Below are 57,111 nucleotides of genomic sequence, written 5' to 3' on the forward strand. Positions count from 1 at the left end.
CGGCCACTACTTCCCGCATGATGTGGATACTTTCGGCTTCCAGCCGTTGCAGGTGGGTTAGTGACATAATTCAAACCTTCGTTAATCGATTATAAAGCTTAATAAAATTAATAATTTGTAATAGCTTAGCTGGCACTCAACCTAATTTTCTCCTATATTTTTCAAGCTTTTTGATGGCGATATCATTATTGCAAGCCGAACAACCGAGATAAGCCTTTAACTTTAATACAAAGCGCGACCAAAGAGCGCCTAAAAAACTATCCCAGCTCTTTAATTTTGCAGAAGCATTAGTTTTTGAAAGTGCACATGGCGCTTCAATAGGAAACACATATTTATCGGCCTCGGTAGACACAGCAACCTTTACCCCAGCCATTTGGCGAGCAAGATTAAACCACAGATCATCTTGCTTTGGAGCCAACCTTTTGAAGTCTTGACTCTTCATTACCGAATCATCCAATAAAAATTTGCGATATAAAACACCTGATATCCCAACAGGCAACAAGTTATAACCAACACTACCTAATGGGACAACTTTCCAGTTAAGGTAGCTTTGAAAGCCACCAAAAATTGTCTTAACTGGTATACGTGCCCTGCCACAAACAATGGCATCTGGATGTTCTTCTGCAGTTTTAACAAGCAAAGCTAGCCAGTCTTCACCATAAATTACGTCGTCATCACAAGTTATCACCCAATCATCATTTGAAGCTTCGTTATATACCGGCATCAATTTTCGATAGGGGCCGGTATTATCTACCCAATTGATAAAAACCTTCCCTCCCCCTGCTAAATCGACCAACCACTCAGGAAGTTCCTTAATACCTTCATCAATAAGGTATCCTTCTTTAGACACATTAAGAATTATCTGGTCAGGCTTTAATGACTGATTACAAAGTGACAGCAAAGTGTACTTTAAAACTTGTAACCTAGCCGAAGTGGAGGTCAAGGATACGATGATAGACATTAAAAACCCCCAAAAGACTTAAACAATTAAAAAAGATAATGAACGCTAACGCGAACTAAATAAGCGCTATCGGGGCAATTATTTAAATCTACACTTAAATAGCGCCACAGGTAAATCATTTAATAGCATCTTTAAAATTAAGACGAGTTCCTTAAAGTGATGCAGCGATTTAAATTTACACCTCACCCCCATTTTTAATGAGTTAAGTAACATTAAACACATTACAGAATTAGCTTGCTTGCGATAACCCGCCGCTAAAAGTTCGTTTATTAGCTCCAAGCACATTGCACAGTAACCGACAAGTGCGGAAGTTTTAAGTTCAGGTGAAACCAACCAAAATATTTCACTTTTAGATTTCAACACCGGACTTATTTTGTCAATTACTTTTCGCGCGGACCAAACACCACCTGGATGATGACGATAAATGGACCATTTTTCTGGTATAAATTTTGCCTCCCCTAAGGAAGCTAAAGTTGCCCATATTAAATGGTCACCATTAACTACATTAATTTGTTGTTTCCCTAGGAAGGGTTCTGATAAGAAAACTGCTGAAGCAGTAGGTGTTTTAGAGCCACGCGCATTTGAAATGGCTTATACCCCACAACTGGTACTTTTGACTCGTTATAGTAACTAGTCGCTGAGACTAAGAAATTTTCACACCTAATTGAATCATGAAAAACCAATGAGACTCCACACTTAAAATTACTAACTTGGCTCTTTAATTTGCTAGCACTTACCCAATAGTCATCACCTTCACAAAGAGCTATATATTTACCTCTAACTTTTGGGAAGGTAAATGACCTAGGCATAACACCCTTAGACCATTTATTTTCACTTTGAATCACAGGGACAATAATATTAGAATAAATCTCCACATACTCTTTTACTATTTCAGTAGTCCCATCCGTCGATGCATCATCATGCACAATTATCTCAAATGGGAAGTCAGTTTCCTGCATCAGGAAGCCATTCAAAGCATCTTTGATATAATTAACATGATTGTAGGTATGACAGACAATTGAAACCAATGGCTGTGAAAGATCCCCTTTCCAGTTCGCCATTATCTCTGATTCCGCTCTCGGTTCTGGGGGAACCGGAACCGCATCTCCCACTTTGAGGTTTTTTATAATATCTTTCAAAATCAATTCAACCCTGAAATAGCATAAGTCAAGCGTGCCGTTTCAACGGCAATCTAGTCTTGAGTTTATCAATCAAAAACTTCAGCCCATCGGCCTTTAGCACAAAGCAAGCCAGCAAATAAATCATCCCACCCAGCAGTGAGCCACAAGCCAACTCTGCAATTGCAGGGTAGTGGCTGATACGACACAGGTAACCAACTACATATGCGGCGAAAAGCCCGGCTAGTACTGGCTTTATTGCATCTGCAAGCTGAGTTGTCAGCTTGTAACCCACCAGTTTAGATGAAAAATAAGTATTTGGAACTAATGCCAAGAGGCTACCAGCAAGCTGACTGAGCACAATAGCGAATACGCCACAAGGGATAGCAAGTAACAATAGCATAATATTAACTATTTTCTTCAAAACCCCCACCTTAAGCACCAAATCTGAACGGCCTTTCACATTCAGAAGGTTTATATTCAATGCGTGAAGAGGATAGAGCATGCCAATCACACAAAGCACCTGCAGGTAAGATATTGCTCCCAGCCACTTCTCACCAAAAAAAGCATTAACAAGCGGATCTGCCAGCCCTGCCAGCCCTGCCATAATGGGAGCGATAACAAACATCATCAACTGCATAATCTGCCGATATTTATCCAGCAAAGCCGCATTGTCATCCTGCAATGTAGCCAAAGCCGGGAAAGTAGCCTGTTGCACTGCGCTGGTAAGCTGCTGAGATATAAGGTTACTGATTTTTTTAGCAAAAAAGTAAAGGCCGGTCACTTCAGCGCTGAAGAACCGGCCGATTACCATGACATAGGAATTCTGGAACAGTACTTCAAGGCTTCCTTCCAGCAGCAGGTTACGACCAAAGCGAAATAAACGGGAAAACGACTCGGTACTGAATTGTAATGCCGGCCGCCAGCTGCTGGCCAGCCACAATATAACGGCTGAAACCAGTGCGGAGCTTAGCATCTGCACCACCAGGCTCCATACGCCCCAATCAGAAAAAGCCGCCGCCACCGCCAACACACCAGAAGCAACAACGCCAAGGGTATTAGCCTTCATTTGTGCCCTGAAGTTCATGTTACGGGTCAGCACTGCTGTTTGTACTACCTTGAAGGCATTAATAAACACCACCAGGCCCATCACCTGAATAAGAGCGGCCAGCTCAGGCTGCTCATAAAAGCCGGCTACCAAAGGGGCTGAAAAAAACAATGCGGCATACACAATACCGCTTAACATTAAATTACTAAAAAAAACGGTATTCAGATCGGCTTTTGAGACAACCTTGCTTTGTACCAGAGCCGTTCCCAGGCCGGACTGAACAAAGGTGTTGGCCAGCTCGAACACGACGGCTGCCATGGCAATCAGACCAAACGCTTCCGGTGCCAGCAAACGAGCGAGAAACAGCATAAACAGGGTACTGGCTCCCCTGCTCATAAACATACTTGCAAGATTCCAGAAAACGCCGGCACCTATTTTTTTATTTATAACATTCATCTAATGCTTGATTCACCGTTATGCACAAAAGTAAACAAAAGTTAATTTTTCCATTTTTTACATGCCCGTTCAGATTCTTCCTGCGTGTACTCCTCCAGCCGCCAACGATTAGTATTGTAAAAATTTGATTCACCTGTATATGCCGGAATTTTATCTTCAGTTATTCCACCTTGTTCAACTAGGCGACGGGTGATTTCGTTGTAGTAATATTCAGGACGTTGACAAAAGTCTTCGTACTGCACTATCAGCTTTTTATGATCTGGAAGGTCGGCAATGCCCTGCTCTACCGAGCGATTAATGGCTGCTATCTGGCCTGCTACTGACTCCAGCGGATCGAGGTTTTTCAGCTCCGGGTATTCTTTTATTTTAAAAGAGTACCAAGTGTTAATATCGCCATACTGGCGCTTTCTGGCTTCCAGCGCTGACTGAATGTTGAACACAGGGTCACGGTGAATCCAGATAAAAAGCGGCTTTTCAAATTGCTGTGCCAGCTCGGGAATATTCTGGTTCATGATCATTCCCTTCATGGCGAAGGGCTTTTCAAAAATATTGGCAAGTGCATTCAGCTCGTCTCTGAACCCCGCCAGGTTCGCTTTTTCAAGTAATTCCTTCGGTGGCAGATAATCCAGCTCATCGAAAGGCAGAAAACGGCGCCAGAAGTACCAGAACTCGTTGGGTGCCAGTGCGCCCTTGGTTTTACCATTGTCAGAACTGAAGTTGATATCAGAGTTAAAGTCCAGGATCTCGTTACGAAAGTTGTAACGAGGATCTGTTAACAACTGCTGAATTTTCGCACCAACCAAAGGCGCACCGAAAAAACGGGAAAGCAGATTGGTTGGATAAGCAACAAGGCCAGAACTTGCAAGCCACTGTGTAAAAAGTGTAGTACCAGAACGTAATGGCCCTATCACAAATACTTTGGAGTATCGCTCTGAAGCATCGTTAAGATACTTTTCGTTAACACATACAAGATTACCATTCAGTTCGGTTAGCAAAGCTTCAAGGTCAGAGACCCGAGAGAACTGCTCAGTTCGTTGTTTCTGTTTAAACATAAAACCATCCACTCTAGATAAATAAAACACAGTTACGAGTAGGCTGCTATCCCAATTTATATCGAACCAGCAGATTCCTGACTTCTTCTGGCGAGCAGTTCATCAACACATCAATGATTGATAAATTTGGCACAAACTCTTTACTATTCTGTTTGTATTCAACTGGCAGTGAATCAACAAATTTCAGGTCGATGCCTTGGTTCTCGAAATCCGCTTTATTGTATAATTTTCTTCCACTAGGGGAATTTATGTAACAATCAGCGCCAAATTTATGCGATAGATTGATAAGTCTGTCACGAGCTGATGCGGAACGGTCGTACTCAAGCTCGCTTGTCCTTTTAAATTTTTTTTCTATATCTAAGTAGGAAAATATAGCTTGATAACTATTCAAACAAACTGAAGATATAGAGCGCTCCTTGTTCTCAACAATCTGCTTAAAAAGAGGAAAGAAAGCCTCAAAATAAGGCGCCATAGAATAACCATGCTCTACTATCTTTAGTATTTTATTAACATCTGTGGAGAACGACAGCTCTGTTATCAGTTTATTTTGAGAAGCTCCTGGCACAGAAACTGTGAACCGGGTAACGCCACTACCAGTAAGAACATTATTTCTATTTATATATCCCTTTTTAATAAAAGTGACATCATCATAAATCAAAAAAAGATCAGATACATAAATAAGATGAAAGTAACCGATATAAGGAAAAAGATAAGGTTGCATCACAGCCAGCTTCATAATGCCAACTCCGTATTTACAAGTTCAATTATCTCTTTTTGCTCTGCATTTCCCAGCTTATTGTAAATAGGAAGGCACAGAATTCGGCTAGCAATATTTTTTGAGATAGCCTGTTTTTTTTGACTATTCAAACATTCCACAGACTCCAGCGACGGATAAAAATACCGTCTTGCCAGCACACCATGCTCTTTTAATGTGGCAGCCACCCGTACCGCCTTCGCTTCAGTTTTAAACACCACTGGAAAATAAGCGTAATTATAATCCAGAGCCTTTGCCCTGGACTGCAGTTGCAGGGTGCCGGCAAGGGCTTGTTCATAGCGGTGCCAGACTTCAGCACGGGCGGCCAGGTTCTGTTCCATTTCATCCAGTACACACAAGCCCATGGCGGCCTGCAGCTCGTTCATTTTGGCGTTAATGCCCAGCTCTTCAATGGATTCCGGCCCGGTAATGCCAAAATTGATCATTTTTCTTGCCCGTTCCAGATCTTCCTTGCGTTTGAAGATAATGGCACCGCCTTCACCGGTGTGAAAAAGCTTGGTGGCATGAAAGCTGAGGGTAGCGGCATCGCCGTGCTTGAGCAGGCTTTCTCCCTTGTACTTTACGCCAAAGGCATGAGAAGCATCGTAAATCACCTTGAGGTTATGCTTATTGGCAATGGCATCGATGGCTTCCACCTCACAGGCGTTGCCAAACACATGCACGGGTACAATGGCCTTGGTGTTGGGAGTAATGGCCGCCTCTATATTAGCCGGATCCAGACACCAGGTGTGCGGGTCTATGTCTGCAAACACTGGCTCTATACCTTCCCATTTTAAAGAGCTAGCGGTGGCTATAAAGGTGAAGGGGGTGGTAATGGCCTCGGGGTGCCGTGGAGCCCTGTTATCCCGCAGCCCCAGGGCGCGATAGGCAATTTGCAGTGCCAGTGTGCCGTTGGAGACCAGCAGCAGGTTTTCTACCCCCAAGTAGTTTTCAAGCCGGCGGGTAAGCTCTTGCACCAGCTCGCCATTGTTGGTCAACCACTGGCGTTCATAAATGCCATCGATATATGTATTCAGTTTCTCCCGACTGGGAAAATAGGGCTTGGTAACGGGGATCATACGTGCTCTCCGGCCAAGGCCAAGAGGTATTGACCATAGCCATTCTTTTTAAGGTAATCAGCTTGCTTGAGCAACTGCTCGCGGGTGAGCCAGCCTTGGTTAAAAGCAATTTCTTCCAGACAGGCAATTTTATAGCCCTGCCGCTTTTCTATGGTTTCCACAAACTGAGCGGCTTCCAGCAAGCTTTCGTGGGTGCCTGTGTCCAGCCACGAGAAGCCTCGGCCCAACAGCTCTACGTTCAGGTTGCCCTGCTCAAGATAGGCCCGGTTGATATCGGTGATTTCCAGCTCCCCCCTATGGCTGGGCTTAACCTGCTTGGCGATATCAACCACCTTGTTGTCGTAAAAATACAGACCGGTTACCGCAAAGTGGGATTTTGGCTTTACGGGTTTTTCCTCTATGGATACCACCCGTTTGTTCTGGTCAAACTCTACCACACCAAAACGCTCCGGATCCTTGACCTGATAGCCAAACACGGTGGCGCCTTCGGCTCGTGCTACCGCTTGCTTGAGTTTGGGGCTGAAACCATGGCCATAGAAAATATTATCACCCAGCACAAGGCAAACAGGATCCTGGCCAATAAACTCTTCACCGAGAATAAACGCCTGAGCCAGACCATCGGGGCTAGGTTGAACTGCGTAGCTCAGGTTAATACCAAACTGGCTGCCATCGTCCAATACTCGAATAAAGCCTTGCTGATCCTCCGGCGTGGTGATGATCAGAATATCCTGTATGCCAGCCAGCATCAGCACCGACAGTGGATAGTAGATCATGGGTTTGTCATAGATGGGCAGCAGCTGCTTGGAAGTGCCCAGAGTAATGGGGTACAGCCGGGTACCGGAGCCACCAGCCAGAATAATACCTTTCATTACATTACTCCCAGTCGTTCACGTTGGTAGCTACCATCCTGTACTCGTTGGCACCACTCCAGGTTGTTGAGATACCACTGCACGGTTTTGCGGATGCCGGATTCAAAGGTCTCTTGTGGCTTCCAGCCCAGTTCGCGTTCTATTTTGCTTGCGTCGATGGCGTAGCGGCGATCGTGACCGGGGCGATCTTCTACGTTAGTGATCAGTTGTTTGTAGGAAGATTCCGCATCAAATGCGGAATGACCCGGTTTGGCAGAGTGACGACCAGAGGCAAGTTCATCCAGTATGTCGCAGATGGTATGCACTACTTCTATGTTCTGCTTTTCGTTGTGGCCGCCGATGTTGTAAGTTTCGCCCACTTTACCTTCGGTAACTACCTTGTAGAGCGCACGGGCGTGATCCTCGACATAGAGCCAGTCGCGGATCTGGTCGCCTTTGCCGTAAATCGGCAGCGGCTTGCCTTCCAGCGCATTGAGGATCACCAGCGGTATGAGCTTTTCCGGAAAGTGGTAAGGACCATAGTTGTTGGAGCAGTTGGTAATCAGTACCGGGAAACCGTAGGTACGCTGCCAGGCTCTCACCAGATGATCGGAACTCGCTTTGCTGGCGGAGTATGGGCTGCTAGGGGCGTAAGACGTAGCTTCTGTAAACAGGTGCTGCGCTGCATCTGCCACTTCTGCCGGATGCGGCAGGTCGCCATACACTTCATCGGTGCTTATGTGATGGAAGCGAAAGTTGGTTTTTTATCAGCCTCTAACTCGTTCCAATAAGTTCGCGCGGCTTCCAGCAGATTATAAGTACCGACTATGTTAGTTTGAATAAACTCAGCGGGGCCGTCGATGGATCTGTCCACATGGCTTTCCGCTGCCAGGTGCATAATGGCATCGGGCTGGTGCTCGGCAAACACGTGCTCAAGCTCTGTGCGGTTGCAAATATCCACTAGTTCAAAGGCGTAGCGGTTGCTATCACTTACTTCGGTCAAGCTTTCCAGATTGCCGGCATAGGTCAGCTTGTCTACGTTTATCACACTGCTTTGAGTGTGATTGATGATGTGGCGAATAACTGCAGAGCCAATAAAACCGGCGCCACCGGTAACTAAAATCTTCATAAATCAATCACTTCCAAACAAATCACGGGTATATACCTTCTCCGCCACATCCTGCAGCTTGGCTGAAGGCCGGTTGGCGACGATTACATCCGATCGCAGCTTGAACTCATCCAGGTTATTTACCACTTGCGAGTGAAAAAATTCAGGCTCGGTAAATACCGGCTCGTAGACTATTACTTCTATCCCCTTGGCCTTGATTCGTTTCATGACGCCCTGGATGGCGGAAGCGCGGAAGTTATCGGAGCCCGCCTTCATCACCAGGCGGTAAATGCCCACGACGTTAGGGTTCTTTTTGATAATAGCGTTGGCGATAAAGTCTTTGCGGGTGGTGTTGGCATCCACGATAGCCTGAATAAGGTTATTGGGTACTTCGTTATAGTTGGCCAGCAGCTGTTTGGTGTCTTTAGGCAAGCAGTAACCGCCGTAGCCAAAGCTTGGGTTGTTATAGTGGCTGCCAATGCGCGGGTCCAGACCCACCCCTTCTATGATTTGTCTGCTGTCCAGGCCATGGCTTTCGGCGTAGCTGTCCAGTTCATTGAAGTAGGCTACCCGCATGGCGAGATAGGTGTTGGAAAACAGCTTTACCGCCTCAGCCTCTGTGCTGTTGGTGTACAGCACCGGCACGTCTTTTTTAATGGCGCCTTGCAGTAGTAAGCCGGCAAACACCTCGGCCCGCTCGCTTTGCTCACCCACTATGATGCGGGAAGGGTATAGGTTGTCGTGCAGAGCCTTGCCTTCGCGCAGGAATTCGGGCGAGAAAATGATGTTATAGCTGCCGGTTTGTTCTTTTAGTTTTTGGGTATACCCCACGGGCACAGTGGATTTGATCACTATTACCGCATTAGGGTTGATGGCCAACACATCGTTTACCACCGTCTCCACACTCTGGGTGTTGAAGTGATTGGTAACCGAATCGTAATCGGTGGGGGTGGCGATGATTACGAAGTCTGCATTGTCAAAGGCTTCCACTTGGCTGGTGGTGGCACGAAAGTCAATTTTCCTGTTTTGCAGAAATTCGGTGATGTCGGCATCCACAATGGGGGATTGCCGGTTATTAAGCAGCTCTACTTTTTCGGGAATAATGTCGAGGGCAACCACTTCGTGATGCTGGGCCAGCAGCATCGCGTTGGATAGGCCAACGTAGCCGGTGCCGGCAATGGCAATTTTCATAAGTGTTTGTTTCTTTTGAGCGGTGAGACATGAGAGAGTGCGGACTGCCTTTGTGCCTGGCACCGTTGTGTGTTAATAGCAAACTGAGTTCGACCCTGCGATAGTGCCGGCCAGTTGTTTTTACCGATAGCAGATTATTTGTGCCTTTATCTTTTTGGCCATCGCTTTCCGGCAACCCAGAACTCCGGCGGTAACTAAATACGCTACCGCCCATAGGGTTCAGTTGGCCATTCCCCCAGGGCCGGGCGTAGCGCCGCATGCACGATGATAAGTTGCGTTTTGCAAGACGATCGCGGCTTGCAAGCAAAGGCGCACAAGTCTACTGGATTTACCGCCCAGATAAAACCTTACTCACAATATGGAAATGGCGTGATATACAGGAAAGCTACGTCGATATTTGTATCTGTCAACATCAAAGTCAACGATAAAGTAAGGAGCAGGCTATTGATGATAAATGCTTTTACATTGGAGCGGGCGATGGGAATCGAACCCACGTATGCAGCTTGGGAAGCTGCCGTTCTACCATTGAACTACGCCCGCTCTGAAGGAGTTCCACTATAGCCCTTTTTGCGCCGGCGGCAATCTCCTGATGTTCAAGTGAACAAATAACCACCAACAACCACCCAATGAGTAGTGTTCCCTCCCCGTCCTTCCCCTGGCAATTACCTGATGTCATGCCTGCCACACGGCAGCAAAGTGGGGAAAGAACCCGATGGCGTCAGTTGGCCGGTTCGGCATTATCCCGCTTTGGTCGAGTAAATTATCCCCTTCGACAACATCACGCCGCTTACGACCCCAATTTCATTCGACCTTCTGCAGCACCTTGTGCAGAATAAGGTCAGCTTCTTTTTCTGGATTAAGGACTTGTCTCATGCGTCTTCTCGGGGTTTCTCTGCTGGCGGTTGCGTTGTCTGGTTGCGCGGGTTGGGGGTTCAACAGCAACGTGTCACCGGTCGGTATCAAGGATTATTACAAGGGCGACGGGGTCAAGCTTTACAGCAAGGCCGACCTGGACGGCGTGAATTACGTCACCTTGGGCTCGGTGGAAGGCGAAGCCTGCCAGATAAAAGCCGATGAAGCGCCGCCGAAAGAAGCCGATGCCCGCGCCAGCGTGCGTCGCAGTGCAGCCGATATGGGGGCCAACGGGCTCTTGCTGGACCGCTGCATTCGCTTCGATGACATGCCCGGCTGCCTGGAACAGGTGCTGTGCAGCGGTCAGGCGCTGAAGGTTGCGGACTGATGCAGCAGCCCATGCAGCCACCGATGCAACCACCCATGCCGCAGGTCATGCTGGATCCCATCGGTATTATTCGTTCGCCTTATAAAGAGAAGTTTGCGGTGCCGCGCCAGCCGGGGCTGGTCAGCAGTGCCCGGGCCCGGCTGGAGATGCTGCCGCCCTACAACGAGCCCAGTGCCTTTCGCGGACTGGGCGAGTTCAGTCACCTGTGGCTGATGTTCGTGTTTCACCAGACTCAGGACAAGGGCTGGAACCCCACGGTGCGCCCGCCACGGCTGGGCGGCAACGAACGGGTGGGTGTCTTCGCTACCCGCTCCACCTTCAGGCCCAACCCGCTGGGACTCTCGGTGGTGCAACTGCACGACATGTGCAAGGACGGCAACAAGGTGTGGCTGGAGCTGGGCGGTGTGGATCTGGTGGACGGCACCCCCGTGGTCGACATCAAGCCCTATCTGCCCTGGGTCGATGCGGTGCCCGATGCCCACGGCGGCTTTGCACCGGCGCCCCCGGACATCAGCATGGAAGTCATCTTCAGCGCCGCCGCCGAGCAGGCCTGTGCCCGCTCGGAGATTCCCGACCTGCAGCAGTTTATTACCGAAGTACTGGTGCAGGATCCGCGCCCGGCCTACAAGCGCAACGACAAACACTGGCAGCAGTACGGGGTCCGGCTTTATCACTACAACGTACGCTTTGAAGTCTTTGGCCGCCTCACCAGGGTGCTTGAAATCGTGAGCGCTGAGGAGTAAGGCGGGAGACATAACGGGGCTTCTGCCTGACCGGCCCCCCTGCTACAATCTCTTTCTTTAATGGATTTTAAAAATCAACAAGGTTTAAGCGCATGCGTACCACTCAATACTTGCTTTCCACCCTCAAAGAGACCCCGAGCGATGCCGAGGTGATCAGCCACCAGCTGATGCTGCGCGCGGGCATGATCCGCCGGCTGGCGTCGGGCCTGTACACCTGGCTGCCCAGTGGCCTGCGGGTATTGAACAAGGTCGCCGCCATCGTGCGGGAAGAAATGAACCGCGCCGGCGCGGTGGAAATGCTGATGCCGGTGGTACAGCCCGCCGAGCTGTGGCATGAAACCGGCCGCTGGGACAAGTTCGGCCCCGAACTGCTGCGCATCAAGGATCGCCACGATCGCAGCTTCGTACTGGGCCCGACCCACGAAGAAGTCATCACCTCCATGGTGCGCAACGAGGTGGCTTCCTACAAGCAACTGCCGCTGAACCTGTATCAGATCCAGACCAAATTCCGCGACGAAGTCCGCCCCCGCTTCGGCGTGATGCGCTCGCGCGAGTTCATCATGAAGGATGCCTACTCCTTCCACACCAGCCAGCAGAGTCTGGAGCAGACCTACGACGACATGTATCAGGCCTACAGCCGTATCTTCGAGCGCATGGGACTGGACTTCCGCGCCGTACTGGCCGACACCGGCGCCATCGGTGGCAGTGCCTCGCACGAATTCCACGTGCTGGCCCAGAGCGGTGAAGACGACATCGCCTTCTCTACCGAGTCCGATTACGCCGCCAACATCGAAATGGCCGAGGCCGTGGCGCCCAAGGCCACCGCCGATGCCGCCACCCAGGAGCTGACCCTGGTCGATACTCCCGACGCCAAAACCATCGCCGCGCTGGTGGAGCAATTCGGACTGGATATCGAGAAAACCGTCAAGACCCTGCTGGTAAAGGCCGCCGACGATCAGGACGCTCCGCTGGTGGCACTGATGGTGCGTGGCGATCACGAACTGAACGAAATCAAGGCCGAGAAGCTGCCGCAGGTCGCCAGCCCCCTGACCTTTGCCACCGAAGAAGAAATTCGCGCCATCGTCGGTGCCGGCCCGGGTTCGCTGGGTCCGCTGAACATGCCGGTGCCGGTAGTGGTGGATCGCGCCGTGGCGGTCATGAACGACTTTGGCGCCGGTGCCAACATTGAAGACAAGCACTACTTCGGCATCAACTGGGGCCGGGATCTGCCGCTGCCGCAGGTGGCCGATCTGCGTAACGTCAAGGAAGGCGACCCCAGCCCCTGTGGCAAGGGCGTGCTGCAAATCAAACGTGGCATCGAAGTGGGCCACATCTTCCAGCTGGGCAACAACTACTCCAGCAAGATGAACGCCACCGTGCTCAACGAAGACGGCAAATCAACGGTACTGGAAATGGGCTGCTACGGCATCGGTGTATCACGCATCGTGGCCGCCGCCATCGAGCAAAACCATGACGATCGCGGCATCATCTGGCCGGAAGCCATCGCGCCCTTCCAGGTCGCCATCATCCCGATGAACATGCACAAGTCCTACCGGGTGCAGGAAGTGGCCGAGAAGCTGTATAATGAGCTGACCGCCGCCGGCATCGAAGTGCTGTTCGACGACCGTAAAGAGCGTCCGGGCGTGATGTTCGCCGACATGGAACTGCTGGGCGTGCCCCACAGCATCGTCATCGGCGATCGCGGCCTGGACAACAATGTAGTGGAATACAAGACCCGCCGCGGTGGCGAAAAGTCCGAAGTGGCCATCGACGACATCGTGGCCCAGCTGACCCAGGCCATCCAGAAATAAGCGTTCTGGCATACGCTGAATACTAAAAAACGGCGCCGTTCGATACGGCGCCGTTTTTGTTGGGGCAATCGTTTGTTGAACTAATGCTGTATCAGCCTCCCGCTTCCGGCTCTTTCAGCGCCGCCTCCAATCGCCGTTGCTGGTGCTCCGGCGACTGGGTATGGCGCGCCAGCAACCGGTACATGGCCGGCACGATAAACAACGTCAACAGGGTTGCCAGCGACACACCGGAAAAGACCACTGTCCCCACCGCCTGCCGGCTTTCGGCTCCGGCCCCGCTGGCCAGGATCAGCGGAATGGCACCCGCCACCGTGGTAAAGGCGGTCATCAATATGGGCCGCAGACGGCGTACCGAGGCCTCGATCAGCGCCTCACCGAAGGGGTGTCCCCGGTCGCGCAGCTGGTTGGCGAACTCCACGATCAGGATGCCGTTCTTGGTCACCAGCCCTATCAGCATCACCATGGCTATCTGGCTGTAGGCATTGAGGGTCATCCCCGTCAGATAGAGCCCCAGCAGGCCGCCGAGCAGGCCCAGCGGCACCGTCAGCAGCACGATAAAGGGATGAATAAAGCTCTCGAACTGGGCCGCCAGGATCAGAAACACCACCACCAGCGCCAGCCCGAACACGAAGGCCACATCGCCCTGGTTGCTCTTGTATTCCAGCGACTCGCCCTTGTAATCGACGGTGGCGTAGTCAGGCAACTGGTCACGCACCAGACCGTCCAGATAGTCCAGCGCCTCACCCAGGCTGTAATTGCCGACCAGGTTGGCGCTGAGGGTAATGGCCTTCTTGCGGTTGTAATGGTTCAGCGAAGGCGAGGTCCCCTGCTCGTTCAGGGTGACCAGGTTATCGAGCGACACCAGCTCGCCACCGCCGGTACGCAGATAGATGCCGCCCAGATCGCCCAGCTGCCGGAAGGCGTCCTGCTGCCCCTTGAGGTAGACATCGTACTCTTCCCCCTGGCGCGCATAGGTGGTGATGGCCTGACCGCCGAGCATGACGTTGAGGCTGTCGGCCACCTCGGTGACCGATATTCCCAGCTTGGCCGCCCGTTGCTGATCCACCTCTACCAGCAATTCGGGCTTGGTCTGGGCATAGTCCAGATCCAGGTCGCTCAGGCCCGGGTTATCACGGGCCCGTTGCCGCAACTGATCGGCCCAGCCGTAGAGTTCGTCGTAGTCGGCCCCGCCCAGCACAAACTCCACCGGCGAGCTGGAGCCACCACGAATGGACGACGGCATTATCGGGATCACAAGCACATCGGCCACATCCCGAGTCAGGCCACGAATACGTCCGACGATGGCCTCGGCCGACACCGCCCGCTGGTCCCAGGTGGCCAGGCTGGCGATGACCATACCGCTGTTTACCCCGCCACCGAAGCCCGGGGTACGGACCGTCAGGCTGGTCACGGTTCCGTCTTGCTGCAGGGGGGCCAGCCGGGCTTCCACCTCGCCCATGGCCCGGCTCATGCGCTCGAAGCTGGCCCCCTCGGCCCCGCGCACCAGCACAAAGACCACGCCACGGTCTTCCTTCGGGGTCAGGCTCTGGGGCACCTGCTGAAACAACAGGGTGATCAGTCCCAGCGCCAGCACCATCGCCAGCGGGGCCCACCAGCGATGGCTCAGCTCGCTGCCGAGCAGGCGCCGGTAGCCCCGCTCCAGGCGGGCAAAGCCGGCGTCGAAACGACTCGCCAGCCAGCCGGGCTGCTGCTTGGATTTAAGGATCTTGCTGCCCATCACCGGGGTCAGGGTCAGGGCCACCAGCGACGAAAAGACCACGGCTCCGGCCAGCAGCACCGCAAACTCGGTGAAGATACGGCCGATAATGCCGCCCATGAACACGATGGGCAAAAACACCGCCACCAGCGTCAGGGTGGTGGCGATCACCGCAAAGCCCACCTCGCGCGTGCCGTGATAGGCGGCGGCCAGCGGCGACCGGCCCCGCTCAAGATGATGATGAATATTCTCCAGCACCACGATGGCATCATCCACCACCAGACCGATGGCCATGATCAGCGCCATCAGGGTGATCAGGTTCACCGAATACCCCAGAGCATAGGCCAGGATAAAGGCGCTGATCAGCGACACCGGCACCGTCACCGCCGGGATCAGGGTGGCCCGCACCTGGCCCAGAAAAATATAAATCACCAGCACCACCAGACCGATGGTGATCAGCAGCGTCTGATACACCTCGCCGATGGCACTGTCGATAAACACCGAGCTGTCGTAGGTCCAGGTCAGCTCGGTGCCCTCGGGCAGAAAGGGCTGCTGAGCGATCACCGCCCGCTTGACCTCCTCCACCACCTCCAGGGTATTGGCCTGGGTCTGCTTGACGATACCCAGCCCCACCACGTTCTGGCCGTTGGAGCGAAACAGGGTGTCTTCCGGTTTTTCCCCTTCCCAAATCTCGGCCACATCCCCCAGGTAAACCCGGGAGTCCGAGTCGATACGGCGAATACTCAGGGTGTTGAAATTCACCGCCTGATCGTAACCGCGCTGAATGCGGGTGGCGAAGTTCTGCTGGCTGTTTTCCAGTGTGCCGGCGGGCAGCTCCACGTTCTGGGCGCGCAGGGCGGCACGAATGTCGGCCACCGTGACCCCACGCGAGGCCATGGCCACCGGATCCAGGCGCACGTTCATCACCCGTTCCTTGCGCCCGCCGACCCACACCGAGCTGACCCCGTCGAGCAGGCTGAAGCGATCGGCCAGCACGTTCTGGGCATAGTCCCCCAGCGCCAGCGGCGACATGCCGGTCGAGCGCAGCGTGACCCACAGGATCACATCGTTGCGCCCGGTGTCCTTGGTGACCACCGGAGCATCGGCGTCGTCGGGCAGGCTGCGGGAGGCCCGGGCCACCGCTTCCCGTACGTCACTGGCGGCGTTGTTCAGATCCCGTTCGGGAACGAACTCGATGGTGATGCTGGAGCGGCCATCGCTGGTTGTGGAACTGATGAACTTGACCCCGCTGATGCCCGACAGTTCGTCCTCCAGCCGTCGGGTGACCTGGGTCTCCAGTACGCCGGCGCTGGCACCGGTATAATCGGTACGTACCGTCACCACCGGCGACGTGGTGTCGGGCATTTCCCTCAGCGGCAGTTCGAGAAAGGAAATCAGCCCGAACACACACAACATCAGGCTCAGTACCGTGGCCAGTACCGGGCGGGAAATGGACAGATCAGAGAGCTTCACGCTGTACCTCCACCTGCATGCCGTCACGCACCTTGACCGTGCCTTCGCTGATCACCTGCTCGCCGATGGCGAGGCCGTTGGCAATGGTCACCCGCTCTCCCAGGTTACGACCAATGCTAACGTCACGGCGACTGACCCGGCCCTCGTCATCCACTACAAACACATAACGCTGCTGGCCGGCATACAGCAGGCTCTGGCTCGGGATCACCGCCTGGCTGCTGTTATCCACCGTCAGCTGCACCCGCATCAGCATGCCCGGCGCCAGCAAGCCTGCGCGGTTATCAAACAGCAGCCGCACCCGGGCATTGAGGGTATCTTCGTCCACGCTGGGGGCGATCACCGCCAGCTCCCCGATGAAGGCCTGCTCGCCGTACGCCTCGCTGCGAGCGCTCAGCTGCTCGCCCACCCTGAGCTGGCGATAGTATTTTTCCGGTACCGCCAGATCGAGCTTGAGGCTGCTCACATCGAACAGCTCCGCCACCGGCTCGTTGGCCACCAGCAACCGGCCGGGAGCCACATCACTCAGGCCGATGACCCCGGCGAAGGGTGCCTTCAGGGTCAGGTAATCCGCCTGTACCCGGGCGGCCTGCAGTTTGGCCTCGGCCATGGCCACCGCCGCCTGCTGGCCGTCGAGCTCGGTCTGGGTCACCGCCTTGCGCCGAAACAGGGTCTGAAAATTGTTGAACACCCGGCGGGCGTCCATCAGTACCGCCTCGGCTTCGCGCACCGCCGCCTGCTCGGCTCTGTCATCCAGACTGAGCAACAACGCGCCGGCCGCCACCTGCTGTCCGGGTACAAAGTGTACCTGCGTCACCCGCGCACTCACCTGGGGTGCGATGGCCACCTGCTGGTTGGCCTTGAGGGTGCCAATCAATTCGATACCGGCCGTGATGGGCTGCTCCGTGACCCGCACCGTGGACACCACGGGACCACTCTGAGCCGACACCGTCACCGGCACCAGGGTCGACAGACCGAACAAGCAGCCAAACAGCAATCCGGAATAGTTGTTCTTGTTCAACATGCTGTGTTTATTCCTTATCTAACGCTCACCCCAGTTTACCTCTTTCGTCCGGCCAGACTATGTCAGTCGGTGCCAAAGATGTAACAATATGTGGCTAAAGCGCACTACGCTTAGTCGAGGGCGCAACAAGCAGGCAAGAGCTTCGTCGAGGAGACAGCATGAAGCAGGGAAAAATTCTGATCACCGGTGTCGCTAAAGGCCTGGGCCTGGGAATGACCCGTTACTTTTTGCAGCACGACTACCAGGTAGTGGGGGTCGATATCGACAAGGATGGCCTCACTCAACTGGACAAGGCCCGGTTTCCCAACTTGCAGCTGGTGCATCTGGACGTGGCCGACGAACCCTCGGTACAGGCACTGAGCCGACTGATCGAACGTCAGTTCGGGCAAATCGACGGCATCATCAACAACGCCGCCATCAGTCAGCCTCATCATGAACCCTTGACGCAACTGCACCTGTCGCACTGGCAGCGGGTGCTGGCGGTCAACCTCACCGGTCCCATGCTGATAAGTAAACACATGGCGCCCCTGCTCACACCGGGATCCGCCATTATCAACATTTCCTCGACCCGAGCCCACCAGTCGGAGCCCGACAGCGAGGCCTATGCCGCCGCCAAGGGCGGCCTGGTTGCCCTGACCCACGCCATGGCCATCAGCCTGGGGCCCGGCATCAGGGTCAACGCCATCAGTCCGGGCTGGATTGATGTCAGTCGGCTGCAACCGGATGCCCAGGACGCGGCCCCCAGTCAGCACGATCACCATCAGCATCCGGCCGGTCGGGTGGGTAACGCCGAGGATGTGGCGGCTCTGGCGCGCTTTCTGCTGTCCGACGAGGCCGGCTTTATCACCGGTCAGGAATACATTATCGACGGCGGCATGAGCAAACGGATGATCTATCCGGAGGGACCGGCTGCCGACTGACCCCGGTTTCTGCTAGCATGGCGTCCTCTTTTTACAGCAGGCGCCGTTATGAAAGTCATCTCCTTCAACATCAATGGACTCAGGGCCCGCTTGCATCAGTTGCAGGCGCTTATAGACAAACACCAGCCGGACATCATCGGTCTGCAGGAAACCAAGGTTCACGACGACGCCTTTCCGCTGGCCGATGTGGAAGCCATGGGCTACCACGTTCATTTTCACGGCCAGAAAGGCCATTACGGCGTGGCCCTGTTGAGCAGGCAGGCACCGCTGGAGATCAAGAAGGGCTTTCCCGGTGACGAAGATGATGCCCAGCGAAGGATGATCATGGGTCGCTTCGCCCGTCCCGACGGCACCGAGTTGACCGTGCTCAACGGCTACTTTCCCCAGGGCGAGAACCGCAACCACGAGACCAAGTTTCCCGCCAAGACCCGTTTTTACGCCGATTTGCAGCGCTACCTGAGTGAGTACCATCAGCCGGATGAGGCGCTGATCGTCATGGGGGATGTGAATATTTCCCATACCGATCTGGATATCGGCATCGGTGAGCCCAACCGCAAGCGCTGGCTGCGCGAGGGGAAATGTTCCTCCTGCCGGAAGAGCGGGAGTGGATGGACCGCTTGCTGAGCTGGGGGTTAACGGATACCTGGCGACTGCAGAACCCCGAAGAAAGCGATCGCTATTCCTGGTTCGACTACCGCAGCAAGGGCTTCAACGACAATCGCGGCCTGCGTATCGACCTGATCCTCGTCACCCGGCCGCTGGTCGGCCAGCTGACCGATACCGGCATCGACTACGAACTGCGCGGCATCGAAAAACCCTCGGATCACGCCCCCATCTGGGCCACCTTCGGCTGACCGTCGGTGCTTATACCAATTAAATTAAGCATCTGAGCAAACTTTCGGCCGGTCACCAAGAGGCAACACAGCCACCTCCCTCGACACGCTACGAGTACATCCATGTAAGCTCGGACATGCCATCCCTAGCATGTCACGGTCGAGGGAGCCGTTCTCTGTTGCCTCTTTTGCTATATCGAGTTGTCCGTTGGCAGTACTAACAGGCGATGCCGGAGCCTCAAGGAGGGCAAAGGGCTCTGCTCCACCGACCATCACATGACAGGGATGTCATGTGCTGAGCGTCACAAGGATGTGCTTGAGCGGGTCGGCGGAGCTAGCCCTTTGGCCCACGTTCCGAGAGTAACAGTAAGCAATAGTTCACCCGCTACAGCCCCAGTATCTCCTTGGCGAAGGGGATACTGAGCTTGCGCTTGGCCTGGAAGGAGGCGTTGTCGAGTAGGTCGAGAGCGGCGAGCAGGGTGCTCATGTCTCGTGACAGCCGGTTGAGCAGGAAGCGGCCCACGTCGGTGGGCAGCTTGAAGCCACGCAGCTCGGATCTCAGTTGCAGGGCGCTGAGTTTGCCCTCGTCATCCAGGGTTTTCAGCTGATAGGCGACTCCCCAGTCGAGGCGGGACGCCAGATCCGGCAGCCCCAACCCCAGATTGCGCGGGGCACTGACGGCACTGACCACCAGAGAGCCCGATGCCCGTTCACGCCGACGATTGAAGAAGTTGAACACCGCCCGCTCCCACTCCTCCACCCCGGCGATGGCATCCAGATTGTCCAGACACACCAGCGCCAGCTGCTCCATGCCGTCCAGCAGTCGCGGGGACATCTGTCGATGGCAATCGAGCGGAATATAAGACGCCGCTTCGCCGGACGCGTTCACTTCGGCACAGCTGGCATGCAGCAGATGAGAGCGGCCACTGCCTTCCGGGCCCCAGAAATAAAGCATTTCATCGCCCTGACCAATGGCCGCATTTTTAAGGGCGGTGATCAGCTGGGCATTATCGCCCGGGTAAAAACTGGCAAAGGTTTCATCATCCGGCAGCTGTACCGCCAGGGCCAACTGGGCCGGTTGCTGTTCCTCTTCACCGTCTTTACTCACTCGTCATCCCCGACCAGCTGAATTCCCGCTCACCGGTCACGGCAAGCCCCGTCATCTCCGTCAATGCCTGCAGTACCACGGCACGAGAACCCGGCACCAGCAAACGATAACGCGCCTGATAACCGGCACTCTCGGTGACATAGGCCTGTTCGACCCCGTCGAGCCGGCGCAGCTGTTGCTCAACGCGTACCGAATCGGAAAACTGGCGCAACCCGGATACCACTATGGTCAGCACGCCAGGCGAGTCAGTCTCGGCAAACAGCGCCTGTTCCGGCGCGGCATTGTCCGGCCGTGGTGCCAGGCGTTGTTCCTGTTGCCCGACCCAGTAACGATTGAGGCGCGCCATCAGCGCAGTCACCGCATCCGTTCCCGAGTCCAGCTGGCCTTGCAACAGCGCCTGATCCTGCGAGGAGCCGAACAGCTGCCAGCGTCCACCTTCCTTATCCTGCTCGACCACAAGCCAGTAGTCGGCGCCGTAGCGCCGGCTCGCTTCGCGCAGCAGCTGGGGCTTGAACAACGCGCGGGGGTCCAGCGTCATGTGTTCTTCCAGATCCCACAACGGCCACAGCAACGGCTGCTGATAGGCAGCGGCGGCCTGCCGCCAGGCGCGGCTCGCCTCGCTGCGGGCTCGGCCGCTCTTCGAAAACCACACCAACACGCCAGGCCGGGGGGCCAGCGAGAACGGCAGCTCCGCGCCTTGCAGCAGCGCCAACAGCTCATCACCATTGAACACGGCGTTGTAACCGCTCCCTGAAGGTTCGGACTGCAGGTAACGGGACAGTTCACGCTGCACTTCATCCTGCACCCAGGAGTCCTGCGCCCGGCCGCCGGTCAGTCGATCCAGCACCAGACTCACCGCCTGTGCCCGCGCTTCATCCCGGCTGTAGGGGGCAGGATTGAGGTTAACCTCTAACACCGACTGCGCGGATACCAGGGCAGAAAACAGCAACGTCGTCGTCAGCAACAAATTTTTCAGCATCAATTTGCCATCATTAAAGAGCTTAAGGCGCATGATAACCACAGACATAATCTCTGGCCAGACTCAATGAGGCTGTGTTCTGGGCAGCACCAGGTTAAGCAGAATGCCGACGATACCGCACAGGCTGATCCCCTGCAGGCTGAAACCGCCGATACCGAAGGCCATGCCACCGATGCCGAACACCAGGATCACCGCCACGATGCACAGGTTACGCGCCTGGGACAGGTCCACCTGATGCTTGATCAGGCTGTTCAGACCCACGGTCGCGATGGAGCCGAACAGCAGTATCATGATGCCGCCCATCACCGGGGTCGGAATGCTCAGCATCAGGGCACCGAACTTGCCGACGAAGGCCAGCAAGATGGCGAAGCCCGCCGCCCAGGTCATGATCACCGGGTTGAAGTTCTTGGTCAGCATCACGGCACCGGTCACCTCGGAATAGGTGGTGTTGGGCGGACCGCCAAACAGCGAGGCGCCGACCGTGGCCATGCCATCGCCGAGCAGGGTGCGATGCAGGCCCGGCTTCTTGATGTAATCCTTGCCGGTAACCGAGCTGATGGCCAGCACATCACCGATATGCTCGATGGCCGGCGCGATCGCCACCGGCAGTATGAACAGCACCGCCTGCCAGTTCCATTCGGGAGCAACAAAATTCGGCACAGAGAACCAGGCCGCCTCGCGGACCGGAGTGAAGTCCACCACGCCGAACCACAGCGCCAGGCCGTAGCCCACGGCGATACCGGCAGTAATGGGGACCAGACGAAATACGCCTTTCGCCATCGTCGACACCAGCAGGGTGGTGAGCAACGCCGACAGCGACAGCCACAATGCCACCTCGTTGGGCATCAACTCGGCCGAACCGTCACCGGTCTTGCCGATAGCCATATTTACCGCCAGCGGTGCCAGCCCCAGGCCAATCACCATGATCACCGGACCCACCACCACCGGCGGCAACAGCCGGGTCAGCACGGTGGTGCCACGCCAGCGCACCAGCTGGCTGAGCAGTACATACATGACCCCGGCCGCCATCAGGCCGCTCATGGTGGCGGGAATACCCCAGGTTTGCACCCCGTACAGAATGGGGGCGATAAAGGCGAAGGAAGACGCCAGAAAAATCGGTACCTGACGCTTGGTACAGAGCTGAAAAATCAGGGTGCCGAATCCGGCGGTAAACAGGGCCACATTGGGATCCAGTCCGGTGATCAGCGGCATCAGTACCAGGGCGCCAAAGGCCACAAACAACATCTGGGAGCCGGCCAGAGCCTGGCGCAGGGGGGTATTGGCCGTGGCCTGGCCATGAGCCACCACCTCGGGTTGATTTACTGAGTTCATCTTTTATTTACCTTGAACAAACGGAAAAAAACCGGCCTGCGCCGGTTTTGACTTACTTGGTACCAAAAATCTTGTCGCCGGCATCACCGAGGCCGGGGATGATATAACCGTGCTCGTCGAGACGCTCGTCGACGGAAGCGCAGTACAGCTCCACATCCGGATGCGCCTCTTCCAGTGCCTTGAGCCCTTCGGGAGCCGCCACCAGCACGACTATCTTGAAATGCCGACAGCCTTTTTCCTTCAGCAGATCGATGGTGGCGATCATGGAGCCGCCGGTGGCCAGCATGGGATCGACAATCAGCGCCAGACGCTCGTCGATGTGGCTGACCAGCTTGTTGAAGTAATGCACCGGCTGCAGGGTTTCTTCGTCACGATACACCCCCACCACGCTGACCCGGGCACCCGGCATGTGCTCCAGCACCCCGTCCATCATGCCCAGACCGGCACGCAGAATCGGCACCACGGTGACTTTCTTGCCCTTGAGCTGATCCACCTCGGTCGGGCCATTCCAGCCATTGATGGTGGTTTTCTCGGTTTCAAAGTCGGCAGTGGCTTCATAGGTCAGCAGGCTGCCGACTTCTTTTGCCAGTTCACGAAAGCGTTTGGTACTGATGTCGGCTTCCCGCATCAGACCCAGCTTGTGTTTCACCAAAGGGTGTTTAACCTCAACGACTTTCATTCACTCATTCTCCCGACTACGCGATGCACAAAAAAAACCGCGGGACTTTAGCATAAAATAGCGCCCTGCGGCAGACTTTTAGCGTTGATTTTAGCAAAGGTGCTCCGGCTTTTACGCAATGCAGACGATCCTTTGCCCGCCCCCTGCCACAATCTTTTGCTACGGTTGAAAAACATTCGCTTGAGAACATAGCCTAGCAGGCCAACGCCGGTGGCACTGCCACGCGCATTAAATTAGAATAGCGACCGAAACAGTGACTAACAGCCGGTAAGAGTGCCAACTGGTGCTAAACCCGCTCCTAAATACAATGACAAGGTAACCACTCGTGACGCAGAACAAACCCCTGAGCTATAAAGACGCCGGTGTAGATATCGATGCCGGTAACGCCCTGGTTGAACGCATCAAAGGCGTTAGCCGTCGCACTCAACGCCCTGAAGTCATGGGTGGACTCGGGGGCTTCGGTGCCCTGTGCCAGCTGCCGACCGGCTACAAGGAGCCGGTACTGGTGGCCGGCACCGACGGCGTAGGCACCAAGCTGCGTCTGGCCATCGATCTCAAGCGTCATCAGGGCGTGGGTATCGATCTGGTCGCCATGTGCGTGAATGACCTGATTGTGCAGGGTGCCGAGCCGCTGTTTTTCCTCGACTACTACGCCACCGGCAAGCTGGACGTGGACACCGCCGCCGACGTGGTAACCGGCATCGGTGCCGGCTGTGAACTGAGCGGTTGTGCCCTTATCGGTGGTGAAACCGCCGAGATGCCCGGCATGTACGAAGCCGGTGACTACGACCTGGCGGGTTTTTGTGTTGGCGTAGTGGAAAAAAGCGGAATTATCGACGGCAGCAAAGTCGGCGCCGGTGATGCCCTGATTGCCCTGGGTTCCAGCGGCCCTCATTCCAACGGTTATTCCCTGATCCGCAAGATCCTGGAAGTCAGCAACGCCGATCTGCAACAGCCGCTGGGTGACGCTACCCTGGCCGATGCCCTGATGGCCCCGACCCGCATCTACGTGAAGCCGGTACTGGAGTTGATCAAGCAGTTCGACATCCACGCCCTCAGTCACATCACCGGCGGCGGTTTCTGGGAAAACATTCCTCGCGTACTGCCTGCCAGTGCCAAGGCCGTGATCGACGGAAGCAGCTGGCAGTGGCCGCAGGTATTCACCTGGCTGCAACAGGCCGGTGGCGTGGAAACCTTCGAAATGTACCGTACCTTCAACTGTGGTGTGGGCATGGTTATCGCCCTGCCGGCCGACCAGGCCGACGCCGCCGTCAAGTTCATGCAGGACGCCGGTGAGCAAGCCTGGGTCATCGGTCGTATCGACAATGCCGCCGAAGGCGAAGAGCAGGTCGAAATCAAATGAAGCGCATCGTCGTCCTGATTTCCGGCAACGGCAGCAATCTGCAGACGTTGCTGGATCAGTCGGCCGCCGGCCAGCTGGGCGGCGAAGTGGTGGCAGTCGTCAGCAACAAGGCCGAGGCCTACGGTCTGGAGCGTGCCCGCATCGCGGGCACCACCACCGCGGTGCTGTCCAACAAGGACTATGGAGACAGAGACAGCTTCGATGCGGCGCTGATGCAGCTGATCGACAGTCATGAACCCGATCTGGTCGTACTGGCGGGCTTCATGCGTATCCTTACTCCCGGTTTTGTGCGGCATTACCAGGGGCGGATGCTCAATATCCATCCGTCTCTGCTCCCCCGCTATCAGGGGCTGCATACGCACCAGAGGGCCATCGAGGCCGGCGATACCGAGCATGGGTGCAGCGTGCACTTCGTCACCGAAGAGCTGGACGGCGGCCCCGTGGTGTTGCAGGCCAGGGTGCCCATCTTTGCCGGTGACGACGAAGCCACCGTCGCCGGACGGGTACAGGTGCAGGAGCACGCGATTTATCCGCTGGTGGTACGCTGGTTCTGCGAAGGTCGCCTGACCATGCAGCAGGAGCAGGCCTGGCTGGATGGCGTTCCGCTGCCCGCCCAGGGTCACGCCGGAGAGTAATTCTCTGCGGTTTATCAAAAAAAGCCCGCTTATGGTGACATAAGCGGGCTTTTTGTTGCCTGCGGTATGGCGTTCCAGAGCCGACACCTGGGCATCACGGAGGACTACGGGTCGGCTGAGCGGACCCGCTGTGCGGGAAAGGTAGGACGCCTCACGTTTTAAACCAGATGCTGCAACAGCGCCCGCAGTTTCAGCGGTTTCACCGGTTTACTGAGGTAGCTCAGACCCAGAGTCTGACACTGGGCCTGCAACTCCGGCTGACGGTCGGCGCTAATCACCACGGTGGGCACCGGGGAGAACTCCCGGCGCAACCGCTCCACCAACGCCACCCCGGTTTCCCCGTCGTCCAGATGATAATCCGTCAGTATCACCTGAGGTTCGAAGCCATCACAACAATGCTGTCGTGCCTCGGCACCATTCAGTGCCAGTTTCAACTGGCAACCCCAGCGACTCAGCAGGCCGGACATGGCGGTGAGAATATCGGTATCGTTGTCGATACACAGTACCCTGACTCCCGCCAGCTGGCCGCTGCCGGCGGCCGGTAACGGCGGCGACAGCTCGGCCTCCGGCTCGGCCCCCGGTGTGGCACGGGGCAGGATGACACCGAAGACCGAGCCTTTGCCTTCTACCGAGCGTACCGTCAGCCGATGCCCCAATATGACAGCCAGCCCCTGAGCGATGGCCAGCCCGAGCCCCAGGCCCTGCTGATGCTGACGCTGGCCATGCTCCAGTCGCATGAACTCGTCGAACACCGACTCCAGCTTGTCGGCAGGAATACCGGGGCCCTGATCCCAGACCTCGAGACACAGCTGCTCCCCACGACGACGCAACCCGAGCAGGATGCGCCCGCCCGGGTTGTAACGCAGGGCATTGGTCAGAAAGTTCTGCAGGATACGACGCAGCAAGCGGGGATCGCTGTGCACCCAGAGCCGGCTGGCCACCACATCGAAACGGCCCCCGTCCTGTTCGACCAGCACCCCGAACTCGGCCCGCAGAATATCGAACAGGCCATGGAGGGCAAAATCCCGGGGCCTGGCCTTCAGCTTGCCCGACTCCAGCCGCGACATGTCGAGCAAGTCGCCGATCAGATCTTCGGCGGCGGCCAGTGAACGGTCGATATGACCCGCCAGCCGGCGGCTCTCGTCGTCGCCCGAGGTTTCCAGCCAGGAAGAAGTGAACAGCTTGGCGGCATTGAGCGGCTGCATCAAATCATGACTCACCGCCGCCAGAAAACGGCTCTTGGATGCATTGGCCTTTTCCGCCTGATGGGTCGCGGTCAGCAGTTGCTGGTTCACCGCCGACAACTCCCGGGTACGTTCGGCTACCCTCGCCTCCAGCACTACATTGGCATCTTTCAGCACCTGCTCCGCCTGACGAAAGGTGGTGATATCGCTGAAGGTCATTACGAAGCCGCCGCCGGGCATGGGATTGCCCTGCATTTCGATTACCCGGCCGTCGGGCCGGGTACGGGCAGACACATGGGCGGTGCCGGCCCGCATGTGTTCCACTCGCCGGGCCACATGCTCCGTGGCCTCTCCCGGACCACAGAGCCCTTTTTCCGCGTTGTAGCGGATGATATCGGCGATGGGCCGTCCCACCCGTATCAGCCCCGGTGGATAGGCAAACAGTTCGATATAACGTCGGTTCCAGGCCACCAGGTTCAATTCCTTGTCGACCACCGAAATACCCTGTTCGATATGTTCGATGGCCCCCTGCAGCAACCCACGGTTGAAGCGGAACACATCCCCGGCTTCATCGACGATGGCGGCCAGCTCGTCCAGCTCCATCGAGCGCCCCTGCAGGGCCGAAGACAGCACCAGCCGGGCCGAGGAAGCGCCAAAGACCCCGGCCAGCACCCGCTCCGTATGACGGATCAGGCTGGCCGACGCCTGCATGCTGCCTTCCAGGGTGCCATGCTCGCCGGCATAGCGGGAAAAAGCCCGGCTGACCCGGGCCTCGCCCACAAAGCGGGAAGCCAGCTGCTCCAGCTCCTGTACCGTGACCTTGGCGCGGTAGACATCGCCATCATCCTTGTGCTGACGACCCACAAAGGCCGCGGCCTGAAAACGCTCGCTGACCGAGGGCACCGACAACCAGGAGCCCAGCAAATAGGCGGCCAGGTTGCACAGCAGGCTGAGCAGAATGCCCCAGGTGACCGAGCTCATGTCAGCCACCGCACCCCAGTCGGGAGGCGTCAGCAGCCACAACAGCACGTTGGTGCTGGCATCGCCGGCAAAGAGCCCGGTTTCCGCCATCAGGTTCAGCAGCCACATCAGCATGCCCAGACTCAGGCCCCAGTAGGCGCCGCGCCGGTTGCCACCGCGCCACAGCAGCCCCAGCACCAGGGCAGGTACAAACTGGGCGATGGCGGCAAAGCTCAGATAACCGATACGCGACAGACTGTTGATGTCTTCCAGCCACAGAAACACCAGCCAGGCGGTGGCCATGATCACCATGATGGCGGTACGCCGTACCTTGAGCAGCAGCTGAGCAAAATCCTCAAAACCGGCCCCCTGCAGCTGGCGGCGACGCAGTATCATCGGCAGCACCAGATCGTTGCTGACCATGATCGCCAGGGCGATGGTCGAGATGATCATCATGCCGGTGGCGGCCGAGGCGCCGCCGATAAAGGCCAGCACCGCCAGGGACGGGTACTCCAGCGCCAGCGGCAGGCTGATCACATAGGTATCGGGCGAGGTGTCGGCCGACAACCACTGCTGGCCGGCCAGCGCCAGCGGTAGCACGAAAACGCCCATCAGCAGCAGATAGAGCGGGAAGATCCGCCGGGCCCAACGCAAATCCGCCGGGTCGTGGTGCTCCACCACGGTGACATGAAACTGGCGCGGCAGGCAGATGATGGCGCTCATCGACAACAGGGTATAGACCCCCATATCGAGCAGATTGGCGCCGGTCACATTGGTGAAGTTACCGATGAAATCCTCGGTGATCATCACCCGCTGCTGGTTGGGATAGGCCAGGATCAGCCACAAGGCGAAGGCCCCGACCACGATAAAGGCAACCAGTTTGACCAGCGACTCCACCGCAATCGCCACCATGACCCCACGCTGGTGCTCGGTGGCATCGATATGACGGGTACCGAACAGCAGAATAAAGAGGGTAAACAACAGGGTGACCATAAAGGCCACCTCGCCGGCGTCCCGGCCGTCACCGCCAACCACATCCGGCGCCACCAGGTTCAACCCCATCACGATGGCCTTGAGCTGCAGCGCGATATAGGGCAGGACCCCGACGATGGCGATCAGGGTGACATAGACCGCCAGCCGCTGGGACTTGCCGTAACGGGCGGCAATAAAATCGGCGATGGAAGTAATATGCTCGCGCTTGGCCACCTCGATCAGCCGGGCCAGCAGCGGGCCGCCCAGGGTGAAGATCAGGATGGGCCCGAGATAGATCGAGAAATAGGACCAGGTATCGGTACTGGCCTGGCCGACGGTACCGAAAAAACTCCAGGAGGTGCAGTATACCGCCAGCGAAAAACTGTACAGCAGTGGTCGCAGGCGCCGGGCAGCCGTGCCCATGCGCACCTTGTCACCCAGCCAGGCACACAGAAACAGCATCGCCAGATAAGCCAGCGCAATGGTAATGACGGTCCAGCCCTGCATCAGGCCTCCTGTTGTGTTTGGCTCAGGGGAGTACGCAGCAGCCAGAATACCGGCACCACGGCCACCGCCATCAGCCAGAATGTCTGCCCGCCCAGCACCGGATACAACTGGCCGGACAGCACCAGCAGCAAGGCCACCATCAACCCCATCGCAAAGGCCGCATACAGCGCCTGGGCGCCAAACACCGCGGCACCGTCCAGATCCCGGCTGATATAACGCATGGCCCCCAGATGACTCAGACAAAAACTGCCCGCATGCAGCAATTGGGACAGCATCAGCCATCCCAGCTCGGTAGTGGTGCCCATCAGTCCCCAGCGCAACAGGGCACAACCGGCCCCGGCCAGCAGCAGATCACGGGCACTGCAGCGGTCAAACCACCGTTTGTTCATGGCCAGCACCACTATTTCTGCCAGTACCCCCAGCCCCCACAAATAGCCAATCGCCGTGGTGCTGTAACCCTGTTGCTGCCAGTAAAGGGCACTGAAACCATAATAAAAGGCATGGCTGCCCTGCAACAACCCCACAATAACCAGAAAACGCCGCATACCGGGCCGGCGCCACACCGTCATGATGGCATCGCCCTGCCTGCTCAGATGGTTGTCGGCCGGGGCCGGATTCATGGGCAGGTAACTCAACACCAGCAACAGGGCGAGCGACAACACCATGGTATGCAACACCCACTGGGGCCCCAGGCTGCCACTCAGGCTGCCCACCACGATATTGGCCGCAATAAAGGCCAGCGAGCCCCAGAGTCTGGCCTTGCCGTAATCCAGGTGCACCTGCACGATCAGGCGACTGGCAATGGCCTCGGCCACCGGCATCAGCGTCGGGTAAATCAGGCTGACCACCACCATCAGCAGCAACAGGGCCTGACTCGACTGGCCGCCGTAGAAGCAGACAAACCCCAGCAGACTCAACAGACTCAGCCAGCGCACCGCCGGCAACAACTGGCCGGCGGTGCGGATCCGGCTCATGATGGCCAGATTGCCGACGCAGCGAACGGCCATACTCAGCCCGAGCAATACCCCGATGAAACCGGCGTCGGCACCGACATGGCTGAGCCACAGAGCCCAGAAAGGCAAAAAGATGCCGTAGCCGAAATAAAAAATGGCAAAGAATAATGAAAGCCAGAATACAGGCGCCATGATTGCGACAGGGTGTTATGGAATAATGCGACCATGATAATAACTTTATGGCTTAATTGCTGTGCTCTTCATTACGCCAAGGTGGTTTCATGCGTGTATTCGTGCTCTGTATCCTGTTATTACTCGGCGGTTGCCAGGCCGACGCCCGCCCGCCGGCCACCCTGTTCGATTATCAGCTGTCCGATCCGTCCGGGCAGCCGCTGCCGCTTGACCAGGCCGCTCACCAACTGGCCAGTGCCGATGTCATCATGGTGGGCGAGCTGCACGGCCATCAGGGTATTCACCGTTTTCAGGCCGAGTTGCTGGCCCGGCTGCTGAGCCAGCCTCGCCCGCTGGCACTGGCCATGGAGCAATTCAGCCGGGACCGTCAGGATACGGTGGATGCCTATCTGGCAGGAAAACTGGGCGAAGTCGCCTTTATCGAACAGAGCCACGCCTGGCCCGGCTATCGCAGCGATTATCGGCCGCTGCTCGAGCTTGCCCGTCACACCCACAGCCCGGTGCTGGCGGCCAATGCCCCGCGCCATATCGTGCGCTGCATCGGCCGGGAAGGCCCCGGCTATCTGGCGCGCCTGCCTGCCGACCAGCGTGCCTGGGTGGCCGAACACCTGACCCTGGCCGAGGACGCCTACAAGTCGCGCTTCATGGCGACCCGCTACCACGGCCAGGCCCCCACCGAGTTCCAGTTTGCCGCCCAGACCAGCTGGGACGACACCATGGCCGAAAGCGTCGACCGTTATTTGCGGCGTCACCCCGGCCACCGAGTCATGTTGACCCTGGGCCGTTTTCATATCGCCGACGGTCTGGGCACCGCCCAGCGACTGCAACTACGGGCCCCCGGACTGAAGGTGGCCCTCATCTATCCGGTCACAGCGGATGAGGCGGCTCCCTCGCCGCCGTTGTGGTCGCTGAGGGTCCCGCCGCTGCCCTCCGCCCGCCTGGACCACGAACCCTTGCCCCCCGTGACGTCCGGCCATCCCGACTGCGGATAACCCGGTGTTCATGAACCAGGCGGCGGTAAATTCACTTTATCTCACGACCCGAATCGGGCACATTGCCACCATGTCTACCGGGGGAGCCTCCATTGAACGCATACCTGTTACTGATCATGGCCATCGCCGCCGAGGTCATCGCCACCACGGCACTCAAGGCATCGGCGGGGTTCAGCCGCCTCGGGCCCAGCCTGCTGGTGGTGGCCGGTTATGGCACCGCCTTCTGGCTGCTGGGGCTGGTGATGAACACGGTGCCGGTGGGCATTGCCTACGCCATCTGGTCCGGCGCCGGCATCGTGCTGGTCACCCTGCTGGCGGTGCTGTTTTACCGGCAGATCCCGGACTTGCCGGCATTGATCGGCATGGGACTGATCATCGCCGGCGTGGCGGTGATCCAGTTGTGGTCGAAAATCGGCGCTCACTGACGAGAGAGAGAACGATATGATCTTGTGCGGACACAGAGGCGTGGCCAGCCTGGCCCCGGAAAATACTCTGGCGGGGCTGGAACAGGCGCATGAACTGGGATTGGGCTGGGTCGAAATCGACGTGCAGCTCACCAGAGACGAGAAAGCCGTGGTTGCCCACGACGAAAAGGTCAATCGCTGCACCGACGGCAAGGGCAAGCTGCGCAACTACGACTGGGACGAACTGCGCCGGCTGGATGCGGGCAGCTGGTTCGATCCCGCCTTCAAACAGGAACATATCCCCCGGCTACGGGACTACCTGGCTCGTGCCCAGTCGCTGGGTATCAAGGTCAATGTCGAGCTCAAGGTCTATGCAAAAGACGATGCCGGCCAGCTGTGCCGCAAGGTCAGCCAGTTGATCGACAAGCATGACTTCGACCAGAAAAACATCCTGTTTTCAAGCTTCGAACCCGACTGCCTGCGCTATCTGCAGGTGCTGCAGCCGGGTATCCCCCGCGCCCTGCTGGTAGAACGCATCCCCGATGACTGGCAAGCCCAACTGCAGCTGCTGGACTGCACCAGCCTGCATTGCCACCATCAGTATCTGACCCACGATCAGGCCGATACCATCAAGGGGTCCGGTTACCGACTGCACTGCTATACGGTCAACAACCTGGAGCGGGCCGCCACCCTGAAAGACTGGGGCGTGGACATGATTTTCACCGACACGCCCCAGCATTACCTGAACGCAGGCTGGAGTCCGGGCTGAGCGCCAACCCCGCCTGTGCACGCCTTTGTTATAGCCTGCTGCGCTTTTCTGTTATCATGGCGACAGTTTGCCCATCGGCAATGCCTCTCAATCGTCCGCCAGGACCTTATTTGTTCGGAGTCTCATGTCTTTTGCTTCCCTCGGCCTGAACGCCCAGCTCGTTCAAGCGATTAATGAATGTGGTTACACAGAGCCGACCCCCATCCAGACCCAGGCCATTCCGCTGGTGCTTAAGGGCGGCGATCTGCTGGCCGGCGCCCAGACCGGTACCGGCAAGACCGCCGGCTTTGGCCTGCCCATGCTGCAGCGCCTGAGCGAAACCAAGGCTCAACCACTGGCCAATGGCCGTGCTCCGGTTCGCGCCCTGGTGCTGACCCCCACCCGCGAGCTGGCCGCCCAGGTGGAAGAAAACCTGCGCGCCTACGCCAAGCACAGCGATTTGCGCACCCTGGCCATGTTCGGTGGCGTCAGCATCAACCCGCAGATGAAGGCACTGGGCCGCAAGGTCGACATCGTGGTCGCCACTCCGGGCCGGCTGCTGGACCACGTCTCTCAACGCTCCATCGACCTGTCCCGCATCGAGATGCTGGTGCTGGACGAAGCGGACCGCATGCTCGACATGGGCTTTATCCGCGACATTCGCCGTATCATTGCCAAGATGCCGGCCAAACGGCAGAACCTGCTGTTTTCCGCCACCTTCTCCAACGAGATCAAGCAGCTGGCCGAAGACCTGCTCAACGAGCCGGAACACATCGAAGTGGCTACCCGCAACGCCACCGCCGATACCATTGCCCAGCGTTTTTACGGCGTGGACAAGAACCGCAAGCGCGCCCTGCTCAGCTACCTGATTGGCCACAACAACTGGCAACAGGTGCTGGTGTTCACCCGCACCAAGCACGGCGCCAACCGCCTGGCGATGCAGCTCGACAAAGACGGCCTGCCGGCCATGGCCATTCATGGCGACAAGAGCCAGGGTGCCCGTACCCGTGCCCTGAGTCAGTTCAAGGAAGGCAAGCTGCGCGTACTGGTGGCCACCGATATCGCCGCCCGTGGCATCGACATCAGCGAGCTGCCCCATGTGGTCAACTACGAGCTGCCTCATGTGGCCGAAGACTACGTACACCGTATCGGCCGTACCGGTCGTGCCGGTATTAAAGGCGAAGCCCTGTCGCTGGTGTGCTTTGAAGAAAAGCCGCTGCTCAAGGCCATCGAAAAGCTGATCAAGCAAAGCGCCGAGCTGGAAATTCTGCCCGGTTACGAGCCGTTGCCAGACAGCCAGCAGCCGCCCATAGAAAAACCCGGCGCCAACAACCGTGGCCGTGGTAATGGCGGCAGAGGCAACGGCGGCGGTCGCGGCCAGAACCCGCGCAACGCCAACAACAAGGCACCGCGCAGCAACAGGCCGAACCAGCCTCAGCGCCATGGCCGCCACGACGACTAACACCAAACCCCGGCATTCGCGGGGTTTTTCTTTAGGGCTGGTGGCGCCGGTTCAGCCAGTGCACGCCGCCACCGATCACCAGGCCCCAGAAGGCACTGCCGATACCGAACAGCGCCACGCCCGAGGCGGTGATCATGAAGGTCAGCAGCGCCGCGTCCCGCTCCTGCTCATCTGCCATCGCCACCGTCAGGCTGTTGCCGATGGTACCAAGCAGGGCCAGGCCGGCGATGGCCATCACCAGCTCTGTCGGCAAGGCGCTGAACAGCCCGACCACGGTGGCACCAAACAACCCCATCAACAGATAACAGCCCCCGGCCCACACCGCCGCCTTGTAACGCTGACCCGGACTGGCGTCGACTTCCTTGCCCATGCAGATGGCCGCACTGATCGCCGCCAGGTTAAGGGCGAAACCGCCGAAGGGCGCCAACAACAGGCCAGCCATCCCGGTCCAGCCAATCAGCGGCGACGCCGGAGTGTGATAGCCATGGGCCCGCAACACGGCGATGCCCGGCACGTTTTGCGAGGCCATGGTCACCATGAACAGCGGAAGTCCGATACCGAGCAGGCTGGCGAGAGAAAAACTCGGCGTCATCAGTACCGGCCGGGCCAGCTGCCATTCGAAGTCATCAAAGCGCAGCAAACCGCCAGCGCCAGCCACCGCCAGCCCGACCAGCAGGCTAAGCGGAATAACATAGCGGGGCAGACGCCGACGCAGGGCCAGATAGGTCAGCACCATGGCCCCCACCAGCCAGGGCTGGGTCTGTGCCGAGGCAAACAACCCCAGGCCAAAATTCAGCAGAACCCCCGCCAGCATGGCCGCCGCCAGTCCCGCCGGCATCAGTCGCATGATGTGATCGAACCAGCCGGTCATCCCGCACAACAGGATCAACGCCGAACTGAACAGAAAGACGCCGATGGCCTCGCTCATCGGCACCCCGGCCAGGGCGGTCACCAGCAGCGCCGCGCCCGGCGTGGACCAGGCGGTGAGTATCGGTTCCCGGTAACGCAGGGAAAACCAGATACTGGTGATCCCCGCCCCCAGACCCAGCGCCCACATCCAGGAGCCAATCTCGGCCTGGCTGGCCCCGGCGGCCGCCGCCGCCTGAAAGATAATCGCCGCCGAACTGGTATAGCCGACCAGCACGGCGATAAATCCGGCCGAAAAATGGGAAAGACTGATGACCGCACGCATATCCGGTATCCTTGGTTAAGGAAGGTGAGCTAAGGGAGCCGTGCGCTATAGCGCACAACCCGAAGAGCGCCATGCTAACAAATGTATGCTATAACGCACAACAGCAACATCAGTCAGGAAAATACCATGCAGGAGCCAAATCAGTATCTTGCCACTCGTCTGCGAGCACTGCGCAAGGAGCGGGGCTGGAGCCTGGACAGATGCGCCAGTGAAACCGGGGTCAGCAAGGCCATGCTGGGGCAGATCGAACGCGGCGAGTCCAGCCCCACCATCGCCACCCTGTGGAAAATCGCCGGCGGCTTTCATACCTCGCTGTCGACCTTTCTGGAGCCGACACCCGAGCCCCACCCCGGCCCGCTCTACCGACAGGCAGCAACGCTGCGCCAGCAACCGGCCGGTGACGGCATGCTGGTGGCGCCCCTGTTTCCCTTCGAAGGCAGGTTTGGTTTCGAGATGCTGGAGCTGACCCTGCTGCCCGGTTACGAGCGCCGGTCCGATCCCCACGACAGCGGAGTGATCGAGCACGTCATCGTGCAGCGGGGAGCAATGGAACTGTTACTGGAAGGACAATGGCAGCCACTGGCGCCGGGAGCGGCGGTGCGCTTTCACGCCGACCAGCCCCACGGTTATCGCAACCCGGGGACCGAACCGGCGGTGTTCTATAACCTGATCCACTATCCAGCGACATGAGCCTGCTTTTTACTGATCACGACAGGCCCTTTGTCCGATTGTTTAGACCGAGCTTAAATACACACTTAAATACAGGCTGATCGTTTACGACTCACCGCTATGCGGGCCGATCCTTGAGCAGTTCGGCACACAGGCGCACGAAGTCGGAAGAGGTGACGATACCGGTCAGACGCTGCTCGTCGTCCACCACCGTCAGGCAACCATGTCTGTTTTTCAGAAAAAAAGGCACCACTTCGGTGAGCGGCGCCTTGACGTCCACGCTCTCGACATCGGGATCGATAATCTCCACCACCCGGCACTGGCGCTCGCGCCGTTCCAGCGCACTGACGCCATAGTCCGATAACAGGCTCATCACGGTGGCGATCATCCGCTTCTGGGTCAGCACGCCCAGCAGTTTGCCGGAGAGCTTGTCCACCACCGGAATATGACGGATGCTTTTTTCCCGCATCAGATCATGAGCATCTTTCAGGGTGGCGGCCTGATCCAGCGTGAGTAAATCGCGGGCCATGATATCGCCTACAGTCGTTGCAGCCATGGGTCGTCCTTCCTTGTTTGTCCAATTAAGTCACTTAACAGTATGCATTATGTTGTGGCACAGAGTCGATCAGGTAGCAAACCAACGGCTCCCTGCCACCACAAGAACCAAATGCAATTCATTATCATTAAGAATAGCAATAGACATCGTATTGAAAATACGTATTCTATGGCTCCAGAAACCCATCATTCTCTTTATCGTTCCGGGGATTTATCTTGAGTTTTCGACGCTACACCCTGTTTGCACTGGCCTCGCTTGTTCTGCACGGACTGCTGGCTCAGGCCATGGAGCGAGAAGAGCAGGTCATGTCCATGGCACCCGACTCCAACCCGGGGCCAATCAGCGTACAGATGCTGCCGGCGGTAACCAGGTCGGAGCCGGTGGTCACCCCGGCGCCCGAGCCTGAACTCGTGCCGGAGCCGAAACCCGAGCCAAAGCCTGAACCGACACCAAAGCCGGTGCAGAAACCAAAGCCGACACCGGCACCCACGCCCACACCGAAGCCGGTCCACCAACCGGAGCCGCAACCGGTGCCCGAGCCCCGGCCCGAGCCGGAACCGACCCCCACTCCGCCGTCTCCCGCCAGTTGAGCCGAAACCGCAACCGATGGCGACCAAAGACAGTGCGCCAAAGCGCATCGAAACACCCCGCTTCAAAACCCGGCCGGCGCCCATTTCCTATCCGGCCCAGGCGCGCCGCCGGGGGCTGGAAGGCACCGTGCTGGTGGAGGTGTGGCTGGATGAACAGGGCAAACAGACCAAACGGGTGCTGGCCCGCTCCTCCGGCACCCGACTGCTCGATAAAGCGGCCCTCAAGGCCATCGCCAAATGGCGCTTTTCCGCCTATGTGGAAAACGGCCGGGCCCTGGCTCACCGCGTTCATATTCCCATTCGTTTCAAACTGGACTAAATCATGTCGTTTCTGAATCAACTGCATCAACAATTGGGCCCGATGAGCTGGCCGCTGATCCTCTGTTCGCTGATCACCCTGGCACTGTGGCTGGAACGAAGCCTGTCCCTGCTGTGGACCAGCCTGCGCGGCGAGCAGGAAAAGCGGCAACTGCGCCTGAATGGCAGCGCCTATCCGGAGGCAGACGTTGCCGCCTCCAGATCGCTGATCCTGCAAGGTTGCAGCCTGCTGGTGCGGCACCGGGCCAGTGACAAGACCACCCGGGAAGATCTCGCCTCGGTCTGGCTGCAGCAGCAGCGAGGCCGACTGCACGCCGGCCTGCGGGTGCTGACCCTGGTGGGAGTGATAAGCCCGCTGCTGGGTCTGCTCGGCACCGTGCTGGGGCTGATAGAGATGTTCAAAAGCATAGGAGCAAGCGGCGAACCGGTGACCCCGGCGCTGCTGGCCGATGGCCTGGGGCTGGCCATGAGCACCACCGCCGCCGGCCTGCTGATCGCCCTGCCCGCCATTGCCGGTGCCCAGCTGTTTGGACTCTGGGCCGATCGCCTGCTCGACAGGCTGACCGACGAGCTGAACCGGTGCAATCTGCATCTGGAAGGGATCCGGCTGGAAGCTCGCTCATGATAGGCCGCCCCGAATCTCCCCATTCCGGTTGGCGCTCCCTTAGCCCGGATATCACCCCGCTGCTCGACATCATCTTTATCGTGCTGGTGTTTCTGATGCTCACCGCCAACATTCCGCTGCAATCGCTGGAGGTGGATCTGCCCAAGACCGACAGCGAGGCGCTGAGCCGCGTGCAGGACAACAAGACGGTTACCATCAACCTGCTGGCCGGCTCGCCGGCCTGGGCCCTGCAGGGCGAAAAGTATGAACACTGGGAACAGTTCAAGCCGGTGTTGCAGAGTCAGCTGACCACGCTGAAAGACGCCGAGCTGGTACTGGCCTCCGACAAGGAGGTGACCGTCGACAACATGCTGAAGCTGCTGGCCTTCCTGCAGGAGCACCAGATCCAGGCCACCCAGATCCTGATGGAGGATGGGCAGTAAGGTTTATGGCGTTGACGCCGCGGTGCAGGCCTCATCAGGATGGCCTGCACCAGAAGTCAACTCAGGCCATGGCGTTATAACGGCCCGGTCGGTGGTTGATGGTCAGCACCTGATTGATCAACACGGCGCCGAGTACCGATAGCAGCAACAGGTAGACCGGTACTATGGTGAAGGAGATCAACAGGATGAGACCATCCAGCGCCATCTGCACCTTACCGGCACGAATGCCATAACGATCCTGCAGATACAGGGCCAGAATGCCGATGCCGCCCAGGCTGGCCTGGTGACGAAACAGGATCAGCATGCCGACACCGATCAGCAGTCCACCCATCAGGGCGCTGAACAGGGGCTCGATCCTGTTCAGGCTGATCACCCATTCCATGTGTTCACTGAAAAAGGACACCAGCGAGACGCTGATGAAGGTCTTGAGGGTAAAGCCCGCCCCCATTCTCAACCAGGCCAGCAGATAAAACGGCAGGTTGAACAGGAAAAACCACAGCCCGAATCCCACCTCGGTCAAGCGGCTGAGCAGCAACGCCAGACCGGCGGTGCCACCGGTCAGTAGCTCGGCCTGCTTAAGCAACAACACGCCCAAAGCCACCATGGCGGTACCCGATAGCAGCGCAATAACATCTTCAAGCAGGGGGTGTTTAACGTTCATTTTTGGGGTCCTTGATAACAGAGGATCCTATGCTAATGCCGGTGTACGGGAAGTGAAACGGGGAGTAGCGAGATCGCCGCCTGGTCTGCTGTCAGCCTGGCGTGCCGCCTGTAAACCCTGCAGAACAGCAGCCGGCAACGGTTGCCAATCCATCTGGCTGCCGGGCATGAAAAATGTCAGTGCCTGACGAGTAAAGTATTTCACTTACCACCGTCAAACCGGCGTGATAAATGTGGTAGTCCTGTTAATGGAAGTGCCGCTATGAAAATCAAAATAAGAAAAGGCGTGGTGACCTGCTCCTTGCTGGCCGCCCTGTGGCTGCCACTGCTGGGCGCTGCCGCCAGTATCGACAAACATGCCGACAAACCGACCTGGATGGACTGGGGGTTCTTCGGCAACACCATTATCTCGGCCAGCCTCACTCGCTGGAGCAGCAGACGGGACGACGAATAATCCGGACGCAAGGACGCGCCCCTTACCTCCTTTATCCACTCCCGCTTTTTCGTTCTGTGTCACCCCCCTGACCACACGTCAGTGAAATTCCCGCTTTCTCTTTCTTCACGCACTGGCTTTCCGCGCCCAGCCAAGTACCATATACCCCATCGCTGTCCGGTTGGCTGCCGGCTTGGGGCCTAGCCCTCATTCAAACCCGTCAGGCAATCAGTTAATCTTCTGAATTATCAGGATAAAGTGAAATGGCTCAATTTGTTTACAGCATGAATCGCGTGGGCAAGGTAGTTCCGCCCAAACGTCATATTCTGAAAAATATCTCCCTGTCGTTTTTCCCCGGCGCCAAGATCGGCGTACTGGGTCTGAACGGCGCAGGTAAATCCACCCTGCTGCGCATCATGGCCGGCCTGGATACCGAAATCGAGGGCGAAGCCCGTCCCCAGCCCGGCATCAACATCGGTTATCTGCCTCAGGAACCCAAGCTGAAGCCGGAGCAGACCGTACGAGAAGCGGTAGAAGAAGCGGTAGCCGAAGTAGCCGGCGCCCTGAAAGAGCTGGACGAGGTATATACCGCCTATGCGGATCCGGACGCCGACTTCGACAAGCTGGCCAAGCGCCAGGGCGAACTGGAAGCCATCATTCAGGCTCACGACGGCCACAACCTGGACAACCAGCTGGAACGGGCCGCCGACGCCCTGCGCCTGCCGCCCTGGGATGCCACCATCGGCAAGCTGTCCGGTGGTGAACGCCGCCGGGTCGCCATGTGCCAGCTGCTGCTGGAAAAGCCGGACATGCTGCTGCTGGACGAACCCACCAACCACCTGGACGCCGAGTCCGTGGCCTGGCTGGAGCGCTTCCTGCACGATTACGAAGGCACCGTGGTCGCCATTACCCACGACCGTTACTTCCTCGATAACGTGGCCGGCTGGATCCTGGAGCTGGACCGGGGCGAAGGCATTCCCTGGGAAGGCAACTATTCTTCCTGGCTGGAGCAGAAAGACGCTCGTCTGTCCCAGGAGCAGTCTTCCGAGGCCGCCCGCCAGAAATCGATCCAGAAAGAACTGGAATGGGTTCGTCAGAATCCGAAAGGTCGTCAGGCCAAGTCCAAGGCCCGTATGGCCCGCTTTGAAGAACTGCAGAATCAGGACTTCCAGAAGCGCAACGAGACCAACGAGCTGTTCATCCCGCCCGGCCCCCGCCTGGGCGACAATGTCATCAACGTTGAGCACCTGACCAAGTCCTACGGCGACCGGGTACTGATCGACGATCTGTCGTTCAGCATTCCCAAGGGCGCCATCGTCGGCATCATCGGTCCCAACGGCGCCGGTAAGTCCACCCTGTTCCGCATGCTCACCAACGCCGAGCAGCCGGACTCCGGCAGCATCACCCTGGGTGATACCGTGCAGTTGGCCTCGGTCGAACAGTTCCGTGACAGCATGGACGACAAGAAGACCGTATGGGAAGAAGTGTCCGGTGGTCTGGACATGATGCGCATCGGCAACCTGGAAATTCCCAGCCGCGCCTACCTCGGCCGGTTCAACTTCAAGGGCGTCGACCAGCAGAAACGGGTTGGCGAGCTGTCCGGTGGTGAACGTGGTCGTCTGCACATGGCCAAGCTGCTGCAGACCGGCGGCAACGTGCTGCTGCTGGATGAACCGACCAACGATCTGGACGTCGAAACCCTGCGCGCCCTGGAAAACGCCCTGCTGGAATTCCCCGGCTGTGCCATGGTGATCTCGCACGACCGCTGGTTCCTCGACCGTATCGCCACCCACATCCTGGATTACAAGGACGAGGGCAAGGTGGAATTCTTCGAAGGCAACTTCACCGAATACGAAGACTGGAAGAAGAAAACCTACGGCGCCGAGGCCGTGCAGCCGCACCGCATCAAGTACAAGAAAATCGCCAAATAAGCTTTTTGCTGATGATAAAGACCAAAGCCCGCATGATGCGGGCTTTTTTGTTGCCAACCACCGGGCACACACAACGGCAATACCTTCTAATATTGCCTTATGGGCAACAGTCACCTGTCGGTGGACAAAATGAAAACCGTACTTATCCTGCCAATGCTGGCGTACTTCATGTTCCTCCCCCCGGGGTATGGCCAGAGTGCAACCCAGCTTGAACTGAATCAGGCGGCCAACCGGCAATATACAGCCGCCGATCTGGCGCTGAACAAGGCCTATTCACAGCTGATGAGATCACTCCAGCCGAAGCGCCAGCAACAGCTTAAAGTCGCCCAGCGAGCCTGGCTCAAATTTCGTGACGCCCAGGCCGAGCTGGTTTCCAGCGCCTACACCGGCGGATCGATCCGGCCGCTGATCCACTCCCAGGCGTTACGCGAACTGACCGAGCACAGAACGGCCGAGCTGACCAGAATGTATCGGGATGACGCCGCGCAATAACCAGGTCGGTACCTGTTAGTCCCGGACCTTTCCTCGCCCCCTTCCTTCCGTGATGGTATCCTGTCCGCTTTGTAAAGCATGGATCCCGAGACCGTTATGCACACCTATGCCGAACAGGCCAGGCTGGAGCCGGCCGATACCTGGCTTGGCTTCAAGCAATTGTTGCCGCTCTCTTTTTTTGTGGCCGCCTTCGGTCTGGCCTTCGGCCTGGCCGCCGCGCAGGAAGGTCTGAGTGAAGGCAACATCGTGCTGATGAGCGCGCTGGTGTTTGCCGGTACTTCCCAGTTTGCCGCCCTGGAGCTGTGGGGCACCCAGGTGCCGCTGGTGCCCCTGATTATCACCACCTTCGCCATCAATGCCCGTCATCTGCTGATGGGCGCCAGCCTCTATCCCTGGCTGCAGCATATCTCTCCGCTCAAGCGTTACGGCATCATGCTGCTTGCCTCCGATGCCAACTGGGCCATGGCGATGCAGGGCTTTCACAAGGGCGAGCGGGCCCTGGGCATCCTGTTGGGTGGTGGCCTGGCCATCTGGTCATTCTGGATGCTGGGCACCTGGCTCGGCCTGTATTTCGGCAGCGCCATCGAAGACCCGTTCAGCATCGGGCTGGACATGGTGCTGGGCTGCTTCCTGCTGGCCATGGCCCTGGGCGGGCGCAAGGATCTGCGCATCCTCGTTATCTGGTGTGTGGCAGGTATATCGTCGATGATGGCCTACTGGTGGCTGCCCGCCAACAGTCATGTGGTGGTCGGAGCCCTGTCGGGCGGTCTGGTCGGCGCATTGTGGATGGAGAAAGAGAAAAAATGAATCTGGATACCGCCGGCTCGGGCACCCTGCTGATTATCGGCGTCATGGCCGTCGTCACCCTCGCCACCCGCTGGGGCGGCGTCTTCGTGATGTCGCTGATCCCCATCAATCGCCGGGTGCAGCAATTCATCAGCGCCATGTCCGGCTCGGTGCTGATAGCCATTCTTACCCCCATGGCGGTGAACGGCGATATCGGCGCCCGAGCGGCGCTGCTGGCCACGGCGCTGACCATGCTGGTGCTGAGAAAACCGCTGCCGGCCATTACCGCCGGCATTATCGCCGCGGCACTCGGCCGGCAGTTCTTCGGTAGTTAACCACCAATCGCATCCGCTCAACGCAAAAGCCCGCCGTTCGGCGGGCTTTTGCAGTTTACAGTCAGGCTTAACGCCGCCACACCACAGGGAACCAGTCTTCCCGCATCCTGTCGCCGGTGTTCAGATTAATGCCATCAAAGGGCGGTGAAGTGGCGCCGCCACGGTCGATATAACGTACATCGTCCCCCATGAAACGGGTAGAGAAGGCCCGGCGACGATTCATTGTCTGGTTGCCCGGGGCACCGTGTACCGTCTTGAAGTTGAACAGCAGCGCATCACCCAGCTCCATCTCGGGGATCATGATCTCGAAGTCACCGCAGTCGATATTCGGCATTTCCATGAAATGACTGTCTTCCTTGTACCAGGAGGCATTGGTCGACCATTTGCTCGGGCGTATCAGCTTGGGCCAACGATGCGAGCCCAGCACCACCTGCAGGGCGTTTTCCGGGGTGATGGGATCGAGCGGTATCCAGTAACTGCCGGTCTGATCGCCTTCGACACAGTAATAGGGCAAGTCCTGATGCCAGGGGGTGGCCTTGGAGGTGCCCGGCTCTTTCACCAGAATATGCTCGTGAAACACCTGTACCCGCTCGGAACCGGTGGCTTCACCGACGATGGCCGCCCCCGGTGATTCTTCTATCCACCGCTTGAACTCGGGAATACGCTGCCAGTTGCAGTAATCTTCAAAAAAGCGGCCGGTTTCGGTACCGGTGACGTTTTCACGGCCATGCTCGCCTGGGTCGTTCAGCACCTTGTCGAAACCGGCGCGCAGGGTTTCAACCCAGTCCTTGAACACGCCCTTGATCACGATGGCGCCATCGCGCTCGTAGGCTACCTTCTGCTCTTCCGTCAGCCACTTTTTTCCGGGGGAGTGCTTTTCGGTTGAGTTCTGTTTGGTTACCGACATATTCATGCTGTATTCCTTCCCTTCGATGAACTATGAATCGACTTTAGCACCCGCGTTACATAGTATAAAAATACAATTTACATATGAGGTACATAGGTAAATGGCTATCCCCTTCACCTTTCGTCAACTGAACTATTTTGTGTCTGTGGCCCAGCACGGCAGTATCAGCAAGGCCGCCGAAGCGTTGCATGTGTCTCAGCCGTCGGTGTCTATCGCCATTCATCAGCTGGAAAGCCTGCTCGGTCAGCCGCTGTTTCAGCGCCATCGCGGCCAGGGGGTCAGCCTGACCCCCAGAGGAGAAGCATTACTTAAGGAAGCCCGCCAGATCCTCACCCTGTCGCATAACCTGCTGGCCCGGTTACAACAGGACGACACAGAGGTGGAAGGACAACTGGTCATCTGCTGTTTCCGGGATATTGCGCCTTATTATCTGCCCCGGCTGGTCAGCGAATTCGAACGCCGCTACCCCAAAATAACAGTGGTGATGCAGGAACAGGATCTGGCCGGCGTCAGCCTTGCCCTGACTCAGGGCAAGGCCGAGCTGGCCCTGAGCTATGCGCTGGGTCTGCCGCAGGAAGTGGACACCCGGGTGCTGGACGAACTGCCCCCCTACGCCCTGCTACCCGCCAATCATCGACTGGCAGCTGAACCGATGCTGAGTCTGGCAGAAATAGCGAAAGAAACCCTGATACTGCAGGACATGCCGCTGACCCGGGAGTATTTCATGTCGCTGTTCTGGCACCGGGATCTGCAGCCGAGCCATATCCACACCACCGCCTCGTTCGAAATGCAGCGGGGCCTGGTGGCCCACGGCCATGGGGTGGCGTTGTCCTGCACCCGTCCCGCCGGCGATCAGAGCTACGACGGTGCCCCCATCACTTGCGTACCGCTGAACGACGACGTTCCCCCCCAACGAGTCGTACTGGCCCGCTCCCGCCAGTTTCCTCTCTCCATTCCCGCCCAGCTGTTTCTCGACCAGGTCACCAACCAGAACGAGAAGCCATGAAAAAGCGGGAAGGCCCAGGGTTCGCTTTGAACCCTGGGACTCCCCGCTTACGGCTTACGGCTTACGGCTTACGGCGTGTGGATTACAACACCTGTGCCGCTATCCAGCCGAAGATCACCAGCGGAATGTTGTAATGAATGAAGGTGGGGATCACCGAATCACGAATATGATCGTGCTGACCGTCCGCATTCAGGCCGGCGGTCGGCCCCAGCGTGGAGTCGGACGCCGGAGAACCTGCGTCCCCCAAAGCGCCGGCGGTGCCCACCAGCGCCAGCGTCGCCAACGGTGAAAAACCAAAGCTGACCGCCAGTGGCACATAGATGGCGGCAATAATGGGAATGGTGGAGAACGACGAGCCGATGCCCATGGTGATGAACAACCCCACCAGCAGCATGACCAGCGCCGCCATCGCCGGGCTGTTGCCAATCAGCTCACCCGAGCCGGCTACCAGCTCGGGAATCGCGCCCGACGCCTTCATTACGCCGGCAAAACCGGAAGCGGCAATCATGATGAAACCCACCAGCGCCATCAGCCGCATACCCTGGGTAAAGACATCGTCCTGATCTTTCCACTTGAACAGGCCGTTCATCGACAGAAGAGCAAAGCCCAGCAAACCGCCCAGCACCATGGAGCCGGTCATCAGCTGCACAATCAAGGCACCCGCGATGGCCGCCAGTATCATGAACAGCTGCTTGCGGCTGAGTCGGGTTTGTTGCTTGCTGTCGTCGACGGTCGCGACCGTCTGTTGCTGATACTCCCGTGGCCGACGATAGCTGAACAGCACCGCCACCCCCAGGCCCAACAACATGCCCAGTGCAGGCAGCAGCATCGCCTTGGGTGCCATGGACGCCGTGACATGCATACCCAGCTCGTCACCGGCCTGATTGACACTGTTGGTCAGAATATCGTTGAGGAAGATGGTGCCAAAGCCCACCGGCGTGGTCATGTACATGATGGTGATACTGAAGGTGATGACACAGGCCACGGCGCGTCTGTCCAGCTTCAGCATGCTCATCAGCCCCAGCAGTGGCGGTACCAGAATGGGGATAAAAGCGATATGTACCGGTATCACGGTACCGGAGGCGGCACCGACGATGATCAAGGCAGCGAACATCAACCACTTGACGCCGCTCAACTGGCCCGGCTCACGCCGAGAGCCGACCCAGCCCAGGGCCTTGCTGGCCACCAGTTCGGTAATACCGGTGCGCGACAGCGCCACCGCAAAGGCCCCCAGGGTGGCATAGGCCAGCGCCACGGTCGCGCCACTACCCAGTCCTTCGTTAAAAGCGCCAATCACCTGATCTACCGACATTCCGGCCCAAAGGCCCCCTACCAGGGCGGCCACCACCAGCGAAAATACAACCGATACCCGGGCAAGACACAGCGCGACCATCACCAGGATGGCCAGAACAATGGCATTCATAGAATCCTCTCCCTCATGTTATCAAGTCCCTTTATCAATCATCGTTCGTGCCCGACCATCGCCGGGCACTTACAAAAACTTAACATCAGGAGGGCATTCATTATCCATATAGTTTCTATATGAAGTACATTGTCTTTTAGCTATATGATGGCGACGAACCCTGCCCATGCCGCCTCACTGTCACCCGACTCGCCGGCCTTGACGACTACCCCTGCAGCGCCTTGCCCACCAGGGCCTGAATTTCGCTGCTAAGCGGAATCTGCAACGCGGCGGCATGGCCGTCCGGTGACATTTTTCCCCAGGTCTTGCGGATAATGTCGATCAGCTTTTCTTCGCTATGACGGGTGGCGAAGTCTTCCAGGTAGTAATGGATGAACACCAGACAAATCACGTCTTCCAGCGCCTGTACCTGCGGGTCTCGCTTGAGCTGCTTTTTCAGCAGCAGATCCTTTATCCGCTGCTGATCACCCTCGTCGTAACCGACGCGGGCCATCAACTGTGCGGTCAAGTCGCCGTGAAACTTCGCCAGTTCGGTGCGCCACTGCTTGTAACCGGCCCTGTCCATCGGGTAACTGGCCCGGGGAATACTCCAGCGCCTGATATGCTGTGCCCGACAGGCAATTTGCAGCAGTTCGGCGGCGTCGGGCACAAACTCGGCCAGTTTCTCGCTCATTCGCCGACTATAGAGATATTCCCTGGGCCAGCTCTGGCCGTCGGCCTGCTCCTGATTGGGATCTTCACGGTTTTCGGCATCAATCAACGCCATAACTTGCTGTAAACGGGATTCCTTATTCATCACCTGACATCCTGCGAGGAAAACAACAAAAGCATTGTTACCTCTGGGTCGGTAAATGCAAGCGACAATCAGGGAGTTAGCCGTTTTTCAGCGGCCGGCAGCGGCCATGCCTCGCCGATAAATGCGGATTTCATATTGATGCATTTCAGATATATCTATAAGATGCGATCGAAAGTTGCATCCTATATATCAATTAAAGAGAGACTTATCATGCTGGACAGCCGCACCATCGAGATCGTCAAAAGCACCGTTCCCCTGCTGGAATCGGCCAACACCGCCCTGACCGAGCACTTTTACCAGCGCATGTTCCGCCACAACCCGGAACTGAAAGACGTGTTCAACCTCAGCCATCAGGCATCCGGTCGTCAGCCGGCGGCATTGTTTTCCGCGGTGCTGGCCTATGCCAAAAACATCGATAACCCGGCGGTCTTGAGTGCGGCCATCGAACGCATCGCCCACAAGCACACCGGCTTTGCCATTCAGCCGGAGCAATACGATATCGTCGGCCATCACCTGCTCGAAACCATCAGGGAACTGGCCCCCGACGCCGCCACGCCCGAAGTCATCGACGCCTGGGCCCAGGCCTACGGCGCCCTGGCCGGTATCTTTATCGGTCGTGAAGAGCAGCTGTACCAACAAAGCGAACAGAAAGATGGCGGCTGGCGCGGTCATCGCACCTTCGTCGTGAAAGAAAAGCGAATAGAGAGCGAACAGATCACCAGCTTCCTGCTGGTGCCCGAAGATGGTGGCGCGGTGGCCGATTACCTGCCCGGCCAGTACCTCAACCTGCACCTGAGCAGCCCCGAACTCGAGCACAAGGAATATCGCCAGTATTCCCTGTGTCAGGCCGCCAACGGCCGGGAATATCGCATCGCCGTTAAACGCGAACCCGGCGGCGTGGCTTCCAGCTTCCTGCACGATCTGGTGCAGGTCGGCGATCGACTGCAGGCATTGCCGCCGGCGGGCGACTTCTTCATGGACGTAAGCCCGGAGACCCCGGTGGTACTGCTGTCCGGCGGTGTCGGTCTGACCCCGATGCGCGCCATGCTCGATCAGTTGCTCAAACAGGAACATCAGGCCGCAATCCACTGGCTGCACGCCTGCGACAACGGCGCCCAGCATGCCTTCAAGGATGATATTCGCCAGCGCCGCCAGGCCCACGCCAACCTGAATACCCATGTCTGGTACCGCACTCCGACCGCCGGCGACCGCCCGGCCGAGGATTATCACGCCGAGGGGCTGATGGATCTGAACCAGGTAAAAGACGCCATCGCATTGAACGGTGCCCATTACTACTTCTGTGGTCCGCTGCCCTTCATGGCCATGGTCAAGAACACCCTGTCCGGCTGGGGCATTGCCGAAGCACAGTTGCATTACGAGGTATTCGGCCCGCATCAGAACCTCTGACCGATACCATCACACCGCAAGACCGGATGCCGGCGGCAGAACAGAACGCCGCCGGCGCCTCGCTGAAATAGCGAAAACAGCGCCGCTTTTCAGATACAATCTCCCCCTTTCATCACAACTCATTGATCACCACTGTTCGATCAGAATACGGGGGAGCCGTCATGTTGGTAAAAATATTACGTAATGGAATCGGGGGCATTCTGCAGGTAGGGGACCTGATCACTCGTCCCACCAAGATGCGCAGAACGCCAGAGGCCCAGCAGCAGGTGGAAGCCGCCTGTGCACAGCTGGCACTGTATCAGCTGCCGCGCTGTCCCTTCTGCATCAAGGTGCGTCGGGCCATGCACAAGCTGAACCTGCCCATCGAACTGCGTAATGTTCAGCCCGGCTCCCCGCATCGGGATGCACTGCAGGCCGGTGGTGGACGCATCAAGTCCCCCTGCCTGCGCATCGAGGAAAATGGCGACAGCCGCTGGATGTATGAGTCCAGCGACATCATTGCCTACCTGCAGCAGCGCTTTGGCCAGCAAGCCTGAGTCGTTGGCGCTCGCGTAAAACCAGCGGCGCCCGCTCACCGGGTCGGTAGATGGTCAGCCGGCCCGGTGCTTTGCTTCCGGCCGCCCCGTCGGCCAGTCGATAAGGACGCCTTGCCTGTTCCGACCGATCTTTTTATCCGTTCGGGCAGCAGACGGCCCCCCTCTGCTCGTCATTTTCTGTCGAGTGAATCACTCTTCCGCATCTGACGCCCTTCACCAATAAATTTTCAATACAACCCGTCTCTATTTTATGCAAGGATAGGCAGGGTCAGCGCCTCTGGCAGAGAATATGCGTATCACGGACTCAGAGCCCGGGAGCCCCCTCACCGAAGGCTCTCCACCGTCCACCATCATTACGGAGACCACAAGGATGTCGGCACTTTTCCACCTTGACAGAGACAGCCAGGCGACCCTGCAGCAGCAGGTGAGGGAGCACCTGGTCAGTGCGATTCTGGGCGGCTTTTTACCCAAGGACAAGCCCCTGCCCTCTTGCCGCAGCCTGGCCAAAAACCTGAATGTGGCACGCAATACCATAGTGCTGGTGTATGACGAGCTGGTCTCCGACGGCTATCTCACCTCCCGCGAGCGCAGCGGCTATTACGTCAATCCGCAATTTACCACCGGCGGTATCGAGGCGAATAAAACCATACCGGCCACGCCCGCCGATACGGAGGTCGTCAAGGTGGACTGGCGGCAACGACTGAAAGTGCACCCGGGTCATCAACCCAATGCCAGTCAGTCTCACTCCTGGCAGAGCTACCGGTATCCTTTTGTCTACGGTCAGCTGGATACCAGCCTGTTTCCCATCGACAACTGGCGGAAATGCTGGCGGGATGCGGTCAGCGTGCAGGCGATCCGCGACTGGAGCTCGGACCGTTACGACAGCGATGATCCCCTGCTGATCGAGCAGTTGCAGAAACGCATCCTCCCCAGCCGGGGCATACAGGCCAACAACGATGAAATCCTGATTACGGTCGGCTCCCAGCAGGCCATCTACCTGCTGGCCCAGCTGTTGCTGGATAACAGCTCCTGCTTCGGTATCGAGGATCCCGGCTATGTCAGTGCCGGTCATATCGCCAGGGTATTCGGCGCCCGGGTGAAGAGCCTGCAGGTAGACCCGGACGGTCTTGTGGTTGATGAACAGCTTAACGAATGCGATGCCATCTATCTGACCCCCAGCCATCAGTGTCCCACCACCGTCACCATGCCACTGGCACGACGGCTCGCCCTGCTGGAAGAAGCCCAGCGGCAGGATTTCATCGTCATCGAAGATGACTATGAAATGGAAATGAACTTTGATACCCACCCGACCCCGGCGCTGAAGAGCCTGGATCAGGCCGAGCGGGTACTTTATATCGGCAGCCTGTCCAAGACCCTGGCGCCCGGGCTGCGTATGGGCTTTCTGGTTGGCCCCAAGGCGCTGATCCAGGAAGTGCGCAACCTGCGTCAGCTGATGCTGCGTCATCCACCGCTCAACAACCAGCGGGCCGTGGCCCTGTTTCTGGCGCAGGGCTACCACGATGCCCTGCTGCGCAAGCTGGCCAGGGTATTTCAGGAGCGGGGGGAATGCCTGGCCCGGGCACTGGAGGCTTATCTGCCCGATTGCCGCAGCTCCGCCATCAGCGGCTCCTCCTGCTGGCTGGAACTGCCGGCCGGCATGGACGCCGGTCAATTGAAGCAGAAGGCGGCGCACGAGGGGCTGCTGCTGATCTCCGCCGACAGCTACCATTTCGGCAGTCACCTGCCGAAGAACTACCTCAAGATAGGCCTGTCGGCTATCCCGCTCGAAAAAATAGAACCGGGCATCAAATTGCTGGCCAGGATCAAAGCTCAACTACAGGCGGAAACGGCAGCATAAAGGAGCCCGATGGTCTCCTTGATGCTGCACAAAACGGTATTCTGCGTGAAAACGGGGGGAGTTACAGATCCAGTACGGCCTGTAACTGGGCGGCGGCACGGCGCAGGGTCGGTGCCCATTCCATCAGGCTGGCCAGGGGTTTGCGTATGGTCGGTGCATGCACCGCCACCGTGGCACGAATTTGCCCGACCTCATCGTAGACCGGCACGGCAATCGCCACCATGCCGTCAATCAGCTCTTCATTATCGGTACTCAGGGTGTTATCGGCGATCTTCTCCAGTTCCTGTTCCAGCAATGCCCTGTCGGTAATGCTGTGCCGGGTGTGGGCATCCAGAGAAAGTCCGCTCAGCAGCGCCTTGCGCCGGTGCAGCGGCATCAGCGCCAGAAACAGCTTGCCGCTGGCGGTGCAGTGCAGGGGCAGATGCGAGCCCGGACGCAGTTGTATCCGCACCGGCCAGTTGGTTTCGACCCGTTCGAAATACACCAGCTCATGGCCATCCAGCAGGGTGATGTTGCAGGTTTCGCCCAACTCATCTGCCAGCCGCTGCAGCACGGCTCGCCGCGGCGCCCCCACGCTGCGCTGGGCCAATACCCCCAGGGCCATCTTTCTGAGACGAGGGCCCGGGCTGAGATGGCGCCCATCGGGTTCTTTCTGCAACAGGCCTTCCTGTTCCAGCTGACCGATGATCCGGTGCACCGTCGGTTTGGGCACATCCAGATGCTGACACAGGTCTGCCGCCGTAGTTGCCCTGTCTTCCCTGAGCATTTCCTCTATCAAGGCAAAGGCACGGAGCAGGGTGGAATTGGTCGCATTTGCTGATGTGCTCATAAGCCCTCCTGTATGGATATTCCCGCAGTTTATCACAGGGCCACCCGGTTGCGATGCAGCCGTAATCAGGTGGGTCCCATTCCCCGTCACGTCACTCTCGAGTCCGGATCCGCTCGGCAAACCGCTGGCAAAGGACGACATCGTCCTCCAGCGTGCGGCCACTGACGCCGACCGCGCCGATCAGTCGCTCCCCCTCGAACAACGGCAGTCCGCCGGGTAGAGAGGTGAACTTGTCATCCAGAAAATCGGCCAGTGACAACTGCTCCTTCAGCAGTCGTTGTCTGAACATGGCGGTCGGCACCCCCATCCTGGCCGCCGTATAGGCCTTGCCCAGGGCGATAGCGATCAGTCGTTCGGGCGCCCCGTCCATCCGGTACAGATAAATCAGGGCACCCGAAGCATCAACGGCCGCCAGACAGACCGGTTGGCCCCCGTCCTGGCTGGCCAGCTCGACCGTGGTCTGGCAGGCCGCCGCGACAGTCATGGTATTGATGATCAACGACAACCCCTTTATCGGTGTTCAAAAAAGAAAAGCGAAGCCATCGGGCTTCGCTTTCGTCAGGGACATCAGAGCAAGAGCAGGGATATCTCCGGAATATAGGTAATCATCATCAGCACGGCGATCATCACCAGCAGATACACCCAGATATGTCTGGCCAGCCCGCCGATGCTGACATTGGCAATGCCACTGGCGACGAACAGGTTGACGCCCACCGGCGGGGTAATGAAACCGATCGCCAGGTTCATGACCATCATCACCCCGAAATGAACCGGATCCACGCCAACCGCCAGTACCAGTGGCAACAGTATGGGGGTGAGTATCACGATGGCGGCCAGGGCCTCCATGAACACACCAATCCACAGCAGGAAGATGTTTATCATGATCAGGATGACAAACTTGTTCGAGGTCACCGACAGAATCAACTCGGCGATGCTCTCGGGGATCTGCTCGATGGTCATGATGTTGCCGAAGATGGTCGCCATCGCCATCAACAGTATGATGATGGATGAAATGCCGGCGGCATCCTGAGCCGATGACCAGAGGCTGGCAAAGGTCAGCTCCTTGTGAATGCACAGTCCCACAAAGAGGCCATAGAGGGCGGCGACAGCCGCGGCTTCGGTCGGCGTCATGATGCCACCATAGATGCCGCCCAGCACGATCACCGGCACCATCAGTGCCCACTTGGCCTGCCAGGCCGAGTGCATGAAGGTCTTGAGCGAGCGCTCCCTGACTTCACCATACCAGCCGTTTTTCCTGGAAATCAGGTAGGCCACCACCATCAGGGCGACCCCCATGATCAGGCCGGGAATGATGCCGGCGATGAACAGCTTGCCAATCGACACCTGAGCCGACACCCCGTAAACCACAAAGGGATTGCTGGGCGGAATAATGACCCCGATGGCCCCGGCGCAGGCCACCACGGTCGCAGAGAAATACTTGTCATAACCCCGGGCAATCATGGCCGGTATGGTAATGGAGCCGATGGCAGCCACCGTGGCCGGGCCCGAGCCGCTGATCGAGGCGAAGAAGATACAGGTCATGATACTGGCCAGGGCCATGCCGCCGGGCAAGGCGCCGACCAGCTCGTCCCCCAGGGCCAGCAACCGCCGGGACAAGCCCCCGGCCCCCATGAAGACCCCGGCCGCGATAAAGAAGGGAATGGCCATGATGGGGAAGGAGTCGATCGATGAAAAGGCGATCTGTGCCAGGTAGTCCACCGGCAGGGTGCCGGCACCGAGCACCGTCACCAAACCGGACAGGCCCAACGCAAAGGCAATGGGCACGCCCATCAATAAAAACAGGATGAAGTAGCCGAACAACAGCAGGGAGGCGTTCCATTCATCGGATAACAGTACCGGTGCAAAAAGAATGGCCGGGGCCACCAGTCCGATGCAGACATCGGGCATGCTCATGCCCCGGCTCTGACGCCACAGGGACTGCAGGGTACGGATGGTCATCAGACCAAAACCGATGGGCAGGATCAGGTAGGGAATATAGTATCCGATCTGCAGGGCCGGAGTGGTCTGCGGCATGACCAGCTGCATCTTCACATAGTCCAGCCCCATGAAGGCAAACAGAAACACCAGAATAAGGGTACAGCTGTCAATCACCAGCCAGAGGATGTTCTGGTAGCGTTTGGACAGTTTGTTATGAATCACATCGACACGGATGCCACCTCTCGAAATAATCGAGATAGAGACCGCCAGATAGGATATCCAGATAAAAATATAACGAGCCAGTTCTTCGGTCCAGATCCCCCAGCCAACGGCGCCCTTGATACTGAGCCGCAGCCCTTCGATATCCACCCAGGTACCAAACAGCTGTTCAAAGCCGGGGGTACCGAGGATGTCCAACACGGCAGAAATCGAGTATCTGAAAAAGGTCTGGTAGTTGATGATGACGATCATCAACATCAAGCCGATAAACAGGAAAGGCTTTTCGAAATTCTTAATTAACACATCCAGAGCAGAGGGACTTTTTTCTCTATCCATTTCTCCGTCCAGCTTCAAGGTATCCATAACACAGCTCCGGGCTCAGAACCAAAGAGTAACCCCCGATGGCGGGAGCCTGGGGCGCCCGCCATCGGAACAGGTAGTTCAGGAAACATCGGCTTACTGCTGGGTATCCTGAACCAGTTTAATCAGTTCAGCAGGAAGCCTGGCGGCAAATTCGTCGAAGACGGCCTGGTCAATTGACGATACTGGGCCATTTCTTCCTCGGTCGCTTCATGGATGGTGACGCCGGCATCAATCATGCCCTGACGCGATTTCCTCTGATCTTCCGGGTAGGCCACGGTGCGCTGATAGGTGACCGCTTCCTGAGAGGCCTCTTCAATCAACTGCTGCGCCTCCTCGGGCAGTCCGTCCCACCATTTCTTGTTGGCCATGGCCACCTGCATGCCGTAGTTATGGGCCGAGGTGACCGCATACTTCAGGTTTTCATGGTGCTTGGCACCGTACATGAGGTCGAAGGTGTTGCCTTCCGCATCGATGGTGCCCTGCTGCAGCGCGGTGTAGACCTCACCCCAGGAAATAGGGGCTGGATTGGCACCCAATGCCTTGGCCACGGCCACATCCACCGGTGAATCCGTGGTACGCATTTTCAGGCCGGACAGTGAATCGGGACCATTCAACGGCCGATCCTTGGAGACGAAATTACGATAGCCGTATTCCGCATACATGACCGGATGCAGGCCGATATCATGGGCGACCTTTTCGAGGTAGCTATTCAGCGGCCCCCCTTTATCCAGCGACTTATAAAGCTTTTCCTGATGCTTCGGGCTGGTGATATAGGGCAGATCAAACACCTGATACAGTGGAGTGAAACTGGCCAGGTTCGGGGTTGAACTGACGCCGATTTCCAGGGTTCCCCGCTGGGCGCCCTCAATCATGACCCTGTCACTGCCCAGAACCGAGCCGGGGAACAGCTGGACCCGGATCCGGCCATCCGACTTCTCTTTGACCAGGTCGGCAAACTTCTTGTAGGCCGCGGTGATATGGCTACCGGGAGGTGCAGGGTGAGCCAGCTTCATCTTTATCTTCGGACCTGAATAATCAGCCACGGCGGCGGTGCTGACCGACATCGCCAGTACCACCGACGACATAATAAGCGGAGTAACCTTCATAAGTGACCTCTTCCTTGTCCACGAGATTTAAAGAAACAGTTACATAAGAGCAACATTCGTTACTATATGAATCAAAAACCATCAGTGTCAACCAAAGCACTATTATTTTTGATACAAAATGAATCAAAATAAATATAATCATTTTAAATCAGCAACTTGCAACCACCCTTTCACCGCATGGATATGCGTAAACAGCCTATTCACCCGCCGATGGCACCGAGATTCGGCGCAAACAAACAACAAAAACCCAACAAAAATCATCAAATTTAGCTTGATATAAAGTTCAAATTAACTATTTTGATACTATTCGTATCGTTTTTATTGGTGGGTTATGTCGCTATATCAAGATCAGGTTTTTGGAAAGTTCGACTATATCGTGGTGGGCGCAGGCTCGGCAGGATGTGTGCTGGCCAACCGGCTCACCGAAGATCCGGAGATCAGGGTATTGCTGCTGGAAGCAGGGGGACGAGACTGGAACCCCTGGATTCACATTCCCGTCGGTTATTTCAAGACCATGCATAATCCCGCTACCGACTGGTGCTATGTCACCGACCCGGATCAGGGCATCAATGGCAGGCAGTTGCAGTGGCCCAGAGGCAAGGTGCTGGGCGGTTCCAGCTCACTCAACGGCTTGTTGTATATCCGCGGCCAGCATCAGGACTACGATGACTGGGCCGCCATGGGCAACGAGGGCTGGAGTTACCGGGACGTGCTGCCCTACTTCAAGAAGTCCGAATGCCAGTCCCGGGGCGCGGATGAGTATCACGGGGTCGATGGCCCGCTGAAGGTTTCCGATCTGCGCCTGCGCAGGGAAATCGCCGAGCGCTTCGTCGACGCCGCCCAGCAAATCGGCATTCCGGCCAACCCGGACGTCAATGGCGCCACCCAGGAAGGGGTGAGCTACTTCCAGCAAACCGCCTACAAGGGGCTGCGCTGCAGCAGCGCCAAGGCCTTTCTGCGACCGGCATTGCAACGCCCCAACCTGACGCTGCTGACCCGCGCCCATACCCGCCGTATCCTGCTGGAAGGCAAGCAGGCCACCGGCATCGAATTCGAACACAAGGGCAAGCGCCTGCTGGCCCGGGCGACACGGGAAGTGGTGCTCAGCGCCGGCGCCATCGGCTCGCCGCAAATACTGCAGTGTTCGGGGATTGGTGAACCGGAACACCTGACATCGGTGGGTGTGGAATGTCTGCACCCGTTACCGGGGGTGGGCGAAAACCTGCAGGATCACCTGCAGATCCGCCTGGTATTCAAGACCAGTTGCAAGACCCTCAACGACGAGGTCAACAACCCCATCAAGAAGCTGGGAGTCGGCATGCAGTACGCCCTGTCACGTACCGGCCCCCTGACCCTGGCCGCCAGCCAGGTCTGTATCTTTACCCAGTCACGGGAAGGGCTGGATCGGCCGGACATTCAGTTCCATATGCAGCCACTTAGTGCCGACAAACCCGGTGAGGGGGTACACCCCTTCTCGGCCTTCACCGCCTCGGTGTGTCAGCTGCGGCCCCATAGCCGGGGCAGCATCAGGATCCGCAGCGCCGATCCCCATGAATACCCCTCGATTCAGGCCAATTATCTTTCGGAGGAGGAAGATCTGCGGGTGGCGGTGGATGCGGTCAAGGTGGCCCGGCGTATCGCCGAAGCCGATGCGCTCAAGCCGGTGATCATCGATGAATATGTACCCGGCCGCCAGTATCAGACCGACGAGCAATTGCTGGATGCCGCCCGCCGTTTCAGCCAGACCATTTATCATCCGACCAGTACCTGCAAGATGGGGAATGACGACATGGCGGTGGTCGACAGCCGATTGAGAGTTCACGGCATCACGGGGCTGAGGGTGGCCGATGCTTCCATCATGCCGCTGATCG

51 protein-coding genes, 1 tRNA gene and 2 pseudogenes (1 of these 54 only partly in view) are annotated in these 57,111 nt (G+C 57.7%); 25 read left to right on the plus strand and 29 right to left on the minus strand.

What is annotated here, in order from left to right; genetic code table 11:
• Window positions 1-136: 136 nt before the first annotated feature.
• The 10 genes and pseudogenes from BFR47_RS17390 to BFR47_RS04245 all read right to left on the minus strand — a co-directional run bounded on the left by BFR47_RS17390 (window position 137) and on the right by BFR47_RS04245 (window position 10,155).
• Complete coding sequence (locus BFR47_RS17390; protein WP_083399002.1) at window positions 137-961, minus strand: glycosyltransferase; 825 nt, start codon at window positions 959-961, stop codon at window positions 137-139.
• A gap of 521 nt (window positions 962-1,482) precedes the next feature.
• Window positions 1,483-2,100, minus strand: coding sequence for a glycosyltransferase family 2 protein (locus tag BFR47_RS17395; protein WP_217645440.1), 618 nt, complete (start codon window positions 2,098-2,100; stop codon window positions 1,483-1,485).
• A 28-nt stretch (window positions 2,101-2,128) separates the two neighbouring features.
• Window positions 2,129-3,583 (minus strand): lipopolysaccharide biosynthesis protein, encoded by a 1,455-nt coding sequence (locus tag BFR47_RS04210; protein ID WP_071471914.1) that lies wholly within the window; start codon window positions 3,581-3,583, stop codon window positions 2,129-2,131.
• A gap of 41 nt (window positions 3,584-3,624) precedes the next feature.
• Window positions 3,625-4,635, minus strand: a complete 1,011-nt coding sequence (locus tag BFR47_RS04215) for a sulfotransferase (protein WP_071471915.1) — start codon at window positions 4,633-4,635, stop codon at window positions 3,625-3,627.
• A 46-nt stretch (window positions 4,636-4,681) separates the two neighbouring features.
• Entirely contained in the window at window positions 4,682-5,371 is a 690-nt protein-coding gene (locus BFR47_RS04220) for a WbqC family protein (protein ID WP_071471916.1), read from the minus strand.
• Window positions 5,368-6,468: a DegT/DnrJ/EryC1/StrS family aminotransferase gene (locus BFR47_RS04225; protein WP_071471917.1), complete on the minus strand. Its 1,101-nt coding sequence runs from the start codon at window positions 6,466-6,468 to the stop codon at window positions 5,368-5,370. The genes BFR47_RS04220 and BFR47_RS04225 overlap by 4 nt, the downstream gene beginning before the upstream one ends.
• Entirely contained in the window at window positions 6,465-7,337 is an 873-nt protein-coding gene (gene rfbA / locus BFR47_RS04230) for a glucose-1-phosphate thymidylyltransferase RfbA (protein ID WP_071471918.1), read from the minus strand. Before rfbA ends, BFR47_RS04225 begins: the two co-directional genes overlap by 4 nt.
• Window positions 7,337-8,445: pseudogene (gene rfbB, locus BFR47_RS04235) on the minus strand (dTDP-glucose 4,6-dehydratase). Before rfbB ends, rfbA begins: the two are co-directional and overlap by 1 nt.
• A gap of 3 nt (window positions 8,446-8,448) precedes the next feature.
• On the minus strand, window positions 8,449-9,615 hold the full coding sequence (locus BFR47_RS04240; RefSeq protein WP_071471919.1) for a nucleotide sugar dehydrogenase: 1,167 nt from the start codon (window positions 9,613-9,615) through the stop codon (window positions 8,449-8,451).
• A gap of 466 nt (window positions 9,616-10,081) precedes the next feature.
• Window positions 10,082-10,155: transfer RNA gene (locus BFR47_RS04245), tRNA-Gly, on the minus strand.
• Between the two features lie 331 nt (window positions 10,156-10,486).
• Between BFR47_RS04245 and rcsF the strand changes: the two genes are divergently transcribed.
• The 3 genes from rcsF (at window position 10,487) to BFR47_RS04260 (ending at window position 13,409) form a co-directional block, all read left to right on the plus strand.
• Window positions 10,487-10,855 carry an Rcs stress response system protein RcsF gene (rcsF, locus tag BFR47_RS04250; RefSeq protein ID WP_071471920.1) on the plus strand — a complete coding sequence of 123 codons (369 nt, stop codon included), beginning with the start codon at window positions 10,487-10,489 and terminating at the stop codon, window positions 10,853-10,855.
• A 35-nt stretch (window positions 10,856-10,890) separates the two neighbouring features.
• Window positions 10,891-11,598, plus strand: coding sequence for a tRNA (N6-threonylcarbamoyladenosine(37)-N6)-methyltransferase TrmO (tsaA, locus tag BFR47_RS04255; RefSeq protein ID WP_071472205.1), 708 nt, complete (start codon window positions 10,891-10,893; stop codon window positions 11,596-11,598).
• 92 nt (window positions 11,599-11,690) lie between these two features.
• The gene (locus BFR47_RS04260; protein ID WP_071471921.1) at window positions 11,691-13,409 is read left to right on the plus strand and encodes a proline--tRNA ligase; all 1,719 of its coding nucleotides are present in this window, start codon (window positions 11,691-11,693) and stop codon (window positions 13,407-13,409) included.
• A 91-nt stretch (window positions 13,410-13,500) separates the two neighbouring features.
• Here BFR47_RS04260 and BFR47_RS04265 read toward each other — a convergent pair whose 3' ends face one another.
• Both BFR47_RS04265 and BFR47_RS04270 read right to left on the minus strand, forming a co-directional pair.
• A complete protein-coding gene (locus BFR47_RS04265) occupies window positions 13,501-16,599 on the minus strand; it encodes an efflux RND transporter permease subunit (RefSeq protein WP_071471922.1) in 3,099 nt (1,032 codons plus the stop codon).
• A complete protein-coding gene (locus tag BFR47_RS04270) occupies window positions 16,586-17,620 on the minus strand; it encodes an efflux RND transporter periplasmic adaptor subunit (protein WP_139215099.1) in 1,035 nt (344 codons plus the stop codon). The genes BFR47_RS04265 and BFR47_RS04270 overlap by 14 nt, the downstream gene beginning before the upstream one ends.
• A 158-nt stretch (window positions 17,621-17,778) precedes the next feature.
• Between BFR47_RS04270 and BFR47_RS04275 the strand changes: the two genes are divergently transcribed.
• Both BFR47_RS04275 and xthA read left to right on the plus strand, forming a co-directional pair.
• Entirely contained in the window at window positions 17,779-18,540 is a 762-nt protein-coding gene (locus BFR47_RS04275) for an SDR family oxidoreductase (RefSeq protein ID WP_071471923.1), read from the plus strand.
• Window positions 18,541-18,588: 48 nt separating this feature from the next.
• Window positions 18,589-19,394 (plus strand): annotated as a pseudogene (gene xthA, locus BFR47_RS04280) (exodeoxyribonuclease III).
• A 364-nt stretch (window positions 19,395-19,758) separates the two neighbouring features.
• Here xthA and hda read toward each other — a convergent pair.
• From hda to upp, 4 genes are all read right to left on the minus strand, one after another.
• Window positions 19,759-20,481, minus strand: coding sequence for a DnaA inactivator Hda (gene hda / locus BFR47_RS04285; protein ID WP_071471924.1), 723 nt, complete (start codon window positions 20,479-20,481; stop codon window positions 19,759-19,761).
• Complete coding sequence (locus BFR47_RS04290; RefSeq protein WP_175514058.1) at window positions 20,474-21,460, minus strand: DUF2066 domain-containing protein; 987 nt, start codon at window positions 21,458-21,460, stop codon at window positions 20,474-20,476. The genes hda and BFR47_RS04290 overlap by 8 nt, the downstream gene beginning before the upstream one ends.
• 63 nt (window positions 21,461-21,523) lie before the next feature.
• Window positions 21,524-22,792: a uracil-xanthine permease family protein gene (locus tag BFR47_RS04295; protein WP_071471926.1), complete on the minus strand. Its 1,269-nt coding sequence runs from the start codon at window positions 22,790-22,792 to the stop codon at window positions 21,524-21,526.
• Between the two features lie 52 nt (window positions 22,793-22,844).
• Window positions 22,845-23,471: a uracil phosphoribosyltransferase gene (gene upp / locus BFR47_RS04300; RefSeq protein ID WP_071471927.1), complete on the minus strand. Its 627-nt coding sequence runs from the start codon at window positions 23,469-23,471 to the stop codon at window positions 22,845-22,847.
• 325 nt (window positions 23,472-23,796) lie between these two features.
• On the opposite strand from upp, the gene purM reads away from it, so the two are divergent.
• Both purM and purN read left to right on the plus strand, forming a co-directional pair.
• Window positions 23,797-24,834, plus strand: coding sequence for a phosphoribosylformylglycinamidine cyclo-ligase (gene purM / locus BFR47_RS04305; protein WP_071471928.1), 1,038 nt, complete (start codon window positions 23,797-23,799; stop codon window positions 24,832-24,834).
• Window positions 24,831-25,469, plus strand: coding sequence for a phosphoribosylglycinamide formyltransferase (purN, locus tag BFR47_RS04310; RefSeq protein ID WP_071471929.1), 639 nt, complete (start codon window positions 24,831-24,833; stop codon window positions 25,467-25,469). Before purM ends, purN begins: the two co-directional genes overlap by 4 nt.
• Before the next feature lie 158 nt (window positions 25,470-25,627).
• Here purN and BFR47_RS04315 read toward each other — a convergent pair whose 3' ends face one another.
• Entirely contained in the window at window positions 25,628-29,095 is a 3,468-nt protein-coding gene (locus BFR47_RS04315; RefSeq protein ID WP_071472207.1) for a NahK/ErcS family hybrid sensor histidine kinase/response regulator, read from the minus strand.
• The gene (locus tag BFR47_RS04320) at window positions 29,092-30,237 is read right to left on the minus strand and encodes a 3-phenylpropionate MFS transporter (RefSeq protein WP_071471930.1); all 1,146 of its coding nucleotides are present in this window, start codon (window positions 30,235-30,237) and stop codon (window positions 29,092-29,094) included. Before BFR47_RS04320 ends, BFR47_RS04315 begins: the two co-directional genes overlap by 4 nt.
• Window positions 30,238-30,326: 89 nt before the next feature.
• Here BFR47_RS04320 and BFR47_RS04325 point away from each other — a divergent pair, with 89 nt between their 5' ends.
• The 4 genes from BFR47_RS04325 to BFR47_RS04340 all read left to right on the plus strand — a co-directional run bounded on the left by BFR47_RS04325 (window position 30,327) and on the right by BFR47_RS04340 (window position 33,843).
• Window positions 30,327-31,229, plus strand: a complete 903-nt coding sequence (locus BFR47_RS04325) for a ChaN family lipoprotein (RefSeq protein WP_071471931.1) — start codon at window positions 30,327-30,329, stop codon at window positions 31,227-31,229.
• A gap of 92 nt (window positions 31,230-31,321) precedes the next feature.
• Entirely contained in the window at window positions 31,322-31,654 is a 333-nt protein-coding gene (locus tag BFR47_RS04330) for an SMR family transporter (protein ID WP_083399004.1), read from the plus strand.
• 16 nt (window positions 31,655-31,670) lie between these two features.
• The gene (locus BFR47_RS04335; RefSeq protein ID WP_071471932.1) at window positions 31,671-32,402 is read left to right on the plus strand and encodes a glycerophosphoryl diester phosphodiesterase; all 732 of its coding nucleotides are present in this window, start codon (window positions 31,671-31,673) and stop codon (window positions 32,400-32,402) included.
• A gap of 124 nt (window positions 32,403-32,526) precedes the next feature.
• Window positions 32,527-33,843: a DEAD/DEAH box helicase gene (locus BFR47_RS04340; RefSeq protein ID WP_083399005.1), complete on the plus strand. Its 1,317-nt coding sequence runs from the start codon at window positions 32,527-32,529 to the stop codon at window positions 33,841-33,843.
• Between the two features lie 31 nt (window positions 33,844-33,874).
• Here the strand turns inward: BFR47_RS04340 and BFR47_RS04345 are convergent, their stop codons facing one another.
• Window positions 33,875-35,035, minus strand: a complete 1,161-nt coding sequence (locus BFR47_RS04345; RefSeq protein WP_071471933.1) for a benzoate/H(+) symporter BenE family transporter — start codon at window positions 35,033-35,035, stop codon at window positions 33,875-33,877.
• Between the two features lie 126 nt (window positions 35,036-35,161).
• On the opposite strand from BFR47_RS04345, the gene BFR47_RS04350 reads away from it, so the two are divergent.
• Window positions 35,162-35,725: a helix-turn-helix domain-containing protein gene (locus tag BFR47_RS04350; RefSeq protein ID WP_071472209.1), complete on the plus strand. Its 564-nt coding sequence runs from the start codon at window positions 35,162-35,164 to the stop codon at window positions 35,723-35,725.
• Window positions 35,726-35,822: 97 nt separating this feature from the next.
• Here BFR47_RS04350 and BFR47_RS04355 read toward each other — a convergent pair whose 3' ends face one another.
• Both BFR47_RS04355 and BFR47_RS19005 read right to left on the minus strand, forming a co-directional pair.
• Window positions 35,823-36,260 (minus strand): CBS domain-containing protein, encoded by a 438-nt coding sequence (locus BFR47_RS04355; protein WP_071471934.1) that lies wholly within the window; start codon window positions 36,258-36,260, stop codon window positions 35,823-35,825.
• 277 nt (window positions 36,261-36,537) lie between these two features.
• A complete protein-coding gene (locus BFR47_RS19005) occupies window positions 36,538-36,828 on the minus strand; it encodes a hypothetical protein (protein ID WP_071471935.1) in 291 nt (96 codons plus the stop codon).
• Window positions 36,829-36,866: 38 nt separating this feature from the next.
• Between BFR47_RS19005 and BFR47_RS04365 the strand changes: the two genes are divergently transcribed.
• Genes BFR47_RS04365 through BFR47_RS04375 form a run of 3 tightly spaced genes read left to right on the plus strand, consistent with a single transcriptional unit; the run spans window position 36,867 to window position 38,215 of the window.
• The gene (locus tag BFR47_RS04365) at window positions 36,867-37,169 is read left to right on the plus strand and encodes an energy transducer TonB (RefSeq protein ID WP_071471936.1); all 303 of its coding nucleotides are present in this window, start codon (window positions 36,867-36,869) and stop codon (window positions 37,167-37,169) included.
• Window positions 37,170-37,172: 3 nt separating this feature from the next.
• On the plus strand, window positions 37,173-37,793 hold the full coding sequence (locus BFR47_RS04370; protein WP_071471937.1) for a MotA/TolQ/ExbB proton channel family protein: 621 nt from the start codon (window positions 37,173-37,175) through the stop codon (window positions 37,791-37,793).
• Complete coding sequence (locus tag BFR47_RS04375) at window positions 37,790-38,215, plus strand: ExbD/TolR family protein (RefSeq protein WP_071471938.1); 426 nt, start codon at window positions 37,790-37,792, stop codon at window positions 38,213-38,215. Before BFR47_RS04370 ends, BFR47_RS04375 begins: the two co-directional genes overlap by 4 nt.
• Before the next feature lie 61 nt (window positions 38,216-38,276).
• Here BFR47_RS04375 and BFR47_RS04380 read toward each other — a convergent pair whose 3' ends face one another.
• Complete coding sequence (locus BFR47_RS04380; RefSeq protein WP_071471939.1) at window positions 38,277-38,876, minus strand: YitT family protein; 600 nt, start codon at window positions 38,874-38,876, stop codon at window positions 38,277-38,279.
• A gap of 261 nt (window positions 38,877-39,137) precedes the next feature.
• On the opposite strand from BFR47_RS04380, the gene BFR47_RS04385 reads away from it, so the two are divergent.
• The 5 genes from BFR47_RS04385 (at window position 39,138) to BFR47_RS04405 (ending at window position 42,852) form a co-directional block, all read left to right on the plus strand.
• Window positions 39,138-39,329 (plus strand): hypothetical protein, encoded by a 192-nt coding sequence (locus tag BFR47_RS04385; RefSeq protein WP_071471940.1) that lies wholly within the window; start codon window positions 39,138-39,140, stop codon window positions 39,327-39,329.
• A 242-nt stretch (window positions 39,330-39,571) separates the two neighbouring features.
• The gene (ettA, locus tag BFR47_RS04390; RefSeq protein ID WP_071471941.1) at window positions 39,572-41,239 is read left to right on the plus strand and encodes an energy-dependent translational throttle protein EttA; all 1,668 of its coding nucleotides are present in this window, start codon (window positions 39,572-39,574) and stop codon (window positions 41,237-41,239) included.
• Between the two features lie 129 nt (window positions 41,240-41,368).
• Window positions 41,369-41,731: a lysozyme inhibitor LprI family protein gene (locus BFR47_RS04395; RefSeq protein WP_175514059.1), complete on the plus strand. Its 363-nt coding sequence runs from the start codon at window positions 41,369-41,371 to the stop codon at window positions 41,729-41,731.
• Between the two features lie 96 nt (window positions 41,732-41,827).
• A complete protein-coding gene (locus tag BFR47_RS04400; RefSeq protein ID WP_071471943.1) occupies window positions 41,828-42,538 on the plus strand; it encodes an AzlC family ABC transporter permease in 711 nt (236 codons plus the stop codon).
• Window positions 42,535-42,852 (plus strand): AzlD family protein, encoded by a 318-nt coding sequence (locus tag BFR47_RS04405; protein WP_071471944.1) that lies wholly within the window; start codon window positions 42,535-42,537, stop codon window positions 42,850-42,852. Before BFR47_RS04400 ends, BFR47_RS04405 begins: the two co-directional genes overlap by 4 nt.
• 67 nt (window positions 42,853-42,919) lie before the next feature.
• Here BFR47_RS04405 and BFR47_RS04410 read toward each other — a convergent pair whose 3' ends face one another.
• Window positions 42,920-43,765, minus strand: coding sequence for a phytanoyl-CoA dioxygenase family protein (locus BFR47_RS04410; RefSeq protein ID WP_245748795.1), 846 nt, complete (start codon window positions 43,763-43,765; stop codon window positions 42,920-42,922).
• A 94-nt stretch (window positions 43,766-43,859) separates the two neighbouring features.
• On the opposite strand from BFR47_RS04410, the gene BFR47_RS04415 reads away from it, so the two are divergent.
• On the plus strand, window positions 43,860-44,765 hold the full coding sequence (locus BFR47_RS04415; protein WP_071471945.1) for a LysR substrate-binding domain-containing protein: 906 nt from the start codon (window positions 43,860-43,862) through the stop codon (window positions 44,763-44,765).
• Window positions 44,766-44,847: 82 nt separating this feature from the next.
• Here BFR47_RS04415 and BFR47_RS04420 read toward each other — a convergent pair whose 3' ends face one another.
• A complete protein-coding gene (locus tag BFR47_RS04420) occupies window positions 44,848-46,188 on the minus strand; it encodes a Na+/H+ antiporter family protein (protein WP_071471946.1) in 1,341 nt (446 codons plus the stop codon).
• 205 nt (window positions 46,189-46,393) lie between these two features.
• Window positions 46,394-46,984: a DUF4202 domain-containing protein gene (locus BFR47_RS04425; RefSeq protein WP_071471947.1), complete on the minus strand. Its 591-nt coding sequence runs from the start codon at window positions 46,982-46,984 to the stop codon at window positions 46,394-46,396.
• Between the two features lie 210 nt (window positions 46,985-47,194).
• On the opposite strand from BFR47_RS04425, the gene hmpA reads away from it, so the two are divergent.
• From hmpA to pdxR, 3 genes are all read left to right on the plus strand, one after another.
• Window positions 47,195-48,391, plus strand: coding sequence for an NO-inducible flavohemoprotein (gene hmpA / locus BFR47_RS04430; protein ID WP_071471948.1), 1,197 nt, complete (start codon window positions 47,195-47,197; stop codon window positions 48,389-48,391).
• A gap of 161 nt (window positions 48,392-48,552) precedes the next feature.
• Window positions 48,553-48,927, plus strand: coding sequence for a glutathione S-transferase N-terminal domain-containing protein (locus BFR47_RS04435; RefSeq protein WP_071471949.1), 375 nt, complete (start codon window positions 48,553-48,555; stop codon window positions 48,925-48,927).
• A gap of 370 nt (window positions 48,928-49,297) precedes the next feature.
• Window positions 49,298-50,785 (plus strand): MocR-like pyridoxine biosynthesis transcription factor PdxR, encoded by a 1,488-nt coding sequence (gene pdxR / locus BFR47_RS04440; protein WP_071471950.1) that lies wholly within the window; start codon window positions 49,298-49,300, stop codon window positions 50,783-50,785.
• Between the two features lie 61 nt (window positions 50,786-50,846).
• On the opposite strand, the gene BFR47_RS04445 is transcribed toward pdxR, so the two are convergent.
• The 4 genes from BFR47_RS04445 to BFR47_RS04460 all read right to left on the minus strand — a co-directional run bounded on the left by BFR47_RS04445 (window position 50,847) and on the right by BFR47_RS04460 (window position 55,240).
• Complete coding sequence (locus tag BFR47_RS04445) at window positions 50,847-51,614, minus strand: IclR family transcriptional regulator (RefSeq protein ID WP_071471951.1); 768 nt, start codon at window positions 51,612-51,614, stop codon at window positions 50,847-50,849.
• 91 nt (window positions 51,615-51,705) lie between these two features.
• The gene (locus tag BFR47_RS04450; RefSeq protein WP_217645441.1) at window positions 51,706-52,113 is read right to left on the minus strand and encodes a GlcG/HbpS family heme-binding protein; all 408 of its coding nucleotides are present in this window, start codon (window positions 52,111-52,113) and stop codon (window positions 51,706-51,708) included.
• Window positions 52,114-52,181: 68 nt separating this feature from the next.
• Window positions 52,182-54,134, minus strand: coding sequence for a TRAP transporter large permease (locus BFR47_RS04455; protein WP_217645442.1), 1,953 nt, complete (start codon window positions 54,132-54,134; stop codon window positions 52,182-52,184).
• Window positions 54,135-54,256: 122 nt separating this feature from the next.
• Entirely contained in the window at window positions 54,257-55,240 is a 984-nt protein-coding gene (locus BFR47_RS04460) for a TRAP transporter substrate-binding protein (protein WP_217645443.1), read from the minus strand.
• Between the two features lie 331 nt (window positions 55,241-55,571).
• On the opposite strand from BFR47_RS04460, the gene BFR47_RS04465 reads away from it, so the two are divergent.
• Window positions 55,572-57,111: the 5' portion of a GMC family oxidoreductase gene (locus tag BFR47_RS04465; protein WP_071471952.1), read on the plus strand. It continues 83 nt past the right edge of the window; the window shows 1,540 of its 1,623 coding nt (coding positions 1-1,540); its start codon is at window positions 55,572-55,574; its stop codon lies off the right edge, out of view.

Source organism: Oceanisphaera psychrotolerans (assembly GCF_001870485.1).
GTDB lineage: Bacteria > Pseudomonadota > Gammaproteobacteria > Enterobacterales > Aeromonadaceae > Oceanimonas > Oceanimonas psychrotolerans.

What these genes read in the sequence shown, in the direction of transcription:
- BFR47_RS17390 (WP_083399002.1), bottom strand. Translation starts at nt 961, where the DNA reads ATGTCTATCATCGTATCCTTGACCTCCACTTCGGCTAGGTTACAAGTT.
- BFR47_RS04210 (WP_071471914.1), bottom strand. Translation starts at nt 3,583, where the DNA reads ATGAATGTTATAAATAAAAAAATAGGTGCCGGCGTTTTCTGGAATCTT.
- BFR47_RS04215 (WP_071471915.1), bottom strand. Translation starts at nt 4,635, where the DNA reads ATGTTTAAACAGAAACAACGAACTGAGCAGTTCTCTCGGGTCTCTGAC.
- BFR47_RS04220 (WP_071471916.1), bottom strand. Translation starts at nt 5,371, where the DNA reads ATGAAGCTGGCTGTGATGCAACCTTATCTTTTTCCTTATATCGGTTAC.
- BFR47_RS04225 (WP_071471917.1), bottom strand. Translation starts at nt 6,468, where the DNA reads ATGATCCCCGTTACCAAGCCCTATTTTCCCAGTCGGGAGAAACTGAAT.
- rfbA (WP_071471918.1), bottom strand. Translation starts at nt 7,337, where the DNA reads ATGAAAGGTATTATTCTGGCTGGTGGCTCCGGTACCCGGCTGTACCCC.
- BFR47_RS04240 (WP_071471919.1), bottom strand. Translation starts at nt 9,615, where the DNA reads ATGAAAATTGCCATTGCCGGCACCGGCTACGTTGGCCTATCCAACGCG.
- rcsF (WP_071471920.1), top strand. Translation starts at nt 10,487, where the DNA reads ATGCGTCTTCTCGGGGTTTCTCTGCTGGCGGTTGCGTTGTCTGGTTGC.
- tsaA (WP_071472205.1), top strand. Translation starts at nt 10,891, where the DNA reads ATGCCGCAGGTCATGCTGGATCCCATCGGTATTATTCGTTCGCCTTAT.
- BFR47_RS04260 (WP_071471921.1), top strand. Translation starts at nt 11,691, where the DNA reads ATGCGTACCACTCAATACTTGCTTTCCACCCTCAAAGAGACCCCGAGC.
- BFR47_RS04270 (WP_139215099.1), bottom strand. Translation starts at nt 17,620, where the DNA reads ATGTTGAACAAGAACAACTATTCCGGATTGCTGTTTGGCTGCTTGTTC.
- BFR47_RS04275 (WP_071471923.1), top strand. Translation starts at nt 17,779, where the DNA reads ATGAAGCAGGGAAAAATTCTGATCACCGGTGTCGCTAAAGGCCTGGGC.
- BFR47_RS04290 (WP_175514058.1), bottom strand. Translation starts at nt 21,460, where the DNA reads ATGCTGAAAAATTTGTTGCTGACGACGACGTTGCTGTTTTCTGCCCTG.
- BFR47_RS04295 (WP_071471926.1), bottom strand. Translation starts at nt 22,792, where the DNA reads ATGAACTCAGTAAATCAACCCGAGGTGGTGGCTCATGGCCAGGCCACG.
- upp (WP_071471927.1), bottom strand. Translation starts at nt 23,471, where the DNA reads ATGAAAGTCGTTGAGGTTAAACACCCTTTGGTGAAACACAAGCTGGGT.
- purN (WP_071471929.1), top strand. Translation starts at nt 24,831, where the DNA reads ATGAAGCGCATCGTCGTCCTGATTTCCGGCAACGGCAGCAATCTGCAG.
- BFR47_RS04320 (WP_071471930.1), bottom strand. Translation starts at nt 30,237, where the DNA reads ATGGCGCCTGTATTCTGGCTTTCATTATTCTTTGCCATTTTTTATTTC.
- BFR47_RS04325 (WP_071471931.1), top strand. Translation starts at nt 30,327, where the DNA reads ATGCGTGTATTCGTGCTCTGTATCCTGTTATTACTCGGCGGTTGCCAG.
- BFR47_RS04335 (WP_071471932.1), top strand. Translation starts at nt 31,671, where the DNA reads ATGATCTTGTGCGGACACAGAGGCGTGGCCAGCCTGGCCCCGGAAAAT.
- BFR47_RS04340 (WP_083399005.1), top strand. Translation starts at nt 32,527, where the DNA reads ATGTCTTTTGCTTCCCTCGGCCTGAACGCCCAGCTCGTTCAAGCGATT.
- BFR47_RS04345 (WP_071471933.1), bottom strand. Translation starts at nt 35,035, where the DNA reads ATGCGTGCGGTCATCAGTCTTTCCCATTTTTCGGCCGGATTTATCGCC.
- BFR47_RS04350 (WP_071472209.1), top strand. Translation starts at nt 35,162, where the DNA reads ATGCAGGAGCCAAATCAGTATCTTGCCACTCGTCTGCGAGCACTGCGC.
- BFR47_RS04355 (WP_071471934.1), bottom strand. Translation starts at nt 36,260, where the DNA reads ATGGCTGCAACGACTGTAGGCGATATCATGGCCCGCGATTTACTCACG.
- BFR47_RS04365 (WP_071471936.1), top strand. Translation starts at nt 36,867, where the DNA reads ATGGCGACCAAAGACAGTGCGCCAAAGCGCATCGAAACACCCCGCTTC.
- BFR47_RS04370 (WP_071471937.1), top strand. Translation starts at nt 37,173, where the DNA reads ATGTCGTTTCTGAATCAACTGCATCAACAATTGGGCCCGATGAGCTGG.
- BFR47_RS04375 (WP_071471938.1), top strand. Translation starts at nt 37,790, where the DNA reads ATGATAGGCCGCCCCGAATCTCCCCATTCCGGTTGGCGCTCCCTTAGC.
- BFR47_RS04380 (WP_071471939.1), bottom strand. Translation starts at nt 38,876, where the DNA reads ATGAACGTTAAACACCCCCTGCTTGAAGATGTTATTGCGCTGCTATCG.
- BFR47_RS04385 (WP_071471940.1), top strand. Translation starts at nt 39,138, where the DNA reads ATGAAAATCAAAATAAGAAAAGGCGTGGTGACCTGCTCCTTGCTGGCC.
- ettA (WP_071471941.1), top strand. Translation starts at nt 39,572, where the DNA reads ATGGCTCAATTTGTTTACAGCATGAATCGCGTGGGCAAGGTAGTTCCG.
- BFR47_RS04395 (WP_175514059.1), top strand. Translation starts at nt 41,369, where the DNA reads ATGAAAACCGTACTTATCCTGCCAATGCTGGCGTACTTCATGTTCCTC.
- BFR47_RS04400 (WP_071471943.1), top strand. Translation starts at nt 41,828, where the DNA reads ATGCACACCTATGCCGAACAGGCCAGGCTGGAGCCGGCCGATACCTGG.
- BFR47_RS04405 (WP_071471944.1), top strand. Translation starts at nt 42,535, where the DNA reads ATGAATCTGGATACCGCCGGCTCGGGCACCCTGCTGATTATCGGCGTC.
- BFR47_RS04410 (WP_245748795.1), bottom strand. Translation starts at nt 43,765, where the DNA reads ATGAATATGTCGGTAACCAAACAGAACTCAACCGAAAAGCACTCCCCC.
- BFR47_RS04415 (WP_071471945.1), top strand. Translation starts at nt 43,860, where the DNA reads ATGGCTATCCCCTTCACCTTTCGTCAACTGAACTATTTTGTGTCTGTG.
- BFR47_RS04420 (WP_071471946.1), bottom strand. Translation starts at nt 46,188, where the DNA reads ATGAATGCCATTGTTCTGGCCATCCTGGTGATGGTCGCGCTGTGTCTT.
- BFR47_RS04425 (WP_071471947.1), bottom strand. Translation starts at nt 46,984, where the DNA reads ATGAATAAGGAATCCCGTTTACAGCAAGTTATGGCGTTGATTGATGCC.
- hmpA (WP_071471948.1), top strand. Translation starts at nt 47,195, where the DNA reads ATGCTGGACAGCCGCACCATCGAGATCGTCAAAAGCACCGTTCCCCTG.
- BFR47_RS04435 (WP_071471949.1), top strand. Translation starts at nt 48,553, where the DNA reads ATGTTGGTAAAAATATTACGTAATGGAATCGGGGGCATTCTGCAGGTA.
- pdxR (WP_071471950.1), top strand. Translation starts at nt 49,298, where the DNA reads ATGTCGGCACTTTTCCACCTTGACAGAGACAGCCAGGCGACCCTGCAG.
- BFR47_RS04445 (WP_071471951.1), bottom strand. Translation starts at nt 51,614, where the DNA reads ATGAGCACATCAGCAAATGCGACCAATTCCACCCTGCTCCGTGCCTTT.
- BFR47_RS04455 (WP_217645442.1), bottom strand. Translation starts at nt 54,134, where the DNA reads ATGGATACCTTGAAGCTGGACGGAGAAATGGATAGAGAAAAAAGTCCC.
- BFR47_RS04460 (WP_217645443.1), bottom strand. Translation starts at nt 55,240, where the DNA reads ATGAAGGTTACTCCGCTTATTATGTCGTCGGTGGTACTGGCGATGTCG.